At 60.2% G+C, this 57,520-nt stretch carries 48 protein-coding genes (2 of these 48 cut by a window edge); 16 read left to right on the forward strand and 32 right to left on the reverse strand.

Annotation, left to right across the window (positions count from 1 at the left end):
* From Q0X23_RS13855 to Q0X23_RS13880, 6 genes are all read right to left on the reverse strand, one after another.
* A protein-coding gene (locus tag Q0X23_RS13855; RefSeq protein ID WP_297860824.1) for an isoprenylcysteine carboxyl methyltransferase family protein crosses the window boundary here: on the reverse strand, positions 1-16 show its start. It extends 521 nt beyond the left edge of the window; only the first 16 of its 537 coding nucleotides appear in the window; its start codon is at positions 14-16; its stop codon lies beyond the left edge, outside the window.
* A complete protein-coding gene (locus Q0X23_RS13860; protein WP_297860825.1) occupies positions 10-1,071 on the reverse strand; it encodes a type III polyketide synthase in 1,062 nt (353 codons plus the stop codon). Before Q0X23_RS13860 ends, Q0X23_RS13855 begins: the two co-directional genes overlap by 7 nt.
* A gap of 9 nt (positions 1,072-1,080) precedes the next feature.
* Positions 1,081-1,866 (reverse strand): nitroreductase family protein, encoded by a 786-nt coding sequence (locus Q0X23_RS13865; protein ID WP_297860826.1) that lies wholly within the window; start codon positions 1,864-1,866, stop codon positions 1,081-1,083.
* 1 nt (position 1,867) lies between these two features.
* Positions 1,868-2,149 (reverse strand): hypothetical protein, encoded by a 282-nt coding sequence (locus Q0X23_RS13870; protein ID WP_297860827.1) that lies wholly within the window; start codon positions 2,147-2,149, stop codon positions 1,868-1,870.
* Between the two features lie 125 nt (positions 2,150-2,274).
* Positions 2,275-2,850: a hypothetical protein gene (locus Q0X23_RS13875; protein ID WP_297860828.1), complete on the reverse strand. Its 576-nt coding sequence runs from the start codon at positions 2,848-2,850 to the stop codon at positions 2,275-2,277.
* Between the two features lie 115 nt (positions 2,851-2,965).
* A complete protein-coding gene (locus tag Q0X23_RS13880) occupies positions 2,966-4,381 on the reverse strand; it encodes a phosphoglucomutase/phosphomannomutase family protein (RefSeq protein WP_297860829.1) in 1,416 nt (471 codons plus the stop codon).
* A 164-nt stretch (positions 4,382-4,545) separates the two neighbouring features.
* Here Q0X23_RS13880 and Q0X23_RS13885 point away from each other — a divergent pair, with 164 nt between their 5' ends.
* The 3 genes from Q0X23_RS13885 (at position 4,546) to Q0X23_RS13895 (ending at position 8,024) form a co-directional block, all read left to right on the forward strand.
* Entirely contained in the window at positions 4,546-6,669 is a 2,124-nt protein-coding gene (locus Q0X23_RS13885; protein ID WP_297860830.1) for an ATP-dependent helicase, read from the forward strand.
* A 66-nt stretch (positions 6,670-6,735) separates the two neighbouring features.
* Entirely contained in the window at positions 6,736-7,194 is a 459-nt protein-coding gene (locus Q0X23_RS13890; protein ID WP_297860831.1) for a hypothetical protein, read from the forward strand.
* 77 nt (positions 7,195-7,271) lie between these two features.
* Entirely contained in the window at positions 7,272-8,024 is a 753-nt protein-coding gene (locus Q0X23_RS13895) for a hypothetical protein (RefSeq protein WP_297860832.1), read from the forward strand.
* 401 nt (positions 8,025-8,425) lie between these two features.
* Here the strand turns inward: Q0X23_RS13895 and Q0X23_RS13900 are convergent, their stop codons facing one another.
* Positions 8,426-9,145 carry a DUF58 domain-containing protein gene (locus tag Q0X23_RS13900; protein ID WP_297861233.1) on the reverse strand — a complete coding sequence of 240 codons (720 nt, stop codon included), beginning with the start codon at positions 9,143-9,145 and terminating at the stop codon, positions 8,426-8,428.
* 516 nt (positions 9,146-9,661) lie between these two features.
* Between Q0X23_RS13900 and rplJ the strand changes: the two genes are divergently transcribed.
* On the forward strand, positions 9,662-10,186 hold the full coding sequence (gene rplJ / locus Q0X23_RS13905; protein ID WP_119341311.1) for a 50S ribosomal protein L10: 525 nt from the start codon (positions 9,662-9,664) through the stop codon (positions 10,184-10,186).
* Positions 10,187-10,204: 18 nt separating this feature from the next.
* Entirely contained in the window at positions 10,205-10,585 is a 381-nt protein-coding gene (gene rplL / locus Q0X23_RS13910) for a 50S ribosomal protein L7/L12 (protein ID WP_119341310.1), read from the forward strand.
* Positions 10,586-10,861: 276 nt separating this feature from the next.
* Here the strand turns inward: rplL and Q0X23_RS13915 are convergent, their stop codons facing one another.
* On the reverse strand, positions 10,862-12,166 hold the full coding sequence (locus Q0X23_RS13915; RefSeq protein WP_297860833.1) for an NAD(P)/FAD-dependent oxidoreductase: 1,305 nt from the start codon (positions 12,164-12,166) through the stop codon (positions 10,862-10,864).
* A gap of 486 nt (positions 12,167-12,652) precedes the next feature.
* Between Q0X23_RS13915 and Q0X23_RS13920 the strand changes: the two genes are divergently transcribed.
* A complete protein-coding gene (locus tag Q0X23_RS13920; RefSeq protein ID WP_297860834.1) occupies positions 12,653-13,591 on the forward strand; it encodes a peptidylprolyl isomerase in 939 nt (312 codons plus the stop codon).
* A 53-nt stretch (positions 13,592-13,644) separates the two neighbouring features.
* On the opposite strand, the gene Q0X23_RS13925 is transcribed toward Q0X23_RS13920, so the two are convergent.
* Positions 13,645-14,304: an ABC transporter ATP-binding protein gene (locus tag Q0X23_RS13925; RefSeq protein WP_297860835.1), complete on the reverse strand. Its 660-nt coding sequence runs from the start codon at positions 14,302-14,304 to the stop codon at positions 13,645-13,647.
* A gap of 18 nt (positions 14,305-14,322) precedes the next feature.
* Here Q0X23_RS13925 and Q0X23_RS13930 point away from each other — a divergent pair, with 18 nt between their 5' ends.
* The 3 genes from Q0X23_RS13930 to Q0X23_RS13940 all read left to right on the forward strand — a co-directional run bounded on the left by Q0X23_RS13930 (position 14,323) and on the right by Q0X23_RS13940 (position 17,467).
* The gene (locus Q0X23_RS13930; RefSeq protein ID WP_297860836.1) at positions 14,323-15,000 is read left to right on the forward strand and encodes a Crp/Fnr family transcriptional regulator; all 678 of its coding nucleotides are present in this window, start codon (positions 14,323-14,325) and stop codon (positions 14,998-15,000) included.
* A gap of 579 nt (positions 15,001-15,579) precedes the next feature.
* Positions 15,580-16,335, forward strand: a complete 756-nt coding sequence (locus Q0X23_RS13935) for a 2-phosphosulfolactate phosphatase (RefSeq protein WP_297860837.1) — start codon at positions 15,580-15,582, stop codon at positions 16,333-16,335.
* 640 nt (positions 16,336-16,975) lie between these two features.
* Entirely contained in the window at positions 16,976-17,467 is a 492-nt protein-coding gene (locus Q0X23_RS13940) for a GGDEF domain-containing protein (RefSeq protein WP_297861234.1), read from the forward strand.
* A gap of 574 nt (positions 17,468-18,041) precedes the next feature.
* Here Q0X23_RS13940 and asnS read toward each other — a convergent pair.
* Positions 18,042-19,367, reverse strand: coding sequence for an asparagine--tRNA ligase (gene asnS, locus Q0X23_RS13945; protein WP_297860838.1), 1,326 nt, complete (start codon positions 19,365-19,367; stop codon positions 18,042-18,044).
* 202 nt (positions 19,368-19,569) lie between these two features.
* Here asnS and dnaE point away from each other — a divergent pair, with 202 nt between their 5' ends.
* Entirely contained in the window at positions 19,570-23,346 is a 3,777-nt protein-coding gene (gene dnaE / locus Q0X23_RS13950; RefSeq protein WP_297860839.1) for a DNA polymerase III subunit alpha, read from the forward strand.
* A gap of 27 nt (positions 23,347-23,373) precedes the next feature.
* On the opposite strand, the gene Q0X23_RS13955 is transcribed toward dnaE, so the two are convergent.
* From Q0X23_RS13955 to Q0X23_RS14045, 19 genes are all read right to left on the reverse strand, one after another.
* Positions 23,374-24,189, reverse strand: coding sequence for an alpha/beta hydrolase (locus Q0X23_RS13955; RefSeq protein WP_297860840.1), 816 nt, complete (start codon positions 24,187-24,189; stop codon positions 23,374-23,376).
* A gap of 8 nt (positions 24,190-24,197) precedes the next feature.
* Entirely contained in the window at positions 24,198-24,908 is a 711-nt protein-coding gene (locus Q0X23_RS13960; protein WP_297860841.1) for an ABC transporter ATP-binding protein, read from the reverse strand.
* The gene (locus tag Q0X23_RS13965; RefSeq protein ID WP_297860842.1) at positions 24,905-25,663 is read right to left on the reverse strand and encodes an ABC transporter ATP-binding protein; all 759 of its coding nucleotides are present in this window, start codon (positions 25,661-25,663) and stop codon (positions 24,905-24,907) included. The genes Q0X23_RS13960 and Q0X23_RS13965 overlap by 4 nt, the downstream gene beginning before the upstream one ends.
* Complete coding sequence (locus Q0X23_RS13970; RefSeq protein ID WP_297860843.1) at positions 25,660-26,583, reverse strand: branched-chain amino acid ABC transporter permease; 924 nt, start codon at positions 26,581-26,583, stop codon at positions 25,660-25,662. The genes Q0X23_RS13965 and Q0X23_RS13970 overlap by 4 nt, the downstream gene beginning before the upstream one ends.
* 9 nt (positions 26,584-26,592) lie before the next feature.
* Positions 26,593-27,486: a branched-chain amino acid ABC transporter permease gene (locus Q0X23_RS13975; protein WP_297860844.1), complete on the reverse strand. Its 894-nt coding sequence runs from the start codon at positions 27,484-27,486 to the stop codon at positions 26,593-26,595.
* Positions 27,487-27,725: 239 nt separating this feature from the next.
* Complete coding sequence (locus tag Q0X23_RS13980) at positions 27,726-28,895, reverse strand: ABC transporter substrate-binding protein (RefSeq protein WP_297860845.1); 1,170 nt, start codon at positions 28,893-28,895, stop codon at positions 27,726-27,728.
* 75 nt (positions 28,896-28,970) lie between these two features.
* Positions 28,971-29,807, reverse strand: a complete 837-nt coding sequence (gene kynA, locus Q0X23_RS13985) for a tryptophan 2,3-dioxygenase (RefSeq protein ID WP_297860846.1) — start codon at positions 29,805-29,807, stop codon at positions 28,971-28,973.
* Positions 29,807-31,036: a kynureninase gene (kynU, locus tag Q0X23_RS13990; RefSeq protein ID WP_297860847.1), complete on the reverse strand. Its 1,230-nt coding sequence runs from the start codon at positions 31,034-31,036 to the stop codon at positions 29,807-29,809. The genes kynA and kynU overlap by 1 nt, the downstream gene beginning before the upstream one ends.
* Positions 31,037-31,046: 10 nt before the next feature.
* Positions 31,047-31,460, reverse strand: coding sequence for a RidA family protein (locus Q0X23_RS13995; RefSeq protein ID WP_297860848.1), 414 nt, complete (start codon positions 31,458-31,460; stop codon positions 31,047-31,049).
* 2 nt (positions 31,461-31,462) lie between these two features.
* Complete coding sequence (locus tag Q0X23_RS14000) at positions 31,463-33,082, reverse strand: AMP-binding protein (protein ID WP_297860849.1); 1,620 nt, start codon at positions 33,080-33,082, stop codon at positions 31,463-31,465.
* Position 33,083: 1 nt separating this feature from the next.
* Positions 33,084-34,400: an acyl-CoA dehydrogenase family protein gene (locus Q0X23_RS14005; RefSeq protein ID WP_297860850.1), complete on the reverse strand. Its 1,317-nt coding sequence runs from the start codon at positions 34,398-34,400 to the stop codon at positions 33,084-33,086.
* Positions 34,401-34,542: 142 nt separating this feature from the next.
* Entirely contained in the window at positions 34,543-35,409 is an 867-nt protein-coding gene (locus Q0X23_RS14010; protein ID WP_297860851.1) for an enoyl-CoA hydratase family protein, read from the reverse strand.
* Positions 35,406-35,894: a MarR family winged helix-turn-helix transcriptional regulator gene (locus Q0X23_RS14015; RefSeq protein ID WP_297860852.1), complete on the reverse strand. Its 489-nt coding sequence runs from the start codon at positions 35,892-35,894 to the stop codon at positions 35,406-35,408. Before Q0X23_RS14015 ends, Q0X23_RS14010 begins: the two co-directional genes overlap by 4 nt.
* Complete coding sequence (locus tag Q0X23_RS14020; RefSeq protein WP_297860853.1) at positions 35,895-36,668, reverse strand: SDR family NAD(P)-dependent oxidoreductase; 774 nt, start codon at positions 36,666-36,668, stop codon at positions 35,895-35,897. It abuts the gene before it with no gap.
* A complete protein-coding gene (locus Q0X23_RS14025; RefSeq protein WP_297860854.1) occupies positions 36,665-39,004 on the reverse strand; it encodes a bifunctional salicylyl-CoA 5-hydroxylase/oxidoreductase in 2,340 nt (779 codons plus the stop codon). The genes Q0X23_RS14020 and Q0X23_RS14025 overlap by 4 nt, the downstream gene beginning before the upstream one ends.
* Positions 39,005-39,365: 361 nt before the next feature.
* A complete protein-coding gene (locus Q0X23_RS14030) occupies positions 39,366-41,762 on the reverse strand; it encodes a S8 family serine peptidase (RefSeq protein WP_297860855.1) in 2,397 nt (798 codons plus the stop codon).
* Positions 41,763-41,834: 72 nt separating this feature from the next.
* Positions 41,835-42,254: a hypothetical protein gene (locus Q0X23_RS14035; protein WP_297860856.1), complete on the reverse strand. Its 420-nt coding sequence runs from the start codon at positions 42,252-42,254 to the stop codon at positions 41,835-41,837.
* Between the two features lie 36 nt (positions 42,255-42,290).
* The gene (locus Q0X23_RS14040) at positions 42,291-42,812 is read right to left on the reverse strand and encodes an outer membrane beta-barrel protein (protein WP_297860857.1); all 522 of its coding nucleotides are present in this window, start codon (positions 42,810-42,812) and stop codon (positions 42,291-42,293) included.
* 57 nt (positions 42,813-42,869) lie between these two features.
* Complete coding sequence (locus tag Q0X23_RS14045) at positions 42,870-43,058, reverse strand: hypothetical protein (RefSeq protein WP_297860858.1); 189 nt, start codon at positions 43,056-43,058, stop codon at positions 42,870-42,872.
* Positions 43,059-43,152: 94 nt separating this feature from the next.
* Here Q0X23_RS14045 and Q0X23_RS14050 point away from each other — a divergent pair, with 94 nt between their 5' ends.
* Entirely contained in the window at positions 43,153-46,146 is a 2,994-nt protein-coding gene (locus Q0X23_RS14050) for a tetratricopeptide repeat protein (RefSeq protein ID WP_297860859.1), read from the forward strand.
* A 5-nt stretch (positions 46,147-46,151) separates the two neighbouring features.
* Here Q0X23_RS14050 and Q0X23_RS14055 read toward each other — a convergent pair whose 3' ends face one another.
* On the reverse strand, positions 46,152-48,410 hold the full coding sequence (locus Q0X23_RS14055) for a xanthine dehydrogenase family protein molybdopterin-binding subunit (RefSeq protein ID WP_297860860.1): 2,259 nt from the start codon (positions 48,408-48,410) through the stop codon (positions 46,152-46,154).
* Positions 48,411-48,591: 181 nt separating this feature from the next.
* On the opposite strand from Q0X23_RS14055, the gene Q0X23_RS14060 reads away from it, so the two are divergent.
* A complete protein-coding gene (locus Q0X23_RS14060; protein WP_297860861.1) occupies positions 48,592-49,515 on the forward strand; it encodes an acetamidase/formamidase family protein in 924 nt (307 codons plus the stop codon).
* 14 nt (positions 49,516-49,529) lie between these two features.
* Here the strand turns inward: Q0X23_RS14060 and Q0X23_RS14065 are convergent, their stop codons facing one another.
* Positions 49,530-50,438: a MoxR family ATPase gene (locus Q0X23_RS14065; protein WP_297860862.1), complete on the reverse strand. Its 909-nt coding sequence runs from the start codon at positions 50,436-50,438 to the stop codon at positions 49,530-49,532.
* Between the two features lie 100 nt (positions 50,439-50,538).
* Between Q0X23_RS14065 and tsaD the strand changes: the two genes are divergently transcribed.
* Complete coding sequence (gene tsaD / locus Q0X23_RS14070; protein ID WP_297860863.1) at positions 50,539-51,519, forward strand: tRNA (adenosine(37)-N6)-threonylcarbamoyltransferase complex transferase subunit TsaD; 981 nt, start codon at positions 50,539-50,541, stop codon at positions 51,517-51,519.
* Positions 51,520-51,529: 10 nt separating this feature from the next.
* Here the strand turns inward: tsaD and Q0X23_RS14075 are convergent, their stop codons facing one another.
* Positions 51,530-52,216: a hypothetical protein gene (locus Q0X23_RS14075; protein ID WP_297860864.1), complete on the reverse strand. Its 687-nt coding sequence runs from the start codon at positions 52,214-52,216 to the stop codon at positions 51,530-51,532.
* A gap of 550 nt (positions 52,217-52,766) precedes the next feature.
* Here Q0X23_RS14075 and secA point away from each other — a divergent pair.
* The 3 genes from secA to Q0X23_RS14090 all read left to right on the forward strand — a co-directional run.
* Positions 52,767-55,796: a preprotein translocase subunit SecA gene (gene secA / locus Q0X23_RS14080; protein WP_297860865.1), complete on the forward strand. Its 3,030-nt coding sequence runs from the start codon at positions 52,767-52,769 to the stop codon at positions 55,794-55,796.
* 71 nt (positions 55,797-55,867) lie between these two features.
* A complete protein-coding gene (locus Q0X23_RS14085; protein ID WP_297860866.1) occupies positions 55,868-56,743 on the forward strand; it encodes a metallophosphoesterase in 876 nt (291 codons plus the stop codon).
* 21 nt (positions 56,744-56,764) lie between these two features.
* Positions 56,765-57,520, forward strand: the 5' portion of a protein-coding gene (locus Q0X23_RS14090; protein WP_297860867.1) for a metallophosphoesterase. The gene runs 54 nt beyond the window's last position; 756 of the gene's 810 nt are visible here — the first part of the coding sequence; its start codon is at positions 56,765-56,767; its stop codon lies beyond the right edge, outside the window.

The raw sequence follows: 57,520 nt of genomic DNA on the forward strand, positions 1-57,520 counted from the left end.
CCCAGACCGCTACCACTGCAACACCACCCCTTCGGCGGCAAAGCCGGGCCCCAGGGCCAGCAGCACCCCTTTACTACCCGGTGCGGGGCGCTCGAGCTGGTACATCTGGCGGGCCAGCACAAAAAGCACGGTGGGGCTCGACATATTGCCAAACTTTTTGAGCACGCAATAGGAGGCCTCGAGGCTCTTTTCATCCACCCCCATCCCGCTTCGGTAGGCTGAGAGTACCTTGGCACCTCCGGGGTGGAGCGACCAGGTGTCCACGTCTTTTGCGGATAGCCCATAGCTCGCCAGCCCATCGCGGATCAGGTTGCCCAGCTCGCCTTCGACCAGGGCTGGAATACTCTGGGCAAAGCGCACTTGCAGGCCATCGGGTATCACGTCCCAACCCATCACATCGAAACTGCTGGGCAACAAGCGGCTAAACCCCCCCAACACTGCCGGGCCGGTGGAGGGGCCGGTAGCGGTGGGCTGTCCCAGCACCACTGCGGCGGCCCCATCGGCAAACAGACTGGTGGCGACCAGGTTGCTCTTGCTCAGGTCGCCCCGCACAAAGGTCAGGCTGCACAGCTCGACTGCGACCATCAGCACGTGCTGGTCGGGACGGCCTTGCGCCAGCTCGGCGGCCCGGGCCAGCCCAGCGGCACCCCCCGCGCAGCCCAGCCCCCAGATGGGCAGGCGAACCGCCGAAAGCGGAAGGCCCAGGCGCTGTATCAGGTGGGCCTCGAGGCTGGGGGTGGCAATGCCGGTGGTGGTTACAAGAACCAAGGCCCCTACCTGGTGGGGGGCAATGGTGGCCTGCTCGAGGGCTGTGCGGCAGGCCGTTTCGCAAAGGTCCAGGGCAGTCTCGAACCACAACTGGTTTTTTTCGGCAAAGCTATGGGGCTCGGTGAACCATTCCAGCGGCGCGGCGATATGACGAGACTCGATTCCGGTGTTTTCAAACACGGTAATCAGACGCTCGAGGCCTGCCAGGCGGCTAAACATGATCCGCACCAGGTCACGTACCTCAGGCTGACCTACCCGGTGGGGCGGGTTGGCCGTTGCAATGCTGAGAATTCTGGGACGCATCGTAAAACCTCAGGCATCGCTTTCGGGGGTGCTACAAGAATCGCGGAATACAAACTGCGAGAGGCGCTTGCGGTGATCGGACTTCCAGTCAATGCGGGGACGAGGTTTTTCAGGAGGTACGTAACCCAGCCGATAGACGGCCATGAGCTCCAGGTGCGGGGGCACTTCCAGCAGCTTTTTTAGCTCCTGCCAGGCCTCAGGGATTTCCATAGGTGTGGACACAAACTGAATGCCCATGCCCAGCTCCACCGTGGTCAGCCAGATGTTCTCGATGGCCATGCCCAAACCCAGCACGCTGTAGAAGCCCGAAAGCTCGCCGGGTCGATATTCCTGCTTGTCCAGCAGTGCCGCGAGCAAGAGCGGCGAGCCCGCGACCAGCTTGCGGTTGTCCTCGCCCAGGGTTTGCGGAACCCGCAAGGCCCGTAGTAGCCCCAGAGCAGAGGGACTCATGATCTGACGGGTAAAAGGGCGCAGGGGGCCCGGTAACTGGTCGATCAGAATGCCGTCGCGCCGTTCGTCCATCTCTTTTTCGCTGAAACGAAAGTAGGGGCGGTAGCGTTCAAAAAACTTGCCGTCCGTAATCAGTTGCTGCATGGTGCGCCCACCAATCTCGGCAATTTTCTCCCGCTTGGCTTTGTCTTCAATCAAAATGAAGCGCCAGGGCTGGGAGTTAAAGTGGCTGGGCGCTCGGCTGGCGGCTTCCATCAGCAAATGCTGATGATCCTTGGATACAGGCTTGTCCAGAAAGGGGCCATTGGTGGTTTTACGTTTTCGGATTACTTCTAGAAACTCCATATCAACCCCTCACTGCCAACAAGTATCCCACCAACCCTACCATGCCCAGTGTGGGATGAAGCCAGGTGCGGGGCCGGGCCTTGGGAAACAGAGCCAAGCATCCCACAGTAAGCAAAAGCCACCATTCCCTGGCAAAAACCATCGCCAGGACGGCACAGATAAAAACCACCAGATAAAGCCCGTGGTGCCAGATGCCAAAGTGGCCCAGCCGAAACTGTGCGGCCAGCCCTACCAGCATGTTGAGCACATACAGGCCAAAACCCACTGCTAGAAAAGGGGACATTGGCCTTAGCATATCGCCATGCTCACGGTGGTGTGCATGCTGCCAGATGGTCGCAACCCCTCACGGTGAGGGCCGCGATCACATCTGTCTGTCGCCAGTCCTTCAGAAAGAAAGGCGGGCCATGGCTACCTTCGTTCACAGCTCGAGCCCGTCCAGCGGCCTCCCCGGGCCTGGCACTCCCGCCGCAGGTTTTCTTCTGGGGCCCGCAGCACCACCAGCACCAGACCCGCCGGATAGCCCCCCGCCCCGGCTCCCAAACCCAGCTCCAGGCGGCTCAGGGTGTGGGTTTCGCGCGTGCTGGGCACCTGGGTGCTCACATAACCCTGTCCATCCCAGGTGTAGATCACACTTTTGATAATCCGGTTGCCCGGGCGATAAGGCGGGTTGACCCGTATCTCTACCTCGATGGGCTTCAGGAAGGTAGTTGCACTGGAGGAAAGCCGATAAATTCCTACCACTTCGCGCTCGGGCAGAGTTTGAATAAAAAATACCTCATTCTGGGGTGGGGAAGTGGGCACGGCCTGAAGGCGCTCGAGGCGAAAACGAACCGAAGAGACCAGCGCACCCGGCGGAATCCGCACCTCAACCCCAGGGAGGGCAAGAGCCCCACCCTGGGCATCCATGCGCCGTTCAGCCACTTGAGCACTTAGTCCCCATGCCCCGATTGCCATTAGACCCACCAGCACGACCCGCTGCAACATAGCCTCATCCCTTTAAGACGCCAGCTTATCCTATAAATATCTGAGAAAATCCAGGTATCGGCTGTTGATGCGAATGTTCTACCCTACCATATGGCACAACGGATAAGCCAGAATGTTACAGGCTTACCAGCTTCTTGGCCTCGGCCAGAACCGCTTTTACAGTCTTGTCGTCCGGGGCCTCACAGTAGATCCGTAGCACCGGCTCGGTGCCGGAAGCTCTAAAGAGCAGCCAACCCACTTCGCCAAAAAGCCACTTGATTCCGTCCAGATGCTCGGTACCACGCACCTGCTGTCCGGCAATGGTCTCGGGCGTTTGCACCCGGGCCATCACAGCCTGGATATGCTCCATCGAAGGCAGTTGCAAATCTATCCGGTCGTAGGCGTGCCTGAAGCCTACCTCGGCTTCAATTTCAGCAAACTGCTGTCCCAGGCTTTTGCCCGTTCGAACCACCGACTCCAGAAGCAGCAAAGCGTTGAGCAGTCCATCGCGCTCGGGGATGTGGCCCGCCACGCCGATACCGCCCGACTCCTCACCCCCTATCAAGACCCCGCCTTTTAGCATTTCATCGGTGATGTACTTGAACCCAATGGGCGTGACCACCAACTCCAGGCCCAGCCTGTGCGCGAGCTTGTCTACAATCTGCGAGGTTGAAAAGGTCTTGACCACCCGCCCCTTTAGTCCTTTGCTGTGCAGGTGTTTGAGCAGCACAGCAAAAATCTGATGGCTGTTGAAGTTGCTTCCTCCGGCCAGCACAGCCCCAATTCGGTCTGCATCGCCATCGTTGATGACGGCAAAAGTGGGGTCTTGCTCGGCCTTGAGCACGGTCATGATGGTGAACTGGTTCTGGGGAATGGGCTCGGGGTGAACGCCGTAGAACATGGGGTCAGGTACGGCGTGTAACTCACGCAAATCCAGCTTCAACCCCGTGTGTTTGATAAACCCAGCCAGCCAGCCCGCGCCGGCCCCTCCAAGGCTGTCGTGGTACATGACCCCCTCGTAGGCCCGCAGGGCCTCCATGTCCAGCTCGCTGACCAGGAAGTCGTAGTAGGCTTTGCGCACATCCAGGGGATGAATGGTTCCGCTACCGGTCCTGGGCGGTTGACCCAGCCTGGCCTCCACCGCAGCAACGATATCCGGGGTGGCCGAGCCCCCGTAGGAACCCTTGATTTTGAAGCCCAGGTACTCCGGGGGGTTGTGGCTTGCAGTGATCATCACCCCCCCATCGGCTTGCAGGTGCTTTACAGCAAAAGACAGTACCGGGGTGGGGACATAGGACCTGGAAAGGTGTACTTCCAGCCCATTGGCAGCCAACACCTCGGCGGCCCGACGGGCAAACTTGCCTGCCATGAAGCGGGTGTCGTAGCCAACTACCACTTTCTTGCCCTGCTGCTCCAGCAGATATTCGGCGCAGGCCTGGGCCACCCGGGCCACATTGTCGAAGGTGAACTGGTCGGCAATAATGGCCCGCCAGCCGTCGGTGCCAAACTTGATGCCTGAGCTGGACTGATTACTGGCGATTTCATCTGCCATATCCATACCTGCAACACTATACAGGGGGGTGGGGAAGAGGGCACAGGGGGACAGCGAACTCGAGTCGCTCTAAGTCTGCTCTGTGCTGGGCTTGCGGATTTGAGCAGGCATTGCTATCCCGCTCACCCCCCATCACGGCGGTGGTGATAGACTTCTGAAGCTTTATGTCCGACCTCCTTTCTTCCCTTAACCCCTCCCAACAGGAGGCCGTCAAGCACTTCGAAGGCCCGGCGCTGGTGGTGGCCGGGGCTGGTTCGGGCAAGACCCGCACGGTGGTGCACCGGATTGCCTATTTGCTGCGCGAGCGGCGGGTGTATCCGGCCGAAATACTGGCCGTGACCTTTACCAACAAAGCCGCCGGCGAGATGAAGGAGCGGCTGGAAAGGATGGTGGGGCCCGCGGCCAAAGACCTCTGGGTTTCCACCTTCCACTCGGCGGCGGTACGAATCTTACGCGCCTATGGTGAGTTTGTGGGCCTCAAGCCGGGGTTTGTCATCTACGATGATGACGACCAGAACACACTCTTGAAGGAGATTCTGAAAGAACTCGAGCTCGAGGCCAAACCCGGCCCCTTTCGGGCCATGATCGATCGCATCAAAAACCGCGGCGATGGCCTGGTGGAGTTTATGCGCGAGGCACCCGACTTTATCGGGGGGGTGCCCAAGGACCTCGCGGCCGAGGTCTACCGCAAGTACCAGAGCAGCCTGCGGATGCAGGGGGCGGTGGACTTCAACGATCTTTTGCTCCTCAGCATCGAGCTTTTCAAGCAGCACCCCGAGGTCTTACACAAGGTACGCCAGCGGGCCCGTTTTATTCACGTGGATGAGTACCAGGACACCAACCCCGTGCAGTACGTGCTAACCCGCTTGCTGGCCGGTGAAAAACCCAATCTGATGGTGGTGGGCGACCCTGATCAGAGCATCTATGGCTTTAGAAACGCCGATATCAACAACATCCTCGACTTCACCAAAGACTATCCCGGGGCCCGGGTCATTCGCCTGGAGGAAAACTACCGCTCCAGCAGCGCCATCCTGCGGGTAGCCAACGCCGTTATTGAAAAAAATGCCCTGCGGCTGGAAAAAATCCTGCGCCCCACTAAAGAGGGCGGTGAGCCGGTGCGCCTCTACCGTGCCCCCAACGCCCGGGAGGAGGCTGCTTTCGTGGCGCGGGAAATCCTCAAGCTGGGGCATTATCCGCAGGTTGCTGTGCTCTACCGAACCAACGCCCAGTCGCGCCTGCTGGAAGAGCACCTTCGGCGGGCGGGCGTGCCGGTGCGGCTGGTGGGGGCGGTGGGGTTTTACGAGCGCCGGGAAATTAAGGACCTGCTGGCCTATGGGCGTGTGGCCATCAACCCTGCCGATTCTATTAACCTGCGCCGCATTGTGAACACCCCGCCCCGGGGCATTGGGGCGACCACAGTGGCCAGGCTGGTCGAGCATGCCCAGAAGACCGGTACCCCGGTTATTGAGGCATTTCGCGCGGCCGAACAGGTGATCAGCCGTCCCCAGCAGGTGCGGGCTTTCGTGCAGCTTCTGGATGAACTGATGGAAGCAGCTTTCGAGACCGGGCCCACCGCTTTTTTTGAGCGCGTACTGGACGAAACGGGCTATCGAGATGCCCTGAAGCAGGAGCAAGATGGGGAAGAGCGCCTGCAAAACGTGGAGGAGCTGTTGCGCGCGGCGCGCGACTGGGAGGAAGAGGAAGGCGGTAGCCTCGCGGACTTCCTTGACTCGGTGGCCCTCACGGCCAAGGCCGAAGAACCCCAGGGGGATGTTCCGGAAGAGGCCGTGACCCTCATGACCCTGCACAACGCCAAGGGCCTCGAGTTCCCCACGGTGTTTTTAGTCGGCCTGGAGGAAAACCTGCTCCCCCACCGCAACAGCCTGAACCGCCTGGAAGATCTGGAAGAAGAGCGGCGCCTCTTTTATGTGGGCATTACCCGGGCGCAGGACAGGCTGTATCTTTCCTACGCCGAAGAGCGCGAAACCTACGGCAAGCGCGAGTTCACCCGCCCAAGCCGCTTCATAGAGGATATTCCGCCGGATTTGCTCAAGGAGGTGGGGGCTTTTGGCGATAGTGCCGTGCCGGTGCTGTCCTACAGCCGACCCGAGCCCAGGCCTAAAACACAACTCGCCGAGTTCAAAGGAGGGGAAAAGGTCAGGCACCCCAAGTTTGGTAGCGGCACGGTGGTGGCCGCCATGGGCGGCGAGGTCACGGTGATGTTCCCCGGATTGGGCCTGAAAAAGTTAGCGGTGAAGTTTGCCGGACTGGAAAGGCTCGATGGATGAAGTCTATCTAAGCTGCGCTTTAGTTTTCCTTCGTCTAAACCGCACTTTGCCGAGTAGGGTGAGGATATGAAAAAGCAAGCGGTGCGTTTGGGTGCGGTATTTGTTTTGTTGTTCGGTATGGCCTTAGCCAGTGGGGCCGATATTGGCTTTTCGGTGCGCAACGGTCCTAATGGTAATTTTATGGGTCATCTGGGGCTTTATCTGGATGGCTTTCCCATAGACTTTCGTTCTCAGGTGGTAATTGGTTCTCCGGGGGGCCTCTACCTGAGCGGCGAGGTGGTATATCCCTTGCCTTTTTTCTTGCTGGTGCGGCCTTATCTGGCCGGGGGCCTGGCGGTGGGTATCACCGGCTACACCGCACAAAACGAACTGCGGTTGCGCTTTGGTGAGCGGTTTTATGCCATTTTCTCGGTGGGAATTCAGTTGCCCGACCGGGGTTACCGGCCCTACCTCGAGGTCAGCCAGGTCATCGGCTCGGAGAGCTTTCAGCGCTTCACGGTAGGTTTTATTGTGGAAGGGTTTTGAAATAGGCCGATAGCTGATAGCCCATAGCCGATAGCGAGAGACGCCTTATTGTCTTTGAGCGTTGTAGATTAGGGGGGATGCATTCCCGCGACTACGCCGCGACCCGCCCCCTGGTTGTTTTGCACCAAGGTCAGAGCCGTTGGTATCAGGCGCTCTTGACGGCTTCGCTACACCATAATTTGCCGCTGTTTGTCTATGCCAGTCAGCCTGCAGTAAGCCTCGAGGCCGCCCTCATGGCCCTCCAGCCGCTTGGCTTTCGGGGCGCGGTACTGGAAGACCCCGGTCTACAGGCCCTGGCCCTGGACGCCGTGCAGCACCAGGAGCCCGAGGCCCTGCAGGCCCGCCGGGTCGATCTGGTTCTGCCTGAAGCGACCGGAACCCGGGGGTTTTACCAGGAGCCCATCGCCCTGGTCCACCTGATCCGCCGTTATGCCTTTGGCGATAGGGCTCTCTGGCTGGGCCCCATCCGCCCCGAACTGGCCCAGGGCCTGCGCGGCCTGACCAAGGTCTCGGTATTGAGCCGGAGCTTTCCCGAGGGCGAGAGCTTTTTGGAGCTTCTACCCCTTCCCCAGCGAGGGGTAGTGGCGGCTGCGGAGGTGCAGGCCACGGTGGTGGCCCGCCAGGCCGACTTGATTCTGTATGCTGGTGGAAATTTGCCGCTGGCCCTGCTCCAGCCCTACCACTGCGTGATTGCCCTCAAACCGCTGCCCTCGGAGGCCTTGCGCCTGATTGGGGAGTACGTTCCCCCAGAAGAGTTCCAGAAGTTTCATCTGGCTGCTCTGTTTGAAGCGCTGGGGTACGCCCTGCCTCCCGAAACTTTTGTGGTCTAAGCAGCCCAGGGTTTTGCCATCTTTGCCCTGATTAGTGCGCCCGCATTAGATTTTTGTGGTGACGGTCTCGGTGAAAGAAGTGGCCGGTCTTTAAAGCGGCGCAGCTTATGGGCTCCCCTTTTCGGGTAGAGCAAATTCCTAACGTTGTTGTGCTCCGTTGGTAGTGAAGGTAATGCTTTGCACCCCTCCATTTGTCACAGCTTTGACCTGCCAAAAGCAGTCATACCAACATTACTTGGACAGTTGGCTTGAAGGGTCGTCCCAAGCTCCCTCATCCGGCGACACCCCAGGTGCAGTCAAGCGTATTCCTCTCGCTGTTTGTAAATGGCGCGATCGGGGTGCCGCCACCTTCTCCCTCCGGGGAGAAGGCAAGGGGTTCATGTGGATTTGGTATCAGTTACTTAACGCTCTTCCAAAACCCCCTGCCGTAGCAGGGCAGGCACAATAGGGTCACCCACCCGCAACAGGGCATAGCTGCCCAACCTTCGGGCGGTGGTTCGTAGGCGTAGAAGATGCCGTTCCAGTGCTGCTTGATAACCTTTTACTTCTGCCTCGCCCACCTCCATCCGGCTCCCCACTTCGATATCCTGCAGCAGAGCTTCGGTAAAGCCGGGTGAGAGTTCCTCGGGGGCCATGACCTGTATTAGCACCACGTGCTGCAGTTTTTGCAAAAGACGCGACCAGTTCAGCTCGTCGAGACCATCGGTCAGGAGCACGGTGACCCCTCTGGGCCGAGGAAAGTTCATCAGCACCGAGGGTCCTTGCTCTACCGACTCAAGCTGCACCCGATAACGGCCGCCGCCCCACATAAAAGCCCCTTCCGACTTCGCACAGTCGGCCAGTACACGCAATACCCGCTCGGCATAAACCTGTTTTCCCAACAACTTCATACTGGGCGAGCCATCCAAGAAAAAGGTGAAGCGGGCCGGAGCTTCGGCCTGGAAGATGCGGGTATAGAGCCGACCCGTGCGGGCATAGGCCCGCCAATCAATAAAGCGGGGCTCGTCGCCCTGGGCGTAGCCGCGAAGCTCATAGAATTCCAGCCCCCGCCCTGGTATGGTCTGGGTGCGCTCACCGGCAAAGGGTTGGGTCGGTCGGGTGCGGATGCGGTAGCGGGTCATGGTAAGCGCAGACTCTTGCCACACTGTACTTCATTTATGGCATTTGGGCGGTAATGCCGGCTTCATAAAGGCTGTTTGTTTGTGGCCGTTCGGTGACGAACCAATCGAATCTGGCATGTAATCCTGGATGTGCTGGTGGTTTGGTAACCAGGAACTCGGTATGCACCACAGTCCCTCTCATTGAGCCGCACATGGCAATTTTGGGCAATCAACTTGCTTCAAAACGTTCCTTAAGACAAGTTACCGGTGCAATAGCACTGCAGACATGGACTTGTCAAGAACCCAGTGGTTTTGTATACTCCACACCTGGTGTCCCTTCTGGGTCGTGTTTGCGACCTCGAGGGCAGCCAAAGACAGCGACGGGCTAAGCCTTAATAATGTCGCCGAGGCGCTAGTAGGGAAGCGTTTTTCGCATATAACCGTTGGGAAATCCCTAGTCCCAAAAGCAAGCAAGGGCAAGTTATAGAGGCTTAGGTGTGCCCTGGCCCCTATGGCTAAGCCCAGCCAGGAGGAACTTTGCCTAGCAAGCGCAACATCGAAAACCTCGAGGCGCTTACCGCAACCTTGAAGGGCGCGGAAGGCTCGTTCTTTTTGGTGAACTACCAAGGGCTCGAGGCGGGCCCCACTGGAAAGCTCCGCAAGGCGGTGCGGGAAAAGGGCGGCGAGATAATCGTTGCCAAAAATACCCTGATCCGCAAAGCCATGAGCGATCTGGGGTTGCCGGCCATCGAAGGCTTGAAGGGCCCCTCGGCGGTCGTAGTCTTCAATGACCCCGCCAGCGCCGCCAAGGCCCTCAAGGAGTTCGCCAAGACGAACGATAAAGGTATTCCCGCCCTCAAGGCGGGTGTGCTCTCGGGACAGGCCCTCACGGGCCAGCAGGTAGAGGCCCTGGCCGACCTGCCCAGCCAGAAGGAACTGCAGGCCGAACTGGTCGGCGTGCTGTCCGCTACGATGTCCAACTTCGTGGGTGTGCTGGGGGCGAAGGCGCAGGAATTGGTTGGCATCTTGGATGCCCAGGTTCAAAAACTGGAGGCCGCTTAGGCCCAGTAGGAGGAAAAAATGGCTCTCGATATTGCTGCAATCAAATCCCAACTCTCCGGCGCGACCGTGCTGGAACTCAAGCAACTCATTGACGAACTGAAGGAAGAGTGGGGCGTGACCGCCGCTGCTCCGGTGGCCGTGGCCATGCCGGGGGCTGCTGCGGGGGCTGCTGCGCCTGCGGCCGAAGAAAAGACCGAGTTCGATGTGGTGCTCAAGGATGCGGGTGCCCAGAAGCTCAACGTCATCAAGGAGCTTCGCGCCATTACCGGTTTGGGTCTGAAGGAAGCCAAAGACCTGGCCGAGCAAGGCGGCACCGTCAAGGAAGGCATTTCCAAAGACGAAGCCGAGAAGATCAAGAAGCAGCTCGAGGATGCGGGCGCCAAGGTCGAACTGAAGTAAAGTTGCAGTTTACAAACCCCCCAGACTACGGTCTGGGGGCTTCTTGTCGTTGTGCTACCCTCATATGCCTCGTATAACGATTCATACCAACTTTACCCAGACAGTTAGCTTTGAAGGTCATCCTAAACTCCCTCATCCAGCGACACCCCAGGTGCAGTCAATCGAGTTCCTATCGCTGTTTGCAAATAGCACGGTCGGGGTGTCGCCACCTTCTCCCTCCGGGGAGAAGGCAAGGGGTTCATGTAGATTTGGTATCAAAAGGCAGTCTGGAAACACTCAGGCGGTCGAGAGAGCCAGGAAGTCGAGGGCATGCTGGGTGGTTTGGCGACTGTGCTCTACCAGGTTGGCCAGGCCGGGGCCGGCCAGGTAGCTGCCGGTGAGGAAAAGACCCGGGGCGTGCACCAACTCCTGCTCGAGGTCGGCTATACGGCGGGCCTGGCCCTGGGTGAAGTGGGGCCTCGAGAAAGGCTGGCGGAATACCCAGGCCGCCAGCGGACGGGCCCTGGCTTGCAGGCATTTGGCAAGGTCTTGTTCGGCCAAGCGGGAAAGCTCGCTGTCGGCGGATCGGGCGGTTTCCCCGGCAAACTGTACTAAAGCCAGCGTCATCTCCGGGTTGGGGTGCGTTAGCTTGAGGGCGCTGCTGGTATAGCCCTCCCCCCGGGCAAAGAAGAACTCGCCGGGCCCAGCGGTCAGCTCATCGTGGCGATAGAGCAGATAGACCTTGGCGCTATGCTGGTGAGGAAAATGGTTAAGGAGGGTAGTTATCTGCGGAGCCGAGGGGCGAAAGACCCTGGCCGCCTGTGGGGCCGGAAGTGCCATGATGATGGCCTCGGCTTCAAGCTGGCCACCCTGCGTATGCACCGTCCAACTTCTCGAATCGCGGGTGATGGCCCAGACCTGGTGATGGAGCAACAACCTGGCTTTTGGCAACAGGTGTTTACTCAAGGCTTCGATCAGGGCCCCCATACCCTCGACCAGATGCCATCTGCCCTCGGTGGTGAGCGGGCGGCTGCCCGCTAGCAGGCCCCCTTTGCGCTCGAGCCCGACCAGGCGACCAAAGGCAGCAGGGGCCGATACGTCCTCTGCAGGCCCCCCCAGAGTCGCGCTCAGGTAAGGCTCCAGCACCCCCCAGACTTCGGGGCCCAACCTGCGGCGAAAGAAGGCTCCGAGCAACTCGTCCTTAACCTGGGCCGTTGGAGTAAAGCGCTCCGTGCCAAGCCGCCACTTGGCGCTACGACTAAAAGGTAGCTCTGCAATTTGGTGTAAGCCGTAACCCGAAGCCAGGTTCAAACCGGCGGGCAAAACCCAGTCCTGACCGCCCCTTCGCACCACGCGCCGGATGTCGGGTAGGGCTTGTGGCTTTAGTCCCAACAGGCTGCAGAGGTTGAGCAGGGTGTCGGGGGTGTCCTCGAAAAACTCCTCGCCTAGCTCCAGCGCTATCGCATCCAGTTTTGCAGTTCGGGTGTGGCCTCCGAAGTGGTGGGTGGCCTCGAGGAGGCTGACCTCGAGCCCGGCTTCCACCGCCCAATATGCAGCAGTTGATCCCGCAAGACCCCCACCGATGACTATGACTCGGCTCATGCTATAGCCCTAACCATTTCTCCAAAACCATTTCTCCAAGAAGGGATTTGGGGGCATGCTTTTGCAGCTCGAGCAAACCCAAACCTAGGCTCTTTATATGCTTCAAAACCTTGGCTTTTAGGACTCAATATCACCCGAATATTCTACTCAGACGTGCACGAACCAGGGGTTTGCCGAGTGCTTATCGCGGCCAAGCTTCCGCCCAAACAAGCAGGACTTATACCAGATTCGGTTAGTTCGTCACTGTTCAGTGACGAACTAACCCGACTGAAAGGAGTGCTCTGGGATTCAAAAAGATAGCCTCTGGATTTTTTGGTTTGAATGACTATCTTTTTGAATCCGGTATTCCTGACCCCTGCAAGCAGAATGCAGTACAGATGAGATTGTTGGGCCCAGGACGTGTTAGCATACCCCGTGTAAGCAGTCCAGAAACCAATCAAAGCCGAATGTTTTGGTGGAGAGGGGCTGCACAAGAGGTGCAAATAAATGAAGCCAAAACAAGTCTTGATCCTGTTGCTGCTGGCGCTCTTCTCGCTGGCAATGGCCCAATCCGACCCGGTGGTGGCAAAGGTGGGTAAATCCTCTATTACCAAGAGCCAGTTCGACCTGCAATTCCGCTTGTTTATACGTGATGCCTTGCAGCAACGCGGCCAGGCCTACAGCCCCGAGGCCGAGGAAGCCTTTGCTCAGTTCAAGCCACAGTATCTGGAGCGGATGGCACGCGATCAGGCCATTATCCTGGCCGCCGAGACCGCTGGTTTTGCAGCTAAAGAGGCCGCAATCGATGAAGCCATCGAGGAAGTAAAGTCCCAGTTCGAAAACGAAGAGCAGCTCAACCAAGCCCTCGAGGAGGCCGGTATACCTGGCCTCGAGGCCTATCGCAAGTTGGTATACGAGGCCCTGACCTACAACGCCTACCTCGAAAACCTGATCAAGCGCTTGCAGACCAGCGACGCTGCCCTACGGATGCTGTATCTGGTCTCCAAGCCCCAATTTGCGGTGCCGGTGCGGTACTGCTCCTCGCACATTCTGGTTAACACGGTTCAGGAAGCCAATCAGGTGATCGCACGGCTGGGCAAAGGCGAGAAGTTTGCCGATCTGGCCCAGGAGCTCTCGCAAGACCCCGGCAGCAAGAACGAAGGCGGTGATCTGGGCTGTGAGCCCAAGGGCACCTTCGTCGCGCCCTTTGAGCTGGCTTTGGCCGCCTTGAAGCCAGGTGAAAGTTCCAAGACCCCGGTCAAAACGGAGTTTGGCTTTCATGTGATCTTGCTCAGCAAAGTAGAGGCGGCGGGTTTCCAGCCCTTTGACCAGGTCAAGGGCGGACTGGATCAGGCCGTTAAAAACACCGCTCTGCAGAAAGTGCTGGACAACATCGTGAGCCGCACCCCCACCCAGTTGTTCCCCGAGAACCTGCAGTCCAGGTAAAGATCCAACCCGATACACTCCTCTCCTGGACGAAGGTTCTTACAATACCGATTTCAACCCAGCCGCAGCTCGGGCAGCCCCTGCACCAGATGCTCGTCGTGGGTAGCCACGATGACGGCCGCGCCAAGGTCCTGGGCCAGGCTCAGCATCAGCCCCCATACTTTCTCGGCATTGCGCCGATCCAGGCTGCCGGTGGGCTCGTCGGCCAATATGAGTTTGGGCCGGTTGTAGAGGGCTCTGGCTACCGCGATGCGCTGCCGTTCCCCTCCCGAGAGGGCCTTGGGGAGTAGATGGGCCCGGTCTAGCAGCCCTACCCGATTCAGCAACTCCAGCCCCCAGTCGGGGTCTACCTTGTCGGCCAGATACCCGGGAACCAGGATGTTTTCCAGCGCGGTGAGCTCGGCTTGCAGGTAGTGGTGTTGAAAGATCAGGCCGGTAAAGAGTAGCCGTCGTCGTGCCAACACTTCTTCGCTCAGGTTACGGATGCTCTCGCCCTGCCACCGCACATCTCCCGATTGAAGAGCCAGCAAACCTGCCAGGAGGTGCAGCAAGGTGGTTTTGCCACTACCCGATGGTCCCAGGATGACCCGTATCTCGCGCTCATGCATGGCAAAGCTAAGGTTCTGGAACAGCTCGACCTCGCCATAGCCGAAACCCAGCTGCAACACTTCCAACACCGGACTGTTACCTGCTATTGGCAAACCGTTACGCACCCTTGTAGAGTGTACTTGATGTTGGCTGACACACAGGTGCTTGCAAAGACCCCGCTCTTTCAGGGGGTGCCACCCCAGGCGCTCGAGGTAGCCCGAGAGGCCTTTGTGACCCGCAACTATCCTGCGGGTAAACAAATTTTCGAGGCGGGCGACATGGGGGCTGCCCTGTATATTGTCCAGAATGGACAGGTGCGCATCTATCGAACCTATCTCGATGGTCGTGAGCGTATGTTTGCCTATCTGGGCCCCGGTGAAGTGTTTGGTGAGATGAGCCTGCTAGACGATCAGCCTCGCAGCGCCTCCGCCGAGACCACCGTAGATTCGGTATTGCTGGTCTTGTACCAGGATGCCTACTGGAGCCTGGTGCGCAAGTGGCCGGAAATCCTGCACAACCTGGCCACCATTCTGGCACGACGCCTGCGCGAGGCCGACCTCGAGCTCGAAGTGCTTTCGTTTGAAGAGGCCCGGGGTCGGGTGGCCTATGCCCTGACCAAATTACGCAAGCAACGCTACGGCGACGGGGTCAAGATGAAGCTGACCCACCAGGAACTGGCCCAGCTCTCCGGCACCAGCCGCGAGACCGTGACCCGTGTGCTACATGCCCTGCGCGAAGAAGAACTGGTCAAGGTGGGTTCGGGTTATGTGGAAATCCTCGATCCGGCGGGTCTGGAAGAAGTGTTATTCGGCTTGCGGTAACTAATGTTGAATGCCTCAGGTCTCAAATCGCAGATCGAAGATTCGAAGATTTGGGATTGCCATGTGCCCAAGCCTGCGATAAGCCCATGGCGTTTGAGTTTGGCTATGCACCATTGGTATTGGTAGATATTTCCTAATCAATGCTGAATCAGAGTGATTTTTTCTGCAAAAAAACCACAGTCTACTGGGGCCAATAACATGTGTAGAGCTAGTGCGCAGGTAACTTATTTTGCGGTGCGTGTTGAAGCACGCTGACTGCCCTAAATTGCGCTCTGCGGCTCATTGAGAAGGATTGCTGTGGATACCGAAGTCCTGATTGCCAGACCACTAGTAGCGAAAACCGCCATAAATACGCGGCCCTCTGGCAACTTGTTCTTATGTTTTGATAAAAAAATCTCCAGAGAACTCTTTACATTAAAGCTGGTCTATCCTTTATGATTCCCTTCGTCCTCATCTATGCCTCAGATAGTATCCTTTAGTTTGGTTGCTGCCAGTGCTGAGCACGCACTGGCTTCTGGGCAGTTTGGTGGATGTTTATGAGAGGCCTTGGGGAGAATGTTCCCATTGCAGGGGAGGGATATGCGTTTACGGGCTGATCTGGTTCCCCAGGACAACCTGAGCTACCAGGATGTGGTGCTGGTGGTGGATGTGATTCGGGCTACCACTACCGCAACGGCTTTTTTGGAGGCGGGTGCCAGTAGCTTGTACCTGACGGCTGGCCTGGAGAGTGCTCGAGCCTTTCGGGATGATGATGTGGTCCTGGCGGGCGAGGAAGGGGGCCTCAAGCCTGCAGGTTTCGATTTCGGCAACTCGCCCAGGGAGGCCAAGGAAGCGCCGGTGGGAGGTAAAATAGTGGTGCTGAGCACGACCAACGGCACCCGTACCGCGCACCTGGCGGCCCGCAGTGCCAAGCATGTCTTGCTGGCCTCGCTCTACAATGCCCATGCTGCTGCTCGTCTGGCCCACCAGCTTGCCACAGAAGAGGTGGCGATTCTCTGCGCGGGTAAGGAGGGTCGGATTGGCCTGGATGACGTATATACAGCGGGTGTCCTGGCTGAGTTTTTGCAGATTATGGGATCCTATGAACTCGAGGACGGCGCACTCACGGCTCTTACCACACGCCGGGCCTATCCCGATCCGCTCGAGCCCTTGCACCTTTCCGGTGCGGCCCAGGCCCTGCGGCAGGTGGGGCTGGAAGCCGATGTGCCTTTTTGCGCCCAGATTGCCGCTTCCCCAGCGGTGGGGGTGCTCGAGGGGCGGGTGGGTGAGGCCCTCATTTTCAAAAGGGCGCAGCGGCCTACCAACGGCAGCCAGAGCCAGATCCCGACCATTTGAACCAGGCGGGGTCAGTGGACAATCCGCTCGGTGAAGCTTATAGGCTGTTTAGCCCTCGAGGTGATCTGATGCCGGCCTACCGCAAGCGGGAACACCTGTCAAAAGCACTACAACTTTGACATTTGTGAAGCCGCTAGCGTTTTGAATCTTGTTCAAGGGCTGTGGCAGCAGGGATATGCACTCAGTGTAAGACCCCCTCGCCGTAGAATAAACCATTCATGTTTCGATGGATTTCCGATCACGAGCGACAAGAAACCCAGATGCGGGGTTTCTATATCCCTCTTCTGCTTCTGGGGGCGGTCGCTGCGCTGGTTGGGCGACTCCTGTCAACCGGAGAGACCTGGGTAGACTTTGTGTTCTTGCCTGCTATAAGCATAAGCCTTTCGCTGCTGGCGGTTTTGTTGAGCCTGGGGCGCGTCTCCATCACCACCGTAAAGTTATCCTTGCTGGGGATTGTCTGCATCTACCAGTTGGTTTCGTTTTCGGATTTCACCTTCGCGGGTAGACTTTATACCGAGGGTCTAAGTGCCACAGCCCTTTGGTTTCCGGTGGTTTTCCCGGTGGCCTTTGTGTTTTTGCCAGCCTGGCATTTCTGTACACACAGGCCATTTATGCCCGCTACCGCGAGCAGTATATGGACATGCACCAGATTGCCCATACGGATCCTCTTACCAGGATTGCCAATCGGCGCCTTATGCAGGACTTACTCGAGAAAAGCTGTGAGGTTGCGAGAGTCGAGAAAACGGGCTTCGCGGTGCTACTGATTGACCTTGATCACTTCAAGCGCTTCAACGATTTGTATGGACATTCGGTAGGCGACCAGGTCTTGCGTGAGGTTGCATCGCTTTTGCAGGGGGTTTTGCGCCAGGATCAGAGCTTGGCCCGTTGGGGTGGGGAAGAGTTTATGGTTCTGGCTCCCAAGACCAATACGCACCAGGCCCAAGAACTCGCCAAACGCATTGCTGGTTCGCTATCCGGCACCAAGCTGGTAGGACAGTTCGAGGTCAGTGCCAGCATAGGGCTGGCAACATACCGAGAGGGCGACAGCAGCGATACGGTGGTTCACCGGGCGGATGCTGCCATGTACCGTGCAAAAGCTTCGGGGCGCAACCGTGTTGAGCTTGAGGCTTGAAAAGAAGGGTTGCTGTACGTCCTCTGGCAAAGCAAGCGGTTTAGGATAAGCACACGTTCGTAGAAATACCCGTACACTGAGAACATGCAAAAGTAATACCGGATTCAAGTTGCCTGGCGCATTGTGTCTGAAATGCTATGTTGAAGGCCAATCTTGTCATTGCAGGAATTCCCCAACGCCCTGTTTCGAGAATCTCGAGCCAGGTTTGAAGCGCAAACTCTCACCCAAATATCTACAGATTGTTCGATTGGCATCGCAACAAGGTTGAATTGATTCGATAAACACACAGTTCTAAGTACAACAACCTTAGGAATTTGCTCTACCCGAAAAGGGGAGCCCATAAGCTGCGCCGCTTTAAAGACCGGCCACTTCTTTCACCGAGACCGTCACCACAAAAAATCTAATGTGGGCGCACTTAGCAAGCTAAATCAAGCTTTTACTGCGCGGGACTGACCAAACACAACCGCGTAAAATCAGCTAATAGTGACGAACTGACCGAATCTGGTATAACCTTTAAGACGCCCTTTGCCACTTAAAAAACGCCCTTTGCCACTCCGGGTCTTGTGCAACCGCCCTAAGGCCGCATCCGGGTGTACATGCGCGGGAACGGGATGGCCTCGCGGATGTGCTCGATGCCACAAATCCAGCGTACGGTGCGCTCGAGGCCAATGCCAAAGCCCGAGTGCGGTACGGTTCCAAACAGGCGCAAATCCATGTACCAATCAAACACCTCTTCGGGTAGCCCATGCTCCCGAATTTTCTGACGTAGTAGATCTGGGTCATGGATGCGTTGTGATCCCCCTATAATTTCACCCACCCCTTCGGGGGCAAGCAGGTCGGCGTTTAGCACCAGGCGCGGGTCTTCGGGGTCGGGTTGCATATAAAACGCCTTGACCGCAGCGGGGTACTTCTCCACAAAGACGGGGCGGTCGAAATGTGCGGTAAGGGCGGCCTCGTGGGGTGCGCCGAAGTCGTCGCCCCACTGCATGGGCGTCAGTTGCAGCTCAGGCTTTTCATGGGCAATCTGATTGACCATTTTCACGGCCTGGGTGTAGTGAAGGCGGGGGTAGTGTCCCTGGGCAGTGGTTTGCAGCACGGTGGTGTCGCGCTCGAGCATCTCCAGCTCGCGCTTTTTCTCTTCCAGGCAGCGCCCCACCAGATAGGCCACCAGGTCTTCCTGGAGCTGCATATTCTCCTCGTGGGTCATGAAGGCTACCTCGGGCTCGATCATCCAGAATTCCAGCAGGTGACGCCGGGTTTTAGAGCGTTCGGCCCGGAAGGTAGGACCAAAGGTATACACCTTGCCAAAGGCCAGGGCCCCGGCCTCGGCATATAGCTGGCCCGACTGGGAGAGGTAGGCTTTCTCGCCATCGAATAGATCTACCTCGAACAGGTCGGTGGTGCCCTCCACGGCGTTGGGGGTCAGGATGGGGGTATCGAGCCGGATGAAGCCGCGCTGGTGGAAGAAATCGTGGATGGCCCGCTCGAGCTCGTCGCGTACCCGCAGCACCGCCCAGGCCCGGCGGTGGCGTATATAGAGGTGGCGGTGGTCCATCAGGAACTCCACTCCATGCTCTTTGGGCGTGATGGGGTATTCCTTGCTGGGAAGGGCCACTACCTTGAGGCCCCGTACCGACAGCTCATAGCCCCCCGGCGCCCGGCTATCGGCCCGCACCAGGCCGGTTACCTCCAGGGCGGTTTCCTGGGGCAGGTGGTCGGCCTGCTCGAACTGCTCGTCGGGCAGCTCGCCCTTAAAGGCGGTGGCCTGGATGAAGCCGGTGCCGTCGCGCAGTTGAAGAAAATGAATTTTGCCTTTGGAGCGACGAGAGGTGAGCCAGCCGCGTAGCAGCACTTCCTGGCCCTCGTATTTGGCAATCTCTTCAATGAAAACCCTTTGCACCAGGCGATTCTACCTATGCAAGCGCATTCGGGAAAGGTGCGAGCGTCAAACTGGCTGGGTGAGATTGGGCCCCCATCTAGCCTCCCCCGTTGGGGGAGGAAGGAGAGGTTTTACTTTATGCGCCGACCCTGCCCAACCTCCCCAGCGCATAGGCCTAGGGGGCATTGGGATACAGATTGTTTTGCGTTATGCTTTGTTCATAATGCCAGGCGACCTCAATCCATTCGAAAATCGCAAAGTTCATAATCCTGCGAACTGTCCAGTCTGTAAATTTGCCCACCTGCACCAGCACACCCAGTTCAGCCTGCTGGATGGGGCGGCACGGCTCAAAGACCTGCTCAAGTGGGTCAAACAGACCTCGCCCGAGGAGCCCATGCTGGCCATGACCGACCACGGCAACCTGTTTGGGGCGGTGCAGTTTTACAAATACGCCACCGAGATGGAGGTCAAGCCGATCATCGGCTACGAGGCCTATGTAGCCGCCGAGTCTCGCTTCGACCGCAAGCAGGGAAAGGGGCTGGATGGGGGCTACTTTCACCTCACGCTCTTGGCCCAGAACATGGAGGGCTACCAGAACCTCTCGCGCCTGGCCAGCCGGGCCTACCTCGAGGGCTTTTATGGCAAACCCCGTATTGACCGCGAGATTCTGCGCGAACATAATGCGGGAATCATCGCTTTATCGGGTTGTTTGGGGGCAGAAATTCCACAGTTCATCTTACAGGAGCGCCACGAGGACGCCGAAAAGCGCTTGCAGGAATACCTCTCGATTTTTGGCGCCGAGCGCTACTTCATCGAGATTCAAGACCACGGCCTGCTCGAGCAGCACAAGGTGAACAAGGTTTTGAAGGAACTGGCCGACAAGTACGGCCTGGGCATCGTAGCCACCAACGACGGGCACTATGTCCGCAAAGAGGACGCCGAGGCCCACGCGGTGGTGCTGGCGGTACAGTCCAAGGCCACCTGGGACGACCCGGGCCGCTGGAAGTTCCCCTGCGACGAGTTCTATGTCAAGAGCCCCGAAGAGATGTTCCAGACCTTCCAGGACGAAAAAGAACTCTGGGGCAGCCGGATGGATGAACTTTTCGATAACTCGGTGAACATCGGGCGGATGTGCAACGTGGAACTGGTGCCCAAGAAAGTGCAGTACCGCATTCCCAAGTATCCCTTACCGGAAGGGCGCACCGAGGTGACGTACTTTCGGGAACTGACCTTTGCGGGACTACTAAAGCGCTACCCCGACCGGATTACGCCCGAGCTATACCGTGCGTTTTTGCGAAAATTGGGCCGTCCGGTGCCCCACGGTGAGGGGAATGTGCTGGCCCTGGAACTTGCGCAGATAGAGGACCTCGAGGCGGCCAGGGCCCACCTGCCCGAACTGCGTGAAGGGATGGTCTGGGACGGCTGGGCCATTCTGTCGCGTGCGGTCTACGAGCTCACCGTGGTGGAGCGGATGGGCTTTCCGGGCTACCTCCTGATCGTGGGTGACTTCATCAACTGGGCCAAGGACAACGGCATCTCGGTGGGGCCGGGGCGGGGTTCCGCGGCGGGCTCGCTGGTGACGTATGCCACCCGCATCACCAACATTGACCCCCTGGAGTACAACTTGCTGTTTGAGCGCTTCTTAAACCCGGCGCGGGTTTCCATGCCCGATATTGACACCGACTTCTCCGACGTGCGCCGGGGGGAGGTGATCGAGTACGTGCGCCAGCGCTACGGCGACGAGATGGTGGCCCAGATTGGCACCTTTGGCACCCTGGCCTCCAAGGCTGCCATCAAGGATGCGGCCCGGGTCTTTGGGTTGCCGGTGAAGAAAGCCGACGAGCTGGCCAAGCTCATCCCGGTTACCTTTGGTAAGCCCATGCCGCTGGATAAAGCCATCGAGACCATCCCCGATCTGCGGGCCGAGATGGAGAAAGACCCGCTGGTGAAGCGGGTGATGGAGGTAGCGCAGAAGCTCGAGGGCTTGAACCGCCAGTCCTCCGTACACGCGGCGGGGGTGGTGATCTCCGATGTGCCACTGCAAGACTACATACCGCTGATGCGGGCAGGCGATACGGGGGCCAAGGTCACCCAGTATGACATGAGCTCGGTGGAGGCTTTAGGCTTCCTCAAAATGGACTTCCTGGGTTTGCGCACGCTCTCATTTCTGGATGAGTGCAAGCGGATCGTCAAGGAATCCAAGGGGGTAGATATTGATTATGACACCATCCCGATGGACGACGCCGCTACCTTTGAACTGCTGGGCCGGGGCGAGACCAAGGGGATCTTCCAGCTCGACTCGGCGGGCATGACCAGTGCCGTGCGGGGCCTCAAGCCGCGCCGGATTCAGGACATTATTGCACTGGGAGCACTCTACCGACCCGGCCCCATGGAGAACATTCCTACCTACATCCGCCGTCATCACGGGCGCGAGCCCGTGGAGTACCCGCAGTTTCCCAACGCCGAGAAGTACATTCGCCCCATCCTGGAAGAAACCTACGGTATCCCGGTCTACCAGGAGCAGATTATGCAGATTGCTACGGTGGCGGCGGGCTACAGCCTGGGCGAGGCCGACCTGCTGCGGCGGGCCATGGGCAAGAAGAAGATGGAGGAGATGGTCAAACACCGCGCCCAGTTCAAAAAAGGCGCAGCCGAGAAGGGCATTCCCGAGGACGAGGCCGACCGGCTATTTGACTTGCTGGAAGCCTTTGCCAACTATGGTTTCAACAAGTCGCACTCTGCTGCTTACGCGATTCTGACCTACCAGACTGCCTATGTAAAAGCGCACTTCCCGGTGGAGTTTTTTGCTGCCGTGCTCACGGTTGAACGGGGCGACTCCGACAAGGTGGCCGAATACATCCGGGCGGCCCGGGCGGTGGGGGTCGAGGTGTTGCCACCGGACATCAACCAGTCGAGCTTCAGCTTCCGGGCGCTGGAAAAAAGCGTGTTGTTTGGACTCTCGGCGGTTAAGAACGTAGGCGAAACCCCCACCGAGCACATTCTGGCGGAGCGGGAACGGGGAGGGCCTTATAAATCGCTGCCCGATTTTCTGAAGCGGGTGGATGCTACGGTGTCCAACAAGCGTGTGGTGGAATCGCTTATCAAGGCGGGGGCCTTTGATGCGTTTGGCCCCCGGGGGCCCATGCTGGCGGCCCTCGACGATCTGCTCAAGTGGGCCCAGGCCGAGCGCGAGCTGGCCCAGTCGGGGATGATGGGCCTCTTTGGCGAGTCTCAGGAACCTGTTATTCCCAAAAAGCCCCTGCTGGACGCTATTACTGAGCTACGCATGGAAAAAGAGGCCCTGGGCATTTACGTTACCGGACACCCGCTTTCCCGCTACAGCGGCTTGCGCGAGGCCGCTAGTTGTACGGTGGAGGATCTGCCCCAGGCCTTTGCCGAACTCAAAGGCAACCGCAACCGTGTGCGGCTTTTGCTGGCCGGGATGGTAGAAGGAATTGTGCGCAAGCCGACCAAATCGGGGGGCATGCTGGTGCGCTTTACGCTGGGGGACGAGACGGGCGCGGTGGAGGTGGTGGCCTTTGGCAAGGCCTACGACAAGATTTCCCCGCGCATTGCCGAAGATGCCGCGGTTCTGGTGGTGGTAGAGGTGGAGCCGGATGGCGAGGGCGAGAGCCTGCGGGTGGTGGCGCAGGACGTGTTTCCCTACAACGAACTCGAGGGCATGCCCAAGGTATTGGAACTCGAGCTCGATATGGCCCTGATGGACGACGAAAAGCTGCTGGACTTGCGCAGCCGACTCGATGAATACCCGGGCATTTTACCCGTTCAGCTCAAGGTACGGGGGCCGGGCGGCTGGGCGCTGGTAGAGGCCCGCGAGGTCAAGGCTGCCGAGGAGGCCCTGCCAATCCTCAAAGATCTGGACTGGCTCGAGGCCCGCTTGATTCCCGACCGCGAGATGCTGCTGGGCTATGGAAAACCCGCAGAGGGCAATGTTAGAAATCAAAAAGGGCCAGACCAGGGTCCAGTGGTGCCGTTTTAGCTGTTTGCGGCATTATTGCTTGCAGCGTTACCGCAAGAATGGCTTCCAGACAGGGCTACCAAGGTTGGTAAGTGCCTCCGGCGCATTGAAATGGTGAAGCCCTGGCAGCGAGATCACTTCAGGGCAGTTGTGTGGCCAGGCCTGGTGCAGTAGCTGGCTCTGGCGGTGGAATTCGCTGGACTCGAGCGCGCCTACCGCCAGCACCAGGGGGGCCTGAAGGGTGGGGGGTTTGTAGATGGGGCTCGAGGCCCTGGCGCTCTGCAAATCAAGCCTCAGGTCGGTGTTGATGGAAACCTGTAATAAAGGTTCCAGGTTAAACAGGCCGCTGATGGCGATACCGCCCACAATCGCCTTGGCTGGCAGGTCGTACGCCTCCCAGCGCGTCGCAAACATCTCGGCGGTCAGGTGCCCCCCTGCCGAATGCCCGCTAAGGAGCATTTGTGGGCTTACCCCATAGCGGGGCGCTTCGCGGTAGAGCCAGGCTACGGCCCGGCGACATTGCTCGGTAATTTCAGCAATCGTCACCGCAGGGCAAAGGGCGTAGTTCAGGACCGCCACGCTGATACCGGCTTCTACCAGTGGCGGGGCCAGCCAGGAAAAATCGTCTTTGTCGAAGGCCCGCCAGTAGCCCCCGTGAATGAACACCAGGAGGTAGTGGCTGTTCGGGGCAGGGAAGAGGTCTAGGGTTTCCTTGGGGCCATCTCCGTAGGCCAGGCTGGCATGGTGTTCCAGCGCTTGCCTCGCCGCACTGGACTCTTCGGCCCAGCGCCGGAAGTAAAGGGCGGCATCGGGTACCGAAAGCCGTGGGCTGTACTCGAGTTCGTGCCAGGAAGGCGTGCTCATGTTAGTTTCTATACGCTCAGATACCGCTTCCACAGCTCGGGCTGGGCCCCCAGGGCCTCTGAGTTGCCCTGCCAGACCACCCGCCCACGCTCGAGGATGGTGTGCTGGTCGGCCAGGGCAATCAGCCGCTCCACGTACTTGTCAATCACCAGAATGGTCTGGCCGCTTTGCTTGAGGAGTCGGAGCACGCGCCAGATTTCCTCGCGTAAGAGTGGGGCCAGCCCTTCGGTGGCCTCATCCAGAATTAACAACCGGGGGTTGGTCATCAGGGCACGGCCAATGGCCAGCATCTGCTGCTCGCCGCCGGAGAGCTGGTTGCCTAGGTTGTGCTGCCGCTCTTGCAGGCGGGGGAAAAGTTCGTAAATGCGTGGCAGCGTCCAAGGCTGGGGGCTTTGGTTGCGGTTAGCGGCGAAGGCAATCAGGTTTTCCTTCACCGTCAGGTTGGGGAAGATCTGCCGCCCCTCGGGCACCACCGCGATGCCTAAAGCGGCAATCTGCTCGGGTGGAAGGGCTTCGATACGCCGACCGGCAAAGCTGATCAGGCCCTTTCGGGCAGGGGTCAGGCCCAGGATGGAGCGCACGGTGGTGGTTTTTCCCATCCCGTTGCGGCCCAGCAGGGTGGCCACCTGGCCTTCCTGGATGGTCAGGTTGACATTGAACAAAACCTGGCTGGGGCCGTAGAAGGTTTGTAAGCCTTGAATTTCCAGCAGGATGCTCATGCGTGCTTGCCTCCGGGGTCGTCGCCCAGGTATGCCTTGTGTACGTCGGGGTGGGCCCGGATTTCCTCCGGAGGGCCCGAGGCGATCACCTGCCCGTAGACAAGCACCGAGATGCGCCGGGCTAGCCGGAAGACCGCGTCCATATCGTGCTCCACCAGCAGGATGGTTACGCTCTGCCCAAGTTTGGCAATGAGCTCCACCATGCGCCCCGACTCCTCTGGCCCCATGCCGGCCATCGGTTCGTCGAGCAGCAGCATTTTCGGTTGGCAGGCCAGGGCCAGTCCTACCTCGAGCTGCCGCTGCTCACCATGCGAGAGCTGGGCTACTTCTGTGTGGTTGCGGGCGGTCAGGCCCAGCAGTTCCGCAATTTGTTCGGCTTCCTCACGCAGCGCTTTTTCCTGCTTGACCGGACTCCAGAAGCGAAAACTGCTGCCGCTGCGGGCTTGTACGGCCAGCTCGAGGTTCTCCAGCACGGTGTAGCGCTTGAAGAGGTTGGTAATCTGAAAGGTGCGGGCCAGCCCCAGCCGCACCCGCTGGTGCTGGGGGGTGTGGGTAATATCGTGTCCATCAAAGCGGATCCGGCCTTTGGTTGGCGAGAGGACACCGCTGATCAGATTAATCAAAGTAGTCTTTCCGGCGCCGTTGGGGCCGATCAGGGCATGAACCTCACCCGGTTCCACCGTAAGGTTGCAGTCGTTTACCGCCGCCAATCCACCAAACTGCCTGGTGAGGTGTTCAATAGCCAACAGACTCATCGCGCCCTCCGCCCAAACAGCCCTGCGATGCCCATGGGCGCGAACAGCACAATCAGCAAGAGAATCAGGCCCACCCCCAGTTGCCAGTAGATGGTGAGGTCTTGCAGGATTTCTTCCACAATGAGCAGCGTTGCAGCCCCCAGCACCCCACCCCAAAACTGCCCCACGCCTCCCAGAATGACCATCATCATCAGGTGGCCGGACTGTTGCCAGGCCAGCAGGTTGGGCGAGGCGTACTGGGTGTAATGGGCCATCAGCACCCCGGCCAGCCCCGCCAGCGCCCCGGCAATCACAAAGGCCGCCAGTTGAAACTGGTAGACCGGATAGCCGATAGCGGCGGCTCGGCTCTCGTTCTCGCGGATGGCCTGCAGCACGCGCCCGAACCTCGAGTTCACCAGCCGGTACAACCCGTAGAGCACGGCTGCCAGCACGGCCAGGGTCAGGTAATAGAGGGTGGTGTCGGAGAGCTCAAAGAGCCCAAAATCGGGCCGTCGGGCTCGCAGCCCGTCCTCACCCCCATACTGCTTGAAGGAGACCACCAAAAAGTAGATCATCTGCGCGAAGGCCAGGGTAATCATGATGAAGTAAACACCCCGGGTACGCAGGCAGATGGCCCCAATCAAGAAGGCCAGCAAGCCAGAAAGAACCATGGCCACCGGCCATATCACCCAGGCCGAGCTCACGCCCTCACGGGCCAAAATGGCTGCTGCATAGGCTCCCACGCCAAAATAGGCCGCATGCCCAAAGCTCACCATGCCGCCATAACCTAGAATCAGGTTGAGGCTGCTAGCGGCCAGTGCAAAGATCATTATTTTGGTGATAAGGCCCGTATAAAACTCCAGTCCGGTGGCACTTGCGATGGGTGGAAACACCAGCAAGAGGCCCAGCAGCACCAGGGGAATTGGCCAGTAGCGTGGCATCGATTGCTCCTAGGTACGGGCCGGGAAAAGCCCCTGCGGTTTGAAGAAGAGCACCACGGCCATCAGCAAGTAAATCAGGATGGAGGCCAGGGCTGGGCCCAGGTTCGAGGCCACCTCGGGCGAGGCCACCTGGCTCAGCAAAAGGGGTAAAAAGGCCCTTCCGGCGGTGTCCACAATGCCTACCAGCAGTGCGCCCACCAGCGCTCCCTTGATGGAGCCAATACCCCCAATCACGATCACCACAAAAGCCAGAATCAGGATGCTCTCGCCCATGCCCACCTGCACGGCCAGGATGGGCCCCAGGAAAGCCCCGGCGATGGCACACAAGGCTGCTCCTACCCCAAACAGGAGGGTGAACAGGGGCTTGATGGGCACGCCCATGGCCTGGGCCATCTCGCGGTTGGAGGCCCCGGCCCGGAGCCACATGCCGACCCGGGTGTTATTGACCAGTAAAAACAGGCCCACTGCGACCACCAGGCCCACCCCAATGATGGTGAGCCGGAAGGCCGAGTAGTTGAGGCCGGGCAGTATTTCGATGGGGCCCGACAAGCCCTCCGGGGCCGAAAGCAGCAGGGGTTGTGAACCCCAGATGATGCGTACCACTTCGTTGATGATCAGAATCAGGGCAAAGGTGGCCAGCACCTGCGACAGGTGGTCTCGCCTGTAGAGCTGGCGCAGGATAGAGAACTCCAGGAGCATCCCGATAAGTGCCGTCCCGACCACGGCCAGCAAGACCCCCAGCCAGAACACCCCGGTGAGGCCCACGAAGGTCGCGGTCAGGTAGGCCCCAATCATGTAGAGCGAGCCGTGGGCCAGGTTGATCATGTCCATGATGCCGAACACCAGGGTCAGACCGGCGGCCAACAAGAAGAGCATCAGGCCAAACTGGACACCGTTTAGCATTTGTTCAAGGAAAAGGGATGGAGGCATGGTATCGCGGGGGTGGGGGTTGGGAAGGCGCAGGGGGCTATGGCAGGGCTCTCGAGTTACCTCGTGGAGCGTCTCGAGTTCGGACCGTTGGGCCAAAGCGTCTGCCCGGTCGCCTGCGGCAGGGCCAGATCTGGATGCTCTGGTTGACTCAACCCCTCACCTGATGCTAAAGAAGCGGTGGGCGCACACGCACATCTGCGGTGCTTACCCCATTACTTCAGTTTGCACTGCGAGACATAGGCATCGCTGTGGTTGGAGAAAATGTTGCCCGCCAGCCGGTTGATGATCTCGCCGTTCGGGGCCTGCACCACCTGGCGCAGGTAGTAGTTCTGGATGGGGTAGCCGTTTGGGTTGAACTTGAGGGGCCCCCGGGTGCTATTAAAGCCGGCCAGGAAGGCTTTACGCAGGTCGTCTTTCCTGGAAACATCGCCCCCCACGGCCCGGATGGCTGCATCCAGCATCAAGGCTGCATCGTAGCCCTGTGAAGCATAGAGGGTGGGGGTGCGGTTATAGGCTTTGCGGAACTCCTCCACAAAGCGCTGGTTGACCGGGTTGTTGAGCTCCAAGGCCCAGTGCGAGCTGTTGTAGATGCCCACCATCGGACGGCCCACGGCCCGGATTACATCGGCATCGGCAGAAAAGCCCGGCAAGAACAGAGGAATTTCACGTAGCAGACCGGCCTCGGCATACTGCTTGATGAAGTTCACGCCCATCGCGCCGGGCTGGAAGGTGTAGACCGCTTTGGGCCTGGCCGCGCGAATCTGAGCAATCTCGGCAGAGAAGTCAAGCTGGTTGAGGCGGTTATAGACCTCTGCTGCAATCTTGCCCTTGTAGAAGCGCTTGAAACCGGTCAGGGCATCGCGCCCGGCGGGGTAGTTGGGGGCCAGGATGAAGACGTTCTCAAAGCGGCGGGTGTTGACGTACCGGCCCATGGCCTCGTGCAGGTTGTCGTTCTGCCAGGCCACGTTGAAGAAGTAGGGATTGCAGCGCTCCCCGGCATATTCTGAGGGCCCCGCATTCAAGCTGATGTAGTGGATTTTTTCTTCGAAAATGGCATCGCCCACGGCCAGCAGGATGTTGGAGAAGATGATGCCGGTCATGAAGTCGACCCGCTCGCGTTTGAGCATCCGATCCACGGCCTGCCGAGCCACATCGGGGTTTTGCTGGTCGTCGGCCACGATGACCTCTACCGGCACACCCCCCAGCTGGTTATTCAAAAGCCGCACCGCCAGGTTGAAGCCGTCGCGGGCATCAATGCCCAGGGCCGCGCCGCCGCCGGAAAGCGTGCTGACGAAGCCGATCTTGACCGTGCGCGGCTGGGCCAGCGAGAGCGAGAAACCTACCAACCCCAACAAAACCATTAGCCAAAGTATTCTTTTCATCTTTCCTCCCATCGCTTGCCGTTTTGGTCGAATGATAACGGGTTCATGGCGCTTTGTTTAGTCCCTCTTTCTGCCCTATTGATCGGTGCGAACCTGCCACAGCTCGGGAAACAGCACGATGTCCAGAGCCCGCTTCAGATAGGGCACGCCCGCCGTTCCGCCGGTGCCTTGCTTATGCCCGATGATGCGCTCTACGGTGGTCAGGTGGTTGAAGCGCCAGCGGCGGAAGTTGTCCTCCACGTCTACGAGCTTCTCGGCCAGGTAGTACAGATCCCAGTGCCGCTCAGGCTGACGGTAGACCTCGAGCCAGGCTGTCCGTACCCTTTCGTTGGGGATATAGGGTTGGGAAAAATCCCGCTGCAGCACAGTTTGGGGAATCTCCAGTCCTCTGGCCGCGACCAAATGCAAGGAGATGTCGTAGAGGCTGGGGGCCTGCAAGGCTTGCTCCAGCAGCCGGTGGTGTTCGGGCCGGTGCTGGTGCGGGCGCATCATAAAGGGCTGTTTGTTGCCGAACAGGAACTCGATCAGCCGGTACTGGTGCGATTGAAACCCGGAGGCCCGCCCGAAGGACGAACGAAACTGCAGATAGTCGGAAGGGGTCATGGTTTTAAGCACCTCCCAACTGGCCGCCATCTGCTCCTGGGCGCGGCAGACGCGGGCCAGCATCTTGAGCGCCGGATCCACGATACCTTGCTTCAGCAGGCTCATCGCACTGGTGAGCTCACGGATAATAAGTTTCATCCACAACTCCTGCACCTGGTGGATCACGATAAAAAGCATCTCGTCGTGAGCCGGGGTGAGGGTGCGCTGGGCCGAGAGTACCTGATCGAGCATCAGGTAGTCACCATACGACAGATCCTGACTGAAGTCGGTGTGGGCCTGGGTGTAGGTTTCGTCCCTGGGGGTGTTCATCAGGTCACCTTGGCCCTTTGGCTAAAGCGTGGGTCTTTCCATAGCTCCAGTCGCATCACGCGCTCCAATCGCCCTACGGCCTCTGGCACATCCGCAAAGCGCAGGTAAAGCGGGGTGAAACCAAAGCGCATGATGTCGGGCGTGCGGAAGTCGCCAATCACCCCCTGGCTGATAAGCGCTTGCATGATGGCATAGCCCTCGGGGTGTCGGTAAGAGACCTGGCTGCCGCGCTGGGTGTGCTCCTTGGGCGTGACCAGCTCAAAACCGTAGCGGGCGGCCAGCGGCGCCATCAAATCGATAAACAGGTCGGTCAGCTTGAGCGACTTTTCCCGTACTACTTCCAGTTCCACGTCCGCGAACACCTCGAGCGCCGCGTCCAGGGCACTCATCGAGAGCACCGCAGGCGTGCCCACGGTAAGCCGCCGGATGTCCTCGGCGGCCACGTACTCCGGTACAAAGGCAAAGGGGGCCTGGTGGCCCATCCAGCCCGACAGAAAAGGAAAGGCGTGTGGCTGATGCCGCCGGGCCACAAACAAGAAGGCCGGTGCGCCGGGGCCGCCGTTCAGGTACTTGTAGCCGCAACCCACCGCAAAGTCCACCCCGTCCCGGTTCAGGTGTACCGGAAAGGCTCCTGCGCTGTGGGCTAGATCCCAGATGACCAGGGCCCCCTTATCGTGGGCCAGCCGGGTCAGACCGGCCATGTCGTAGCGGTAGCCGGTGCGGTAGTCCACCTCGGTTAGCATCAGCACGGCAGTCTGGTGGTCGAGGGCGGCTTCGATTTCATCTTTCTTTACCAGGCGCAGCTCGAAACTCCCAAGAAGCTGGACAACCCCCTGGGCGATGTAGAGGTCGGTGGGAAAGTTGTCGATGTCCGAGACGATTACCTTGCGTTCCGGGCGCAGCTTCAAGGCTGCCAACAGCACTTTGAACAGGTTGACCGAGGTCGAGTCGGCGGCCACCACCTCGCCCTCTTCAGCGCCAATCAGCCGGGCGATTTTGGCCCCCACCTTGAGCGGCAGGTCCACCCAGCCATGGGTGTTCCAGCTTCGGATCAGGTCACGGCCCCACTGCTCTGTCACCACGTGCTCCAGGTGTTGTTGTACCGTTTTGGAGAGCACCCCCAACGAGTTGCCATCCAGGTATACCAGCCCCTCGGGGATGGCAAAGGCCTCGCGTTTGGCGGCCAGGGGGTCGCTAAGGTCCAGGGCTTCTATCTCGGCTTGGGTCATAGGGGTTCCTTCAGTCGGGAATCACGGCGGTGGCCTCGATCTCCACCTTGGCCTGGTCTTCCATCAGGGCCCGCACCTCTACTACCGACATGGTGGGATAGTGCCGCCCCATCACCTCGCGGTAGGCGGCCCCCAGTGCGTCCAGCGAGGCCAGGTACTCCTGTTTGCTGGTGATGAACCAGGTCAGGCGAACCAGGTGCTCGGGTCTTCCGCCCGCTTGAGCGAGGGTCTCGAGGATATTTTGCAGGGCCTGGCGGGTCTGGCCCACAAAGTCGTCGGTCTCGAAGACCCCCTGTGGGTTCCAGCCAATCATACCAGCGATGAAGACCAGCCGGCCCCGCGCAGCGATGCCATTGGCGTAGCCTTTGGGTCTGGCCCAGCCGGGCGGTTGCAGGATTTGCGGGCTCTCCTGGGTGCGTTCCACAACTATCTCCCCACCCCTTGAGCCTCCTGGCGCAGCACGAAGCGCTGCAGTTTGCCGGTCTGGGTGCGTGGCAGGCTCTCGCGGAACTCGATGGCCCGGGGGTACTTGTAGGGGGCGATTTTCTGCTTCACAAAGTCCTGTAGCGCCTTAACTAGCTCGGCAGAGCCCACCACCCCAGGCCGCAGTACCACGTAGGCTTTGACAATCTGCCCGCGCTCCGGGTCAGGCACCCCCACCACCGCGCACTCGGCCACGTCGGGGTGCAGCAGGAGGGCATCCTCGACCTCGGGGCCGGCAATGTTGTAACCGGAAGAGACGATCATGTCGTCGGTGCGGGCCTGATAGACAAAGTAGCCCTCTTCGTCCAGCAAGTAGGCATCGCCGGTGATGTTCCAGCCGTACTGCACGTACCTGCGCTGGCGTTCGTCGGAGAGATAGCGGCAGCCGGTGGGGCCCTTGACCGCCAAACGTCCTATCTGGCCGGGGGGCAGGGGCTGGCCGTCGTCGTCCAGGATGCAGGCCTGGTAGCCCGGCACCGGCTTGCCGGTGGCGCCTGGTTTGGCCTCGGTCTCGGTGTGGGAGATGAAGATGTGCAGCATCTCGGTGGCCCCGATGCCGTCGATGAGCTCAATGCCTGTGGTCTCCTTCCACCGCATTCGGGTCGAGGCAGGCAGGGGCTCCCCGGCGGAGACACATTTGCGCAGCGAAGAAAGGTCGTGGTTCCCGGCCTGCGCGGCCATGGCCCGGTAAGCAGTAGGCGAGGTGGCCAACACACTGGCTTTATATTCGGCAATGGCCGGTAAAAGGAGGTCCGGGCTGGCTTTTTCTAGCAGCACCGTTGAAGCGCCAATCCGCATGGGGAAGAGCACCAGAGCGCCTAGCCCGAAGGTGAAGGCTAGGGGCGGGCTACCTATAAACACGTCGTCCGGCGAGGCCCGAAGTACGTACTTGCCAAAAGTATCGCAGATGGCCAGCACATCGCGGTGGAAGTGCATACAACCCTTGGGTTTGCCGGTGGTGCCGGAGGTGAAGGCAATCAGGCAGGTGTCGTCGCTGGCGGTCTCGAGGTTTTGGAAGCTGGGGGACTTGGCTGCCATGCGGTCTTCCAGGTTGCCGCCTTCGCCCCAGTAGAGCACCTGCTCCAGGGTGGGGCAGCCGGGTAAGGCGAGCTCGAGCTCCTCCCGTAGACGCCCGTCGCACAGAGCGTGGGAGACCTGGGCCTTGGTCACCACCTCGGTAAGCTCCTTGGCCCGCAAGAGGGGCATGGTGGTCACGGCGATGCCTCCGGCCTTCATTACCGCGAACCAGGCCGCGACCAGCATGGGGTTGTTGGGGGCCCTGAGCAGCACCCGGTTGCCGGGCACCAGGCCCATGTCCTCTACCAGCACCCGCGCGATGCGGTTGGCTTTCTCCAGCAGCTCGCCATACGTCCAAGAAAGCCCCGCTGTCCGCACGCACAAGCGCTGGGGATGCCGGGCTGCCATTTTGTCCAGCAGTTCGGTTGCACAGTTCAAGCGCTCGGGGAACTGAAGCTCCGGCAGGGTAAAAATCAGCTCGGGCCACTCCGACTTAGGCGGTAGGTTGTCCCTGGCAAAGGTGTCAATGTGGGCACTGTACCCCATCTTAGACCCCTCCTTTGGTGGGTTGTTTCTCCTTGAAGTGTTTGAGCAGCTCCCTGGCGATGATGAGGAGCTGCACCTCGCTGGCCCCTTCGTAGATGCGCAGGGCGCGGATCTCGCGGTACAGCGCCTCCACCACCTGTCCTCGGGTCACGCCCAGGCCCCCCCACATCTGCAAGGCGGCGTCTATGACTTGCTGGGCGTTCTCGGTGGCGGTGAGCTTGGCCATGGCGGCTTCCTGGGTGACCCGCTGCCCCTGGTCGCGCTGCCAGGCCGCGCGGTAGGTGAGCAGTGCGGCGGCGTCTACCTGGGTGGCCATCTGGGCCAGCCGGGCCTGGGTGAGCTGGAAGTCGGCCAGGGTCTGCCCGAACATGGCCCTGGTGGTAGCCCGCCCCAGGGCTTCGTCCAGCGCCCGGCGGGCAAAACCCAGCGCGGCGGCGGCTACCGAGGTGCGGAAGATGTCCAGGGTCTGCATGGCCATCTTGAAGCCCTGCCCTTCCTCCCCCAGGCGCTGGCTGGCCGGAACCCGGCAATCCCGGAAGCGCAGCGTGGCCAGCGGGTGGGGCGCGATGACCTCGAGGCGCTGAGCGATTTCCAAACCCGGCGTGTCTGCGTCCACCACAAAAGCACTCACGCCCTTAGAGCCCTGGCTACCCGGCGTACGGGCGAAGACCACATAGAAGTCGGCTATGCCGCCGTTGGAAATCCAGGTTTTCTGCCCGTTGAGCACGTAAGCGTCGCCCTCGAGGCGGGCCTCGGTGGTCATGGCCCCCACATCGGAGCCCGCATCCGGTTCAGAAAGGGCAAAGGCAGCGATAAATTCACCCCGGGCTACCCGGGTCAGGTAGTGGGCCTTTTGCGCGGGCGTGCCGTACAGGGTGATGGCGCCGGAGCCCAGGCCCTGCATGGCGAAGGCGAAGTCGGCCAGGCCATGGTGGTAGGCCAGGTTCTCGCGGATCAGGCAGACCGCTCGAGTATCGATGGTCTCATGTGCCCCGCCGTAATCCAGTCCCCCCACCGCATAGCGCGTCCAGCCGCCCGCACCGAGCGCCCGTACCAACTGACGACACGCGTCGTCCACTTGGTGCACGGAGTTTGCTCCGTCCCGAAGGGGATCGTCCACTTGGTGCACGGAGTTTGCTCCGTCCCGAAGGGGATCGTCCACTTGGTGCACGGAGTTTGCTCCGTCCCGAAGGGGATCGTCCACGTTGTGCGCTGGTTGAGCGGCCAGATTACGCGCTGCCCAGGTTTGCAGGTTGTGGGCCAGCGTGCGGTGCCGGGGCTCGAAAAAGGGCCAGTCGAGGTAGGCGTTATCGCGCATACAAGGTCTCCGTTGGCGCCAGTATTTGTTCAAGCCCCCACAACCCCCTAAAAAGGGGGCGGCAACCAGGTAATAACGCCGCGACGAGACTGCTCTCGCCGTTGCCCAAAGTATGCGACCCCAGATGCTTGACCCGCATCGCCTAATCCCCCTCGAACACCGGCTTTTCCTTGGCCACAAAAGCCTGATAAGCCCGCTGAAAGTCGCGGGTGGTCATGCAAAGGGCCTGGGCCTGGGCTTCGGCCTCGAGGGCCTCATCCAGGCCCATACTCCACTCCTGATGGAGCATTTTCTTGGTCATGGCATGGGCAAAGGTGGGCCCCTGGGCCAGCGAGCGGGCGAACTGCCGGGCTTCATCCAGGAGCTTTTCCGGCTCGCATAGGCGGTTGAAGAAGCCCCAGCGCTCGGCCTCCTCGCCGCCCAGGGTGCGGCCTGTGTATAGAAGCTCGGCGGCCCGGCCCAGCCCCACGATGCGGGGCAGCATGGCGCAGGCCCCCATGTCGCAGCCGGCCAGCCCCACCCGCACAAACAAAAACGCCGTCTTGCTGCGGGCGGTGCCGTAGCGGATATCGGAGGCCATGGCCAGGATGGCCCCGGCCCCTGCACACACCCCGTCCACCGCGCTCACGATGGGCTGGGGGCAGGCCCGCATGGCCTTGACCAGGTCGCCGGTCATGCGGGTAAAGGCCAGCAGGCCGGGCATGTCCATGCGGGTCAGGGGGCCGATGATCTCGTGTACGTCGCCGCCAGAGCAGAAGTTGCCCCCGGCCCCGGTGATCACCACCGCCCGCACGTCCCTGGCATGCGCCAGCGCCCGGAAGAGGTCGCGCAGCTCAGCATAGGACTCGAAGGTCAGAGGATTCTTGCGCTCGGGCCGGTTCAGGGTGATGGTGGCAACCATGCTTTCCACCGACCACCCAAAGTGCTGCGCCGGGTAGTCGGCGAGTTCTACCGAGTTTCCGGGCAGGGGGGGCTGGCCTCCCGGCTGGCCGATGTGGGGCAGACTCATGCACGGGCCTCCTTGTGGTTGAGGTATTTTTTTAGCTTGCCCAGCAGGGCGTGCAGGCTATCTTTCTCGGCTGCCGAAAGGCCGGAGAACAGCTCAATAACCCAGCCCTCGTGGACGCGGGCCATCTGGGCAAATATCTGTTGTCCTTCGGGGGTGAGTTTGACCGTGATGGAGCGGCGATCCTGTGGGTCTACCTCGCGGCGCACCAGACCCTCGGCCTCGAGCTGGTCGGTAATGCCCGTAACATTGCCGGTGGTGACCATCATGCGCCGGGAGAGCTCGCCCATCCTGAGGCCCTCGGGGTGGCGCTCGAGCTGGGCCAGCAGGTCGAAGCGGGGCAGGGTGGTCTCGAAGTTTTCGCGCAGCCGGGTGCGAATTTCGGCGGTAATCAGGTTGGTACAGGTCAGCAGGCGCAGCCACAGCTTGATGGCCTGGTGGTGGTCTTCGGCCAGGCGGGTCTCGAGGTCGGGCTTGGGACATACCATCTACATCACCTCCCCACCTGCCACCGCAATGGCCTGCCCGGTCAGGGCCGCCGAGCCCGGCAGACAAAGCCAGAGTACGGCCTGGGCCACCTCGGTGGGCTCTACCAGCCGCCCCTGGGGGTTGTGCCTGGCCAGCTCGGCCCGGGCCTCGGCGGGGGTTCGTCCGGTCTTTTGCACGATGCTCGCGATGCTGGCCTCCAGCAGCTCGGTTTCGCTGAAGCCGGGACAGACCGCGTTCACGGTGATGTTCTGGCGGGCGAGCTCGAGCGCCAGCGAGCGGGTCAGGCCCACCACCCCGTGCTTGGCCGCACAGTAGGCACTCACATACGGGTAGCCCTTGAGCCCGGCCGTGCTAGCGATGTTCACAATGCGGCCCCAGCCGGCCTCGAGCATCCCCGGTAGCGCAGCCTGTGTGCATAAAAAGGTGCCGGTCAGGTTGACCGAAAGCATCCGCTGCCACAAACCCAGGTCGATTTTGCTGAAAGGCCGGCTTTCGGCCTGCCCGGCGTTGTTGACCAGGATGTTGATGGGGCCCAACGCCTCTTGAGCCGCCCTGAAGGCCCGTTGCACCTCGTCTGGGCTCGTGACATCACAGGTTTCGATATGCACTTCGGCGTTCATTTGTTGTGCCCTAGCTTCCAGGCTGGAGCGGCTGCGCCCCATCAGCGTGAGCCGTGCGCCCGCCTGGGCCAGCTCGGCAGCAATGGCTGCTCCAATGCCACGCCCACCGCCCGTCACCACGGCGTGTTTTCCGGCTATAGCCTGCGGGTTCATCGGGCTGCCAACTCCTCGGCCTGCTCGGCTTGGGCTCGGGCCAGGTTGCGCTCGAGCTGCGCCTTGCCGGCAAGATACTGCTTGGGCCAGCCCACCTCGCGGTAGCCGAGCTTGGCGGCCTGGTTGAGCGTCCAGTGGGGGTCGGAGAGGTGGGGCCTGGCGATAGCACACAGGTCGGCCCGCCCGGCGGCGATGATAGAGTTCACGTGATCGGCCTCGAAGATGGCCCCTACCGCCATAGTGGCAATCTTGACTTCGTTGCGGATGCGGTCTGCGAAGGGGGTCTGGTACATCCGCCCGTACACCGGTCGGGCCAAGCGGGTGGTCTGGCCGGAGGACACATCTATCAGGTCGCAGCCCGCTTCCTTGAACATCCGAGCGATTTCCACGGCATCGTCGGGGGTGTTGCCGCCGGGGGCCCAGTCGTGCGCGGAGATACGCACCGACATGGGCAGGTGCTGGGGCCAGACTGCCCGCAGCGCTTTAAAGACCTCCAGGGGATAACGGCAGCGGTTCTCCAGCGAACCCCCATACTCGTCGGTGCGGCGGTTGGTGAGCGGGCAGATGAAGGCCGAAAGCAGGTAGCCGTGGGCGCAGTGCAGCTCGAGCCAGTCGAACCCTGCCTCCACCCCCCACCGGGCCGCCCGCACGAAGTCGGCCTTGACCCGCTCCATATCCTCTGGGGTCATCGCGCGGGGGGTTTGGTTGTGCGGCCCGTAAGGGATGGGGGAGGGGGCCAGAAGCGGCCAGTTGCCCTCCGGTAGCGGCTCGCTTTCATCTTCCCAGCCCACCTGCGTCGAGCCCTTGGGCCCAGCGTGCCCCAGCTGGAGCGCGATCTTGGCGTCGGTGTGCTGATGCACAAAATCCACGATGCGTTTGTAGGCCCGCATGTGGGCCTCGCTGTAGAGCCCCGCACAGCCGGGGGTAATGCGTCCGTCCGGCGACGGAGCGGTCATCTCGCTGAATACCAGGGCTGCACCCCCCAGCGCCCGCGCCCCCAGGTGTACCAGATGAAAATCGTTCACCAGCCCATCCTGGGCCGAGTACATGGCCATGGGCGAGACCACCACGCGGTTCTTAAGGCTCAGCTTGCGCAGCCGGAAGGGGGTGAACATGGGCGGGACGGGCTTTGGCGGTAGTCCCGTACGCGCGGCCAGCCAGCTCTCGTAGCCTTCCAGATAGGTTTTGTCCCGAAGCCGGAGGTTCTCGTGCGAGATGCGCTGGGAGCGGGTCAGCAGGCTGTAAGCGAACTGAGGGGCCTCGAGCCCTGTATAGCGTTCCACGTTCTCGAACCACTCGGTGGAGTTGCGGGCGGCGTTTTGAATCTTCAGCACCTCCACGCTCCGGGTGGCTTGATACTCGTGTAAAACCTGTTGCAGATGAACCGGGCTATCGCCCACCCGGGCAAAAACCCGGGCGAGCTCGATGGCGTCCTCCAGGGCCAGCTTGGTGCCGCTGCCAATCGAGAAGTGGGCGGTGTGGGCGGCATCGCCCATCAGCACCACCGGTATCTCGCGTCCGTTCAGGGTATTCCAGTGTACCCAGGTTTTGCAGACCACTCGGGGGAACTTGATCCAGATGGCCGAGCCGCGCAGGTGAGCCGCATTGGACATTAGCCTGTGGCCGCCCAGGTACCGGGCAAAAAGCTTCTCGCAGAAGGCAATGCCCTCCTCCTGGCTCATCTGCTCGAGGCCGGCTTTCTGCCACACCGCCTCCGGTGTTTCCACAATGAAAGTCGAGGTATGGGCGTCGAACTGGTAGGCGTGGGCCTGGAACCAGCCCCACTCGGTTTTCTCGAAAGCGAAGGTGAAGGCGTCGAAGCGCTGATGCGTGCCCAGCCAGACAAAGCGGCACTTGCGAACCTCGATGTCGGGCTCGAAGGTGCTTTCATACTTTTTGCGCACCCGGCTGTTGATACCGTCCGAGGCAATTACCAGGTCGGCCTGGTACTGCAGGGCTATGGCTTCATCGTCGGTGACCTCGGCCTGGAAGACCAGGTTCACGCCCAACTCGCGACAACGGTCTTGCAAGATGTTGAGCAGTTTTTTGCGACCAATCCCAATGAAGCCGTGGCCGCTGGAGCGGATAGTCTGCCCTTTGAAGTGCACCTCGATGTCGTCCCAGTGGTGAAACGCCCGGCTGATCTGGGCATAGGTAGGGAAGTCGGCCTTCTCGAGGTTGCCCAGGGTCTGGTCGGAAAAGACCACCCCCCAGCCGAAGGTGTCGTCTGGGCGGTTGCGCTCGAGCACCGTTACCTCGTGGGTGGGGTTCTGCTTCTTCATCAGCAAGGCAAAGTAGAGCCCGGCTGGCCCACCCCCGATACAGGTAATTCTCATATAGTGGCCTCGTCTGCTCTAAAACTTAGTTGTAATTTCCCGAAGCCTCTCTTCATCCCAAACTCCCAGGGCAGGTTCTGTTAATTTTGTTTAGACTTAAAATATTTAGATATGAGATAAGCGATTGAATTCCAAACAACAATTACAGCCTTTGTCGCCTTTCCGATGGTGGGGTTACTGATTACCTGACAACGGTTCACACGAATACCCAGTGCAACGGTTTTTGTTGTACTGGGTCAATTACGCCGCACGTCATGCAGAGTAATGGTGGGAACCGTGCTGAGTGGCGAAAACACAACCACCCCGCCAGAAAGCGGGATGGTTGTAGATGCTCGAACACAAATTTGGGTGAGCTTATGAGCTAGCGGCGTTGGATGAGTTTTTTGAGGGCTTGTAGTGCAGGTTCACGCTCCGGCTCGGTGGTTGTGCCAGAAACCAGCTCGAGGCTCAGGTTGATGTTGCTGGCTGGTGGCCGGATTAGGGCTACCTGGCGGTTGACCAGGTAAACCCCAAAGTAATCGCCGCTATCCACAGTCTGGTTTTGGTTAATGTCCTTCCAGCCCGCCACCGCATAAGAACCGGCCTCCAGGCCCGGGATGGTGTAGCTGCCGGTGCGGGTATCGGCGCTGAGGGTGACCCCTTTGGAGCGGTTTACATCGAATTCGCTGCCGGTCCAGAAGAGCGCAGCCATGAACACATCCTTCAAGGTGGGTAGGTTGGCAGTACCTACCGTGAGCACCAGCGCCGCATTCACAGTCTGGCTGCCAGCGCTGCCCTGCACCACCATGGGGTACTGGCCTGGCGGCACCGTAGCGTCCACGCTGAGGGCCAGGGTGGCGGTTGTGCCGGCTGAGGGGTTGGGGGTGAAGCTACCGCTTACCCCGGCGGGGGCGCCCTGCAGACTCAAATTGATCGCCCCGGTAAACCCTCCCACCCGCTCGATACCTACTACCACCTGGGCCGTACCAACGGGTGCGAGGCTAAGGCTGCTGGGGGTAGTGCTCAGGATAAAGGAGCCCACAGGTGCCCCCCCAAGGGCCTGAATGGCGGCTTGGGCATCCACCAAGCCCGCTCCACAGTCGGTGGCAGTGATGCCAGGCGGAGGGGTGGGGCGTCTGGTGTCGGTCTCGCCCTGGCACTGGGTCTGATTAAGCGGACGGGCGGTGCGCCGCAGGATGTCGAGGGCCTCGGCCCGGGTCAAGCTGGGTCGTACGCTTTTCATTAGGGCGATCAGGCCGGCCACATGGGGGGCGGCCATTGAGGTACCGTGATAAAAAACGTAGTTGAACTGGTTGTTGGGGTCGGACTTGAGCGGGCTCAGCACCCCGCCGCCGCTCTGGATACCGTTTAGGTTAATCGAGACATTCCCACCCGGTGCCATCACATCGATTCGCGTACCAAAGTTGGAGTAGGGTGCGCGGCCGCCTGAAGGTCCGGTTCCGCCTACGGTTATAACTCCGCTACAGCTGGCTGGAACAAAGTTGGCTACGTTTTGAGCGTTGTTTCCTGCTGCTGCCACGATAATCACCCCCGCTGCATTGATGCGGTTGATGACATCCTGGTATAGCGGGGTCTGGCTACAGGGCAGGGCCCCGCCTAAGCTCATATTGATGATGGCAGCTTTGTTGGGGTTGTTGGGCGCGCCATCCACCGGCAGCGCGGCTGCCCACAACATTCCGTCGGTGATGTCCACCAAGCTCCCTCCCTGCACGCCCAGCACCCGCACCGGCAGCAGCCGGGCTCCCCAACTCACCCCAGCAACGCCCAAGTTGTTGTCGCTGCGAGCCAGGATGGTACCGGCTACGTGGGTGCCGTGGTAGCTGCTCTGGGTAGGCTCTATCAGGTCGCCGGAATCCTCCGGATTGTTGTCGCGTCCATTGCCATCGCGGGCATTGTTCGGGTCGGAGATCATGTCGAAGCCGGGCAGAATACGACTTGGGTCGAAATCGGGATGTTGTAGGAGCTGACCGGTATCTATCACCGCTACCGTGACGGGGTTGGTCTGGCCACGCTCGGTATCCCAGGCCTGTGGCAGGTTGATGGCTGGGTAGTGCCATTGCTGGGCGTAGAGCGGGTCGTTGGGGGTACGGGCAGGGTAGAAACGATAGTTGGGGTGGGCGTATTCCACATCGGCCCTGGCGGCCAGGTCGGCAATGGCGTCTAGTGTACCCTGGGGATCCAGCGAGGCCCGGTAGAGCGAAACCCGTTCTATGGACAAGCTCCGCACCCGCTGCACCAGCGCCCCTCCTGCGGATAACGTTTGCACACTTTGCAGACCAACGCCGGCCTTGAACTTGACGATAATATCGCCGGGCACAAAATCCTGATTGGCGGTCGGGGCCGTGCCGGTTCCGATGCTGACCGTGCCCGAGATATTGCCGCCACTTCCACCGCCTCCACCCCCGCTCAGCACGCTGAGCCGGAAGCTGGCGGTATTGCTGGCTCCGCCGCTAGTGCCGCGCACTACCGCATCGTAGGTGCCGGTGGCTACCCCGCTGCTGGCCAGGATGGTGAGCTGGCTGGTGGGGTTGCCGCTGCTAAGGGTGGGGGGATTGAAGCTGCCCGATATGCCTTGGGGCACCCCCTCGAGGCTCAGGGTTACGGTGTTGGAGGCTCCTGGCGAAAAACTGGCTGAAACCGTGACGGTGGTGAAGCTGCCCAGAGTTACGCTGGTGCCAGGCACCGAAAGGCTAAAGTTGGGGCTGCTGTCGCCGCAAGCGGCCAGCAGTACAAGAAACCAAAATATCCACCGAGGCATAACATCTCCTGAATGATGGCCAGCTCGATTGGGCATGGAGGCAGTGCCCGCTGAGCTGGCCCGAAGGATTCTTTACTGCTGGTTGTAGGTGGCGGGAACCGTGAACTGGGTGGGGGCGTTGGGTCGGGTTACGGTAAAGGTGAAGCGGTACTGGCCGCTGATCTTGAGGTAGCAGGTATTGGGAGGCTGCAAGGCCAACCGCTCACTGGGGATGGTGAGGACTCCGCCTAGATTGACGTCGAAGTTGCCAAAAGAAGGCCCGATGGCGTGGGTGATATTGACGCTCAGAAGCTGAAGATTCTCACTGGGTGCGGCCAGGAACTGTAGGCAGGGCCTTATCTGGCCGCCGAAGTTGCCGGTGGTCTCGAGAGCGAAAATGGTGATGGTGGGGTTGTTGGGGGGCGGTGGGGGTGGGGGGGTGCTGCTACCGCCACAAGCGCTCAGGACTGCTAGACTGAGAACAAGACCGACGGTTCTGATGAAAGCCTTCATATCTCCTCCTTGATCGTTTGAAACTGCATTCTTGGCTTAGAAATAAATGTTTGCCCCGACCCGCAGTTCTACCGTGGTGCCGCTGATCGGGAGCGAAACTGCTGATCCACCTGATGTCCCACTGACGGTGCCGATCACGAAACCGGGACGGGCCTCGGCGAACAGCGCGAACTGGCGGTTGAGCAGGTATTCGACCCCAAGGATTCCATCGGCCCCAAACACCAGCCCCGAGACCGAGGCCCCCTGTACAAAGCCGCTGAGGAAACCCAGCCCGACCCCCGCCCCGATATAGGGGTTGATGGGAGAGTTGGGCGTAGTGATCAGATATAGACCATCCACCCCAAAGCCGAATCCGGTTAATCCTCCCCCTGAGCTGAAAGCCAGGCTGCCCCTGGCTCCAAAGGCTGGGGTGAAGTTGGCCCCGAACTGAACCCCGAAGGTAGCGGTGCTGTCGTTGAGCGCAAAAGCGAAAGTTCCGCCCAGGTAGGGGCGCTGGGCAAGGCTTTGAGCAAGGAGACCGAAGACGATCAAGACTAGGGGCAACAAGATTTTTTTCATACCAATATTCCTCGGGCCCGGGCCTGAAGTGACGTTGAGGTGGTTGTCTGGAGGGTTTTACTCGGGCTTGGACGGTGCCAGGCGAAACCGCTCCATCCAGCGCAGGGCAGCCTCGAGGCTATCGGTCTGGGCCTCCTGACCACTTTGCACATGACGCACCTGATAGCGCCCACTGCCATCTGGGAGCAGCCAACAGCGAACCAAGAAAGTGGTTCGCTGCTTGGGCAGGCGTTTGGTTTTGTCCATAGCGCGCTCCTCATCAGGCTCATGTTGCACATCATCTCCAGGGACACTTATCGGTCACTTACTTGCACTTACTACCTTGCTAAGATGAACTTAGATGTCTTCTCAGCCGCAGTTGCGCATTGGGCTGCTGGGCTCCTTTCGTTTGAGCCTGGACGACCAGATTGTGCCCATCCAGGCCCAGCGTAGGAAGAAAGCCAATGATGTCATCAAGTTGCTGGCCCTCCAGCCTGGGTTACGTCTTCACCAAGACCAGGTGCTGGACGCACTTTGGCCCGACCTTGATGAGAAGTCGGGCATGAACAACCTGCATCAGAATCTCTACCATGCCCGCCGCATGCTCGAGCCCGGGCTTTCCAAGGGAGTCAGGTCGCGCTTCCTGACCCTCGAGCACGAGGTTCTGGTGCTGTATGCGGGCCCTGTAGAGGTGGATTATCAGGAGTTTCTGAGGTTACAGGCCCAGGCCCGCAGACAGGGCGATGTGGCCCTCTACGAGGCGGCGGTGGGGCTTTACCGGGGTGATCTGCTGCCGCAAGACATTTACGAGGATTGGACGGAGCCGCAGCGTGACGAGGCTCGCTCGCTGTATCTGGCGGCCCTGCTCGAGCTGGCCCAACTACTGGAACAGCGGGGCGATCTGGCCCAGGCCTGCCGCTTCCTGGAGCAGGCCATTGCCAAAGAACCCACCACCGAGGCCGCTCATCTGGCCTTGATACAGATCTACGCACGCACGGGGCAACAGATGGAGGCCATCAGGCAGTTTCAGGCCCTGCGCGAAGCCTTAGTGCGCGAATTGGGTGAAGAGCCCGATGAGCGTACCCGGGCCGTGTATGAACAGGTTTTGCAGCAATTGCCGAGCCCGCCCGAGCTGTCATTACCTGCCGGGCCTGCGCGAGCTCAAGGATGGGTGCCGGTACCGTTATCCCCCTTAATTGGCCGCGAAGCGGCACTGGAAGAAACCCTTCAGTTGCTATCCACCACCCGCTGCTTGACGCTAACAGGAGCAGCCGGCTCGGGGAAAACCCGCCTAGCCCAGGAACTGGCCACCAGAGTCCAGGGCCGGTATACGGGCGGGGTCTGGTGGGTGGAACTCGTAGCCATGAGCGAGGACCAGATGATACTGCCAGCCATCGCCCAGACACTGGGCGTGCACGCCACCTCCCAAACCCCCTTAAAGGGTATTCTTGAGAGGCTGCGGGGTCATAAAACCTTGCTGATACTGGATAACTGCGAACATTTGATTGACGGCTGTGCCGAGACTGCCATTCAGCTGCTAAAGTCGTTGCCAGAGTTGCATTTGCTAGCCACCAGCCGCGAAGCACTGGGGATCGTGGGGGAGATCGCCTGGGTAGTGGCTCCCCTGGAAGTTCCTGATCCCAAAGATGATCTCAACCTCGAGAATCTCAATCGCTTTGAAGCGGTGCAGTTTTTAGTCGAGCGTATTCGACAGTACCGACCTAACTACCGACTAAACGCACAGAATGCGATTCACATAGCACAAATCTGCCGTCGTCTGGAAGGCTTACCGCTGGCTCTGGAATTGGCGGCAACCTGGGTGGGGGTGCTATCCCTGGAACAGATTGTTGCCCGCCTGGACAACAGTCTGCGTCTGCTTACGCGGGGCCAGCGGGGTGGAGAGCGCCACCACCAGACCCTGGAAGCGGCTTTGCAATGGAGTTACGACTTGCTCCAGGAGCCCGAAAAAAATTTATTTGTGCGGCTTGCAGTGTGCGTGGGGAGTTGGTCGCTCGAGGCCGCCGAAATGCTGTGCGCTGATCAAAATTTTGAGGTGGGAGAACTGGCTGAGCGTCACGCCCGGTTGGTGCGTACCTCGATGGTGCTGGCGCTGGAGGAGGGTTCTCAATTGCGCTTTCGCATGCTCGAGCCGGTACGTCAGTTCGCTCTGGCCCAGCTCGAGACCCAGGGGCTGACCCAGGCAACCCGAAAACTACTACTGGAATGGTATCTGGCCGAGGCAACCCGGATTGCCCCCAAGCTCACGGGTGCAGACCAGGCCCAGTGGTATAGCTACCTTTCCGCAGAGTACGAAAACCTCCAGGCTGTTTTATGGTGGAGCCAGCGTGCAGAGATCGAGCTGGGCTTACAGCTCGCAGCGCGTTTGTGGCGTTTCTGGCAGGTAAAGGGCCACGCCCAGGAGATACTGATCTGGTTCGAGCAGACCTTGCCCAAAGCCCCTCTGGTGCCCCCGGCTATTCTGGCCGAGGCCTACAACGCTGCAGGTATCATGGCGCGAACCTGTGGTCGGTATGCCCTGTCATTCGACTACCTGGAGCAGGCCCTGGCCACCCGAAGGGCCCTCGGTGATCGGCGGGGGGAGGCCATCACGCTGAACAATTTGGCTGTGAGCGCTCGAGACCAGGCAGACTACCCCAGGGTTGAATACTATGCACGCCTGAGTCTGGCCATCGCTCAAGAAATTGGCGACAGAAACCTCGAGGCCTTGGGTTTAATGAACTTGGGGGTGGTGCTTCGTGGGCAGTCTCAAAATGAAGCTGCTAAAGCCCACTTTCAGCTTAGCTTGGCCATTTTCAGCGAGTTGGGTGAAAAGCGATCAGTAGCCGCACTCCATAACTATCTAGGTAACCTGGCCCAAGAACAGGGCTACTGGCAAGAAGCCCGCCAGCTCTACCAGCAAAGCCTCGAGCTCAATCAGGAATTAGGAGATTTCTGGGGTCTGGGTATCTCTACCCACAATCTGGCTAATCTTTGGTGTGAGCAGCAAGAATATACCAGGGCCTGGGAAATGCTTCTGCAAAGCCTAACTCATTACCGTCGTGCCGGAGTACGACATGGCCTAAATGAGTGCTTTGAAACCCTGGCCAGGATTGCCTATAAGCGGGGCAGCCCAGAGCAAGCAGCCTGGGCCCTTGGGGTACTGGATGAGCTCGAGGCATCCATGGGCCTGGCCGTGTCGCCGGAGCTGCTAGGACTGCGTGAGCAACTGGTGGAGGAACTGGTTCAAAGCATGGACCGGCATACCTTTATGGAGGCTTACCAAAAAGGCCGCAGCGTCTCACTCGAGCAAGCCTATGAAGAAATTCTTGCAGGGTTTTCAGAAGTGAGCAATTGAGCTTGCTAGAGTGATATTTGCTTCCAGACCTTCTCCGGCGTGAGGGGCATATCCAGGTGGGCAAGGCCCAGCGCATCCAGCACTGCGTTCACCACCGCCGGGGTGGCCGCGATGGCCCCGGCTTCGCCCACACCTTTTACACCCAGGGGGTTGGTGGGAGAGGGGGTTTGATGGCGGTGGGGTTCCATCCAGGGAATCTGGTCGGCCCTGGGCAGGGCGTACTCCAGGAGGCTCGCGGTCAGGTTTTGTCCTTCAGCGTCGTAGCGCATGCCCTCGTATAGGGCCTGCCCGATGCCCTGGGCAATGCCCCCGTGCTGCTGGCCCTCGAAGAGCAGGGGGTTGACCACCAACCCGCAGTCGTCTACGGCAATGTAGCGGAGAATGCTTATCTGGCCGGTCTCGGGGTCTACCTCGACCATGGCCAGGTGGGCCCCAAAGGGGTAGTTGGCGTCCTTCAGGGCAAAGCTAGCGTGTCCCTCGAGCCCTGGCTCCAGGCCCGGTGGCAGCTTGCGGGGGTTGAAGGCTGTTGCGATCACCTGCTCCAGGCTCACCGATTGGTCGGTGCCGCGCACCCCCCAGCCCTGCTCGAGCAGGTCTATATCCTCTGGGGCGGCCTCCAGCAGATGCGCGGCGATTCTTTGCACCTTGGCCCGCACCTCGTCGGCGGCTTTGAGCACCGCCGAACCCCCGACCGAGAGCGTGCGGCTGCCCGCCGTACCCATGCCATAGGGAATAGCCAGGGTATCGCCCTGCACTACGCTGATGCGGTCAGGTGAGAGGCCCAGCCGCTCGGCCACAATCTGCACAAAGGCGTTCTGGGTGCCCTGGCCGTGGGGGGAGGTGCCGGTAAAAATCACAGCGCTGCCGTCGGGGTTGATGCGTACCCCGCCGGTATCCCAGCCGTAGCCGGTGATCTCCACATAGCTGCACAATCCGATACCGACCAGCCGCCCCTGGCTGCGGGCCTGGGCTTGCTCGGCGCGCAGCACCTGGTAGCGGCTTACCTCGAGCAGCTTCTGCAAGACCTCGGCATAGGCCCCCGAGTCGTATTTCGCGCCGGTGCGGGTTTTGTAGGGGAAGGGGCCCTGGATGAAGTTTCTGCGGCGGATCTCCGCCGGGTCGAGGCCCAGCTCCCGTGCGCCCATATCCATCAGGCGTTCCAGGTAATAGGTGGCCTCCGGGCGCCCCGCCCCCCGGTAGGCCCCAGTAGGGGTGGCGTTGGTGTAAACGCCCAGCATTTCCAGTTCCACCGTCGGGATTTCATAGGGGCCTTGTAGCATCAGGATGGTGCCGGGGACGTTGCCCAGGGTGGTCTCGAGGGCATAGGCGCCCAAATCGGCCACTACGCGCCCGCGCAAGCCCAGAATTTTTCCGTCGGCGTCAAAGGCCATCTCGAGCTCGGCCACCTGGGCCCGCCCGTGGATGGTGGCACTGAAGCTTTCGCCGCGCCCTTCCACCCAGCGCACACTTTTGCCCAGGTTTTTGGCCAGGTATGCCACCAGAATTTCCTCGGGATACACGTTAATCTTGGCCCCAAAGGCCCCGCCCACATCGGGGGTAATTACCCGCACCTGGTTCTCGGCCAGCCCCAGCTTTTCCGCCACCGCACTGCGCAGGTCGTGGGGCATCTGGGTGCTCGACCAAACCGTAAGAACCTCGCGAATGCCGTCCCAACTGGCCAGAATGCCCCTGGGTTCCATCGGGGCCGGTGCCACCCGCTGCTGCAACAGCTGAGCCCGCACCACCTTGTGGGCCTTCTGGAAAGCCTCGGCGGAATCTCCTGAGCGGGTGGTGCGCTGTAGAGCAATGTTGGTTTGTAACTCGGGATGCAGGGGGTCGGCGTACAGGGCCTGCAATGGAACCGGATGGGCCGGTAGGGGGTCGTAGTCAACATAGATTTGTAGAGCAGCGTCCTCGGCTGCAGCCAGCGAGGTGGCTACAATAGCCGCTACGGGCTCGCCCACATAGCGAACCGTATCCCTTGCCAAAACTGGGTGTGGGGCTACCTTGCTGTCACGTGCTCCTGAGGCCGGGGCAAATATGTGTGGAAGGTCTTTTGAAGTGTAAATGGCAACTACACCCGGTATTTGCAGGGCCTCGGAGGGGTCTATCTGGCCCAAGCGGGCATGGGCGTAGGGGCTTCGCACCAGCACCACATGGAGCAGATTTTGGGTGGTTAAGTCGGCGAGGTATTGTCCCTGACCTTGGATTAGCTTGCCGTCCTCGAGGCGCTTCATGGGTTGGCCAATATAGCGGTTCGACATGCTGCTATGTTACCCACTACATGGGGAGCAATGGGAATCTGCCTTACTCGGGATGCGGCGGGGCGGTTTAGAGCCCAGAGCGGGCCTACCGGCTTTAGACCTGGGCCCCCGAGACCAGCCTATGCAAAACCTGTCCAGGGTTGCTTGTAAGCTCAGGAAGGATGCGTATGCTAGGGGAACCATGCCCACGCATACCTTCGAGCCCACCCACTACCATCACACCCTCGGCTCCCACCCACCGGCGCTCAAAATCGCCCCTGGCGATACGGTAATTACCACCTGTGTAGATGCTGGTGGTCTGGATCGGTATTTGCATCAGGTTACCCCCAGAGGCAATCCCATGACCGGGCCTTTTTTTGTCGAAGGGGCACAGGTAGGCGATACGCTGGCGGTCAGGCTGGAAAAACTCAGGCCCAACCGTACCAGCGGCTGGTCGGGGGTGGTGCTGGCTTCCAATGTGGTCGACCCGGACGATGTGCCCGTACTGGCCCAGGCCAGAGGCTCGCAGCGCTGGCTGGACTGGGAGATTGATTTGCAAGCCAATACGGCTCACCTCTGTTCGCCTGCTGGGCCGCTAGAGGGTCTCGAGCTGCCCCTGGAACCCATGCTGGGCTGCTTTGGGGTGGCTCCGGGACGCGGTGAGGCCATCTCCACCGCCACCTCGGGGCCACACGGCGGTAACATGGACTACCGGGGTTTTAAGGAAGGCGTCACGGTCTATTTTCCGGTGCTGGTCGAGGGCGCGTTGTTTTTCCTGGGGGATGGACATGCCTTGCAAGGCGATGGCGAAATAGCCGGCACCGGCATCGAAATCTCCATGGATGTGCAGTTTTCAGTAGACCTCATCAAAGGCCAGGCCATCCGATGGCCCAGGGGAGAGAACGCAGAATACATTTTCACCGTAGGCAACGCCCGGCCCCTCGATCAGTGTGTACAGCACGCCACCAGTGAGATGCTGCGCTGGCTTACTGTGCAATACAAGCTAGATATTCAAAGTGCTTCGCAACTGCTGGGCCAGTGTGTGCGCTACGACCTGGGCAACATCTTCGATCCGGCCTATACCATGGTTTGCAAGATGCCCAAAAAGGTGCTGGAGCGCCTTTAAGGAAGCCAATAATCCTATTTGGGCATGGTGCGGCGCAGTAAATCCTGGATAACCTGGGCTACCTGAACGCCCTCGAACTGGGCCTCTTCGGTCAGGAGCAGCCGGTGCGAGAGGGCGGGCATGGCTGCGCTGCGCAGGTCGTCCCAGTCTAAGTGGGCGCGGCCCGAGAGGTAGGCCAGGGCTCTGGCCAGGTTCAGCCAGGCTTTGGCCCCCCGGGGAGAAAGCCCCATGCGAAGATGCTTTTCTTCGCTGGCAAGCTGGGCGGTGTTGGCAATGGCCTCGAGCGCAGGCTGGCTCACCACCACCTGCCGCGATTCGGCGCGGGCCAGGAGCAAATCCAGCCCGGGCACCGGCTCCGGGTCGGCCGGCTCTTCGGAAAGAATTTTTATCCAGGTGGCCCGGGGGGGTGCCTGCACGGTAATTTTCGACATAAAACGGTCTAACTGCGCCTCCGGAAGGGGGTAGGTGCCCTCGAGTTCCAGGGGGTTCTGCGTGGCCAGCACGATAAAAGGCTCGGGCAGGCCATAGCGGATGCCGCTGACGGTTACGCCGCGCTCCTGCATGGCTTCCAGGAGCGCCGACTGGGTTTTGGGGGTGGCCCGGTTGATCTCGTCGGCCAGCACCACCTGGGCAAAAATAGGCCCCTGGCGAAACACAAACTGCCCATCTTCCAGAATTTCGGTTCCGGTCACGTCGGCGGGCAGCAGGTCGGGGGTGAACTGGATGCGGCGGTAGGAAAGCCCGCTGGCCTCGGCAAAGGCTTTAGCCAACAGGGTTTTGCCCAGCCCCGGCAGCCCCTCCAATAGGGCATGGCCGCCCGCCACCGTGGTAGCCAGTAGTTCCCGTATAACCCGCTCCTGCCCAAACAAAACCCGCGAAAGTGCGGTTTGCAGGGCCGAAAGTTGGACTCGAGCCTCACTCACATGCCTATACTACCCGCCGTATCCGGCCTGCGGGCAGGCTCCAATCCGCAATTTGGGTTTTTGGCTTGACCCCAGAGGTTCAGTTAAGGAGAATCTGACTGTGTGGATTCTGGGCATAGACACCTCCTGCGACGATACCGGCGTGGGTCTGGTGCGAGACGGAAGCGTAGTGGTCAACCTGGTGGCCTCGCAAACCCTGCTGCACCAGCGCTATGGGGGGGTGGTGCCCGAGCTGGCCTCCCGCGAACACACCCAGGTGATTGATGGTTTGGTGCAGCAAGCACTTCTGGAGGGTGGGATTGAAGTTCCCCAACTCGATTTGGTCGCGGCTACCCGGGGGCCGGGCCTGATTGGGGCCTTGCTGGTGGGTTATACCTATGGTAAAGGGCTGGCTTTTGCCCTGGGAAAGCCATTTGTTGCGGTGCATCACCTCGAGGGCCACATTTATGCAGCGCTGGCCGAACACCCCGAGGTCGAACCCCCATTCCTGGCCCTGATTGCCTCCGGTGGACATACCCACCTGTTCGAAGTGCCCGCCTGGGGAACCTACAGGCTGCTGGGGGCTACCCTGGACGATGCCGCCGGTGAAGCCTTCGACAAGTCGGCCCGGCTGTTGGGCCTGGGCTACCCCGGGGGGCCCGAAATAGAAAGACTGGCCCAACAAGGCGACGCCAGCAGGGTGCCCCTGGGGGTTCCACTACAGGGCCAGGAAGGCTTTGCCTTCAGTTTCTCGGGCCTGAAGACCGCTGTGGCCAGGGCCCTTGAAAAGGGCTATGCACCGGCCGACATTGCCGCCCGGTTCCAGCAAGTGGCGGTGGAGCATATCGCTCAGGTGGTGACCCGTGCGGCCCTGCACAGCGGCCTCAGAACGCTGCTGGTGACCGGAGGGGTAGCGCAAAATGCAGCGCTTAAAGCCCACTTGCAGGCAGCTGGACTGCGAATTCTGTTTCCACCAAGGGGTCTGGCCACCGACAACGGAGCCATGATTGCCCTGGCAGCCTGGCGTACCCAGGCGCAGAACCCGCAAAACCAGCTCAACCTTCCAGCGGCGGCCTATCTGCCGCTGAGCCGCGCGCCTTGAGCCTTACGCCTTACTTCCGCAAAGCGATTAGCTCGGTAACGTTTTCACCCTCACGGGACTTTTGAATGCTTTTGACCAGCCCCACATTTTCGGCATACCAGCTGGTGCCCTGGCTTTCGAAGTTGAAGGGAATGCTGATGGGGCCAGCGTTGGCCCGCATTCGGGTGGCAAAGGTGGTCTGGAGTTTGTAGGCCGTAAAACGACCCGCAGGGGTGCTGACGTTTTCCAGGGCCAAAACCCGGTAGGTGGTCTCGAGGGTTCCGCTAATGTTAAAGCGCAAAGGCCCTTGTTGACCGGTTCCACGTACTTCAATTACCAGCCTCCAGCTATTGCCCACTGCCCAGGTGTCGTAGTCGGGTATGGCGACTCCGGTTACCTTGACCACCTCGAGGTCGTAGCTAACCGGCTGCCCTCCCGCCTCGACCCGGTTGCTCCCACTGCCGCCGAAATCTACTGGGAAGATGCCTTCAAGGGTACAACGGTATTTCATTTCCTCCCTACCACCCGCAGTCTGGCGAACCTGGGTAAAGCCGCCATCGGTGATGTTGGTCTTGCGGATCGAATAGGTGCTACCGCGTTCTCCGGTAACCCGGTACTGCCATTCCCAGCTCGGCCTGGTCGGTGAAAAAGGTTGGTCACAAAGCTGAGCCAGGCCTGGACTGCCCAGCAGAAATAGCATGAACAATACCCGGAACATATCCAGAGTGTATAAAAATCTGGTCAGCGAAATGTTATACCGGATTCAAAAAGATAATCATCCAAACCAAAGACCCCCAGAGGCTATCTTTTCGAATCCTAGAGCACTCCCTTCCAAGGGGCGGTATCGCCCTCCGCTACGCGGATAACTTCCAAGGGGCGGTATCGCCCTCCGCTACGCGGATAACTTCCAAGGGGCGGTATCGCCCTCCGCTACGCGGATAACTTCCAAGGGGCGGTATCGCCCTCCGCTACGCGGATAACTTCGGCCCTGTTAGTTCGCCGCCATCCGGCACCGAACTAACCGAATCTGGTATTGGAATCTGGTTGGGAGCTTTCTGTGGGTATTCCAGGGAAGAACGGTTTCTGGCTTTTCTGTGGTGCCTACAATCAAATCAGTTGAACTCCAAGTGGCATTTCGAATAATGTACTTGTTCTGTCTATGACAGAAGATTTCTCACGCTGCATAGCTGGATTCTTGTGAAGAGCGCTCTAAAGTACCCAAATACCCCATTCATTCTCATTCAGACAGGGTACAATCGCGTTTGGATATGTTGGCCTGGATTAATAAGCTTCTGGATAACAACGAACGCAAGGTGGCCCGCTACTGGAAAGAAGTGGTGGCCCCGGTTAATGCCCTCGAGGGCGAAATTTCACGCATCGAGAACCTCGCTGCTGAATACGCCAAACTGCGGGAAGCCTACCAAAACGGCAGCAGCCTCGATGAACTCCTCCCCCGGGCCTTTGCCCTGACCCGCGAAGCCTCCAAACGGTTTTTGGGTTTGCGCCACTACGATGTACAGCTCATCGGGGGCGCGGTCTTGCACGAAGGCAAGATCGCCGAGATGAAGACCGGTGAAGGCAAGACCCTGGTGGCTACTCTGGCGGTGGCCCTGAACGCCATTGCAGGTAAAGGGGTTCACCTGGTGACGGTGAATGACTACCTGGCCCGGCGCGATGCCGAGTGGATGGGGCCCATTTACAAGGGCCTGGGCCTGACGGTCGGGGTGGTACAGAACCACTCGAGCCCCGAGGAGCGACGCCAGGCCTACCTGTGCGACGTAACCTACGTAACCAACAGCGAGCTGGGTTTCGACTACCTGCGCGACAACATGGCGGTGGCCCCGGAGCAACTGGTGCTGCGTCACGACACGCCCCTGCACTACGCCATCATCGACGAAGTGGACTCCATTCTGGTGGACGAGGCCCGCACCCCCCTCATCATCAGCGGGCCGACGGAAAAAGCCACCGATATGTATTACCGCATGGCCGAAATCGCCCGGAAACTCGAGCGCGGCGAAAAACCGCCTGTCGGAACCAAGGGCGAACCCACCGGCGACTACACCATTGAGGAAAAACAGAAGGCCGTGCACCTCACCCTGCAAGGCATAGCCAAAGCGGAGAAGTTGCTGGGGGTCGAGGGGCTGTTCAATACCGAGCACATGGAGCTTGCCCACATGCTCACCCAGGCCATCCGGGCTAAGGAGCTCTACTTTATCGACCGGGAATACATTGTGCAGGACGGTCAGGTCATCATCGTAGACGAGTTTACCGGACGCCTTCAGCCGGGCCGTCGCTTTGGCGAGGGGCTGCACCAGGCCATCGAGGCCAAAGAAGGGGTCAAAATCGAGCGCGAGAACCAGACCTTGGCTACCGTCACCTACCAGAACTTCTTCCGCCTTTACGAGAAAACCGCGGGCATGACCGGCACGGCCAAAACTGAGGAAAAGGAGTTTCAGGAAATTTATGCCATGGACGTGGTGAGTATTCCCACCAACCGTCCGGTGATTCGGCAGGACGCACCCGACGTGGTCTACCGCTCGGAAAAGGGCAAATTCTTTGCGGTAGTGGAAGAGATTGCCGAAAAGTACGAGAAAGGCCAGCCAGTGCTGGTCGGCACCATCTCGGTAGAGAAGTCGGAGCGGCTTTCGGCCATGCTCAAAGAGCCCCGCCACTTTTTGCCCCGTCTGGAGGCCCGCGCTCAGCTACTCGCTAAGGCCATCGAGAAACAAAGCGGCCCCGAGTGGGATAGGCTCAAAAAAGCCCTCGAGCGCCCCGGTGCCCTGCGCGACAGCGAGCTCGAGCAGCACGAGTCCACCATCCCCCCCAAGGGCAACATCCGGGTGGCCTGGGAGTACCTCAAAAAAGCCGTGCACACCCTGGAGCTGATCCGCAAAGGCATCCCGCACCAGGTCCTGAACGCCAAGTACCACGAAAAAGAATCGGAGATTGTGGCGCAGGCCGGTCGGAGCAAGACCATCACCATCTCGACCAACATGGCCGGGCGCGGCACCGACATCAAGCTGGGGGGGAATGCCGAGTACCTGGCGGCCGATTTGCTGCGTAAGGAGGGCCTCGAGCCCCGCTCCGAGTGGCGCATCGAACTCTTCATCAAAAAACTGGTACAGGGGGACGAGGAGGAAGCCATTAAACTGGCTGCCGAAATCGGCATACGCCAGTCGGTGATTGACGAAATCCGCCGCCTGCGCGATACCTGCGCTGCCGACGAGGTGCGGGTCAAGGAACTGGGGGGCCTGCACATTATCGGTACTGAGCGCCACGAGTCGCGCCGAATCGACAACCAGTTGCGGGGGCGTTCGGGCCGACAGGGTGACCCCGGTAGCAGCCGCTTCTACGTCTCTTTCGACGACGACCTGATGCGCTTGTTTGCCTCTGAGCGCATTGTGGGCATGCTCGACCGTATGGGCTTCGACGACTCGGAGCCCATCGAAAATCAGATGGTCACGCGCTCGATTGAACGGGCCCAGAAGCGCGTTGAGGATCGCCACTTTGATACCCGTAAACAACTCCTGCGCCTCGACGAGGTGATGGCCCGCCAGCGCGAGGTGGTCTACGCCCAGCGCCGCAATGTGCTGCTCGGCAGCGACGAGGTGGTGCGCGAGGGGGCCCTGGCCATGATCGAGGATACCGTGGACGGGGTGGCCGCCAACTACCTCAACCCCCAGCAGCACCCCGACGACTGGGACATTGAAGGGCTGCGCTCGAGCCTGGTGGACTACATTCCTGCTCTAAAGGACTTCGACTTCGAGGGCCTGCGCAAGCTCAAGGCTGAAGAGGGCATCGAAAAGTTGGTGGAGGCCGCCCGCAGTGCCTATGAAGCCCGCGAGGCCGAACTCAACCGGCAGGGCCCGGGCTTAATGCGGGCGGTGGAGCGCTTCGTGACCCTGCAGGTAGTGGACAACGCCTGGAAAGAACACCTGCACAGCATGGACGTGCTCAAACAGGGCATTTTCCTGCGTGGCTACGGCCAGCGCGACCCCTTCCAGGAGTACAAGCTCGAGGGCACCCGCTTTTTCAACGAGATGATTGGGGGCATCAAGAGCGAAGTAACCAAGTTCTTGTTCCGCCTCCAGGTCGAGGTAAACCAGCAACCTGTGCCGGCTCCCGTAGCCCAGGGGGTCGAGTACAGCGGTTCTGAGGCTGGTGTAGCTTCCGCTCAGGGCAACCGTGACCCCTTTACGGTGCGTCGTCAGCAAAAAGCAGCCTCGGCCTACTCCGGTCTGAGCCGCGCCGAGCGGCGGCGGCTCGAGCGCGAGGAACGCAAGAAAAGCAAGGGATAGCCCTGCGCTATCTGCTCACGATGTTCGCGCGCGGTAGGTTTGGTTTGGGTCTGGACGTACACTAAAGAAGCATGTTGAGCCGACGGCGCTTCCTGACCCTGCTTGGCCTGGGGGGGGTGGCTTTTTCAGGCGCGAGCGCGCTGGCGGTTGGCAGCAGCTTCCAGTTTCAGATTAACCGCCATCGCCGGGTCTTGCCCGGACTTGACCGACCTTTGCGGGTGGTTCAGCTGAGCGACCTGCACTATGGTTTCTGGGTACACGCGGCCTCGGTGCAGGCCTGGGTACGGGCGGCCAACGCCGAAAAGCCCGACCTGGTGGTCATTACCGGTGACCTGGTCGAGTCCGGGTTGCGCCTGGAATGGCTCAAGGGCTTCTACCGCGCAGCCAGTCCCGACCTGCAGGGTTTGCTGTCGGCCCTGGGCGGGCTGCGGGCCCCGCTGGGGGTGTTTGCCATCTGGGGCAACCACGATAACGGGCTGCCCCAGGTCAAGCGATACCTGGGCGCACAGTTGCCCAAACATGGGGTAGGCGTGCTCACCAACCAGGGTTTGTGGGTGCGCGACGACCTGTACCTGAGTGGGGTAGACGACTACTGGGCCGAGGAAGCCAACCCCAAAGCTTCCCTGGATGGCTATCGCAAGGGCAAGGCTAGCCTGGCCCTGGTGCATAACCCCGATTTTTGGGATTTTTACCAGGATTTGCCGGTTCATCTGGCGCTGAGCGGACATACCCATGGAGGACAGGTTTACCTGCCGGGTATTGGGGCCCCCTGGACCCCCTCGCACTACCAACAGGCCTACTTGGGGGGTTGGTACAGCCCGGGTCTTGGCCCGGCCTCCCCTCCGGTTCCAGGGTTTGTCTCGCGGGGGCTGGGCATGACCGTGCTCCCTCTGCGTATAAACGCCCCAGCCGAACTCGTGGTGTTTGACTTCATTCCCGAGGGCTAAAACTTTCGGTAGGATAACGGGGTGATTTTCAGCTACGCCTTCACCGTCCAGCATTACCGGCGCGCCTTGCGGGGCCTGCAGGCGCCCATGCGGGTCGCCCATCTTTCCGATCTGCATATCGGGTTTTTTATCCGCCGGGGCTCTGTGAAGCGCTGGGTAGAGGCCACCCTGGCCGAGCGCCCCGACCTGATTGTAATCACCGGCGACCTCACCGATTCGGGCCGCCGGCATCAGGTGTTGCCGACCCTCGAGGAACTCGGCGGGCTAGAAGCCCCCCTGGGCACCTGGGCGGTCTGGGGCAACCACGATTACCGTTTTAATGGATACCAACCCAAGAACCCCCCCGAAGGTGAACTGTCCAATAGATCGAAAGCAAACCCCCCTCGAGTGCCCATGGTGCCGCCCCTCGAGCTCGAGCAGCACCTCAATCAACAGGGTATTCGTCTACTTCATAACCAGGGGGTTCAACTCAGGGAAGACCTGTATCTGGCCGGGGTGGAAGATTGGTGGCACGGCGAACCCAGTGTAGCTCAGGCGCTGGCAAAAAAGCCCGATTCTTCGGCTACTCTGCTGATCTGCCACAACCCGGACTATCTGTACCAGGTGCCCAGATCCGTGGACCTTACCCTGTGCGGTCATACCCACGGCGGGCAGGTGGTGCTGCCCTGGTATGGCCCTGCCTTCACTTCCTCGAGCTATGGCCAGCAGTTCGCCGGGGGTTGGGTAAACGAGCCCGTTCCGGCGTATATTTCCAGGGGCCTGGGTTTGTCCACTGCG

This window comes from Meiothermus sp., assembly GCF_026004115.1.
Classification (GTDB): domain Bacteria; phylum Deinococcota; class Deinococci; order Deinococcales; family Thermaceae; genus Meiothermus.

Bases quoted from the DNA above. Each gene is read 5' to 3' on its own strand.
- Q0X23_RS13860 (WP_297860825.1), bottom strand. From the start codon at position 1,071: ATGCGTCCCAGAATTCTCAGCATTGCAACGGCCAACCCGCCCCACCGG.
- Q0X23_RS13865 (WP_297860826.1), bottom strand. From the start codon at position 1,866: ATGGAGTTTCTAGAAGTAATCCGAAAACGTAAAACCACCAATGGCCCC.
- Q0X23_RS13870 (WP_297860827.1), bottom strand. From the start codon at position 2,149: ATGTCCCCTTTTCTAGCAGTGGGTTTTGGCCTGTATGTGCTCAACATG.
- Q0X23_RS13875 (WP_297860828.1), bottom strand. From the start codon at position 2,850: ATGTTGCAGCGGGTCGTGCTGGTGGGTCTAATGGCAATCGGGGCATGG.
- Q0X23_RS13880 (WP_297860829.1), bottom strand. From the start codon at position 4,381: ATGGCAGATGAAATCGCCAGTAATCAGTCCAGCTCAGGCATCAAGTTT.
- Q0X23_RS13885 (WP_297860830.1), top strand. From the start codon at position 4,546: ATGTCCGACCTCCTTTCTTCCCTTAACCCCTCCCAACAGGAGGCCGTC.
- Q0X23_RS13890 (WP_297860831.1), top strand. From the start codon at position 6,736: ATGAAAAAGCAAGCGGTGCGTTTGGGTGCGGTATTTGTTTTGTTGTTC.
- Q0X23_RS13895 (WP_297860832.1), top strand. From the start codon at position 7,272: ATGCATTCCCGCGACTACGCCGCGACCCGCCCCCTGGTTGTTTTGCAC.
- Q0X23_RS13900 (WP_297861233.1), bottom strand. From the start codon at position 9,145: ATGACCCGCTACCGCATCCGCACCCGACCGACCCAACCCTTTGCCGGT.
- rplL (WP_119341310.1), top strand. From the start codon at position 10,205: ATGGCTCTCGATATTGCTGCAATCAAATCCCAACTCTCCGGCGCGACC.
- Q0X23_RS13915 (WP_297860833.1), bottom strand. From the start codon at position 12,166: ATGAGCCGAGTCATAGTCATCGGTGGGGGTCTTGCGGGATCAACTGCT.
- Q0X23_RS13920 (WP_297860834.1), top strand. From the start codon at position 12,653: ATGAAGCCAAAACAAGTCTTGATCCTGTTGCTGCTGGCGCTCTTCTCG.
- Q0X23_RS13930 (WP_297860836.1), top strand. From the start codon at position 14,323: ATGTTGGCTGACACACAGGTGCTTGCAAAGACCCCGCTCTTTCAGGGG.
- Q0X23_RS13935 (WP_297860837.1), top strand. From the start codon at position 15,580: ATGCGTTTACGGGCTGATCTGGTTCCCCAGGACAACCTGAGCTACCAG.
- Q0X23_RS13940 (WP_297861234.1), top strand. From the start codon at position 16,976: ATGCACCAGATTGCCCATACGGATCCTCTTACCAGGATTGCCAATCGG.
- dnaE (WP_297860839.1), top strand. From the start codon at position 19,570: ATGCCAGGCGACCTCAATCCATTCGAAAATCGCAAAGTTCATAATCCT.
- Q0X23_RS13955 (WP_297860840.1), bottom strand. From the start codon at position 24,189: ATGAGCACGCCTTCCTGGCACGAACTCGAGTACAGCCCACGGCTTTCG.
- Q0X23_RS13960 (WP_297860841.1), bottom strand. From the start codon at position 24,908: ATGAGCATCCTGCTGGAAATTCAAGGCTTACAAACCTTCTACGGCCCC.
- Q0X23_RS13965 (WP_297860842.1), bottom strand. From the start codon at position 25,663: ATGAGTCTGTTGGCTATTGAACACCTCACCAGGCAGTTTGGTGGATTG.
- Q0X23_RS13970 (WP_297860843.1), bottom strand. From the start codon at position 26,583: ATGCCACGCTACTGGCCAATTCCCCTGGTGCTGCTGGGCCTCTTGCTG.
- Q0X23_RS13975 (WP_297860844.1), bottom strand. From the start codon at position 27,486: ATGCTAAACGGTGTCCAGTTTGGCCTGATGCTCTTCTTGTTGGCCGCC.
- Q0X23_RS13980 (WP_297860845.1), bottom strand. From the start codon at position 28,895: ATGAAAAGAATACTTTGGCTAATGGTTTTGTTGGGGTTGGTAGGTTTC.
- kynA (WP_297860846.1), bottom strand. From the start codon at position 29,807: ATGAACACCCCCAGGGACGAAACCTACACCCAGGCCCACACCGACTTC.
- kynU (WP_297860847.1), bottom strand. From the start codon at position 31,036: ATGACCCAAGCCGAGATAGAAGCCCTGGACCTTAGCGACCCCCTGGCC.
- Q0X23_RS14000 (WP_297860849.1), bottom strand. From the start codon at position 33,082: ATGGGGTACAGTGCCCACATTGACACCTTTGCCAGGGACAACCTACCG.
- Q0X23_RS14005 (WP_297860850.1), bottom strand. From the start codon at position 34,400: ATGCGCGATAACGCCTACCTCGACTGGCCCTTTTTCGAGCCCCGGCAC.
- Q0X23_RS14010 (WP_297860851.1), bottom strand. From the start codon at position 35,409: ATGAGTCTGCCCCACATCGGCCAGCCGGGAGGCCAGCCCCCCCTGCCC.
- Q0X23_RS14015 (WP_297860852.1), bottom strand. From the start codon at position 35,894: ATGGTATGTCCCAAGCCCGACCTCGAGACCCGCCTGGCCGAAGACCAC.
- Q0X23_RS14020 (WP_297860853.1), bottom strand. From the start codon at position 36,668: ATGAACCCGCAGGCTATAGCCGGAAAACACGCCGTGGTGACGGGCGGT.
- Q0X23_RS14025 (WP_297860854.1), bottom strand. From the start codon at position 39,004: ATGAGAATTACCTGTATCGGGGGTGGGCCAGCCGGGCTCTACTTTGCC.
- Q0X23_RS14030 (WP_297860855.1), bottom strand. From the start codon at position 41,762: ATGCCTCGGTGGATATTTTGGTTTCTTGTACTGCTGGCCGCTTGCGGC.
- Q0X23_RS14035 (WP_297860856.1), bottom strand. From the start codon at position 42,254: ATGAAGGCTTTCATCAGAACCGTCGGTCTTGTTCTCAGTCTAGCAGTC.
- Q0X23_RS14040 (WP_297860857.1), bottom strand. From the start codon at position 42,812: ATGAAAAAAATCTTGTTGCCCCTAGTCTTGATCGTCTTCGGTCTCCTT.
- Q0X23_RS14045 (WP_297860858.1), bottom strand. From the start codon at position 43,058: ATGGACAAAACCAAACGCCTGCCCAAGCAGCGAACCACTTTCTTGGTT.
- Q0X23_RS14050 (WP_297860859.1), top strand. From the start codon at position 43,153: ATGTCTTCTCAGCCGCAGTTGCGCATTGGGCTGCTGGGCTCCTTTCGT.
- Q0X23_RS14055 (WP_297860860.1), bottom strand. From the start codon at position 48,410: ATGTCGAACCGCTATATTGGCCAACCCATGAAGCGCCTCGAGGACGGC.
- Q0X23_RS14060 (WP_297860861.1), top strand. From the start codon at position 48,592: ATGCCCACGCATACCTTCGAGCCCACCCACTACCATCACACCCTCGGC.
- Q0X23_RS14075 (WP_297860864.1), bottom strand. From the start codon at position 52,216: ATGTTCCGGGTATTGTTCATGCTATTTCTGCTGGGCAGTCCAGGCCTG.
- secA (WP_297860865.1), top strand. From the start codon at position 52,767: ATGTTGGCCTGGATTAATAAGCTTCTGGATAACAACGAACGCAAGGTG.
- Q0X23_RS14085 (WP_297860866.1), top strand. From the start codon at position 55,868: ATGTTGAGCCGACGGCGCTTCCTGACCCTGCTTGGCCTGGGGGGGGTG.